A 57,435-nucleotide genomic window follows, 5' to 3' on the forward strand; every position below is an offset into this window, starting at 1 on the left:
CGGGCGGTCGGTGAGCAGGTTGCCCGTCCGGTGCGTCACACCGTCACCTCCACGGAGGCGGGCCGTGTCCGGGGCAGGGTGCCGATGCGGTGCAGCCAGGTCACGCCCGCCGCCGAGGCGAGCCCGGCGGCCGCACAGCATGACCAGGGCAGCAGAGCGGCCGGTCCGCCGGGCCGGGCCGTGTCCATGGCCAGGCCGACAGCCGCGTTGCCGAGGGCCGCCGCGACACCGGAGACCGCGTAGAAGACACCGAAGTACGTGCCCGTCAACGCCTGCCTCCCGAAGCCGGGAATCATCTCCATGACGAAGGGCTGTGCCGTCATCACGCCCAGGTGGAGCAGGAGGGCTCCGGTCAGGACGGGCAGGGCGCGCAGGCCGGCGTCCAGGGCTCCGTCCGGGGGCGGGTCCGAGCCCGCGACGAGCATCGGCGGGACGAAACCCAGTCCCATCAGCACCAGCCCGGCGGCGATCCACCGGCCTCTGCTGCCCCGCTCCTTCAGCGCGCGGGTGATGCGCAGCTGGAAGGCGACGCCCGTGATCGTCCCGACGAGGAGGACGAGCCCTGCTGCGCCGTCCCAGCCGGTTGCCTGCCGGGCGCCGGCCGGCAGCAGCAGGTAGAGCTGGTTCTCCAGGGTGAACATGCCGACCATGGCCAGGGCGAAGGCGAGGAACGCACGGTTCCCGAGGGCTTCGCGCCAGTCGGCTGTGACGCCGCCCGTCACCTGCGGCACCGTCCGCGCGGGAAGGACCAGGGCCTGGGCGACGGTGAGGAGGGCGAAGATCCCGGCGGCGGTGAGCGCGGAGGCCCGGAAATCGACGAGCAGCAGGGCGCTGCCCAGGACAGGCCCGACGAGGGCGCCGGTGGTCGCGAAGACGTTGAAGAGGGCGAACGCCTCGGCCCTGCGCTCCCCCGCCTCCTGGGCGAGATACGCGCGGACGGCAGGATTGAACAGGGCGCCGGCCACTCCGCTGAGGACGGAGGCGGCGAGGAGCACGGGAAGTCCGTCGCCGAGCGCGAAGAGGGCGAAGCCCAGGGTGCGTATCGCACAGCCGGTGATGATGACCCCTCGGGCGCCGAGCCGGTCGGCGGCGGATCCGCCGAGGAGGAAGAGGCCCTGCTGGCTCAGGTTGCGTACGCCGAGGACGACCCCGACGACGGCCGCCGACATGCCGAGGTCGTCTCCGAGGTGGGTGGCGAGATAGGGGATGAGCAGATAGAAGCCGGTGTTGACCCCCAGCTGATTGACCATCAGCAGTCGTATGGGGAGGGGGAAACCGCGGATCTCACGCCAGGTCCTCATGACGCGGCGCTCCGGACCGCGGCTCGGGCGTCCGCAGGGGTGCCGCTTCCGGCACCGGCTCTGCTGTCGGCTCCGGAGCGGGTGACCGCCCCGGAGCCGTCGTCCGCCCCCGCGCACGCGTCCGCTCCGGAGCCGTTGTCGACTCCGGCGGGAACCCCTGCTTCGGTCCGGGGCCGTACGCCGAGTCCCGGCCGGCCGGTGGCCGTGACGAAACCGTCGTCGCCCCCGATGCCGGTCCAGGGATCGTGCGCGAGCAGGAGATGCCCGTCGAGATCGGTCCAGCGGGCGCGGTCGGCGATGTGGACCGCGGGGGCGATGCCGAGAGTGCTGGCGGTCAGGCAGCCGAGCATCAGGTCCGTGCCACTTCCTTTGATCAGGGCGGCGATGCGCAGGGCGGCGTGGACGCCGCCGCATTTGGCGAGTTTGACGTTGATCCCGTGGACGCGTCCGGCGAGCCGCCGGGCGTCCTCGTGCGTGACGGCGTCCTCGTCCGCGATGACGGGAAGGGGTGAGCGTGCGGCGAGCCGTGCCAGGGCCTCCGGGTCTCCCGGGGCCAGGGGCTGCTCCACGGCCTCGACACCGAGTTCGGCGAACAGGGGCAGGAGCGTGCGGGCCTGTCCGGCGGACCAGGCGCCGTTGGGGTCGAGGAGGAGACGGGCGGACGGGGCGGCGGCGCGTACGGCACGGACCCGGTCCAGGTCGGCGTCGTGGTCCCGCTCCCCCGCCTTGATCTTGATGACGGAGAACCCCGCCTCGGCCAGCTCACGGGCCTGCACCGCCGCCCTGCCGGGGGAGATGAGCGAGATGGTGCGGGCGGTGGCGCTCCTCGGCGCCACGCGGGATCCGAGGAAGCGGTGGACGGCGGTGGCCGTGCGCTTGCCGACGAGGTCGAGGAGCGCGGCCTCCACCGCGGCGGTCACCGCGGCCGGGGTGCCGGGCACGGTGAGTTCGCCGACGCGCAGGGCGTGCAGGGCGGTCTCCGGTGCGGAGAAGCGGGCGAGCCGCTCCCCCGCCCGGACGGCGAGGAGTTGGAGGGTGGGGGTGTCGAGCTTCTGGAACACGCTGCTGACGGCCTCTCCATGACCGGTGAGTCCCTCGTGTTCCACACTGAGGACCACCGCGTCGCGGGCTGTCATGACCGATCGCGAGATGCGCAACGGCTCGGCGAGCAGGAGTCGCACGGTGTGCTGGGTGAGTCTCACGGCTGCCTCTCCGGGCTGTCCGCCAGCGGGTCGGTGACGGTGGTGCACCTGGCCCAGCCCCCGGCGTGCGGGGCACGCGGGTGGGGGACGTCGACGGGGTGACGTGCCGCGAGGCCGGGGTCCACGTGGTGGGCGGTCGTGAAGTCGTCGTCGTAGACGGAGCCGAGATAGCGGTGGGGCCCGTCGGGGAAGACGGTGGCCACGGCTGCCCCGGGGTGGGTGCGGGCGGCCCAGGCTGCGACCCTGGCGACGGCGCCGGTGCTCCAGCCGCCGCTGACGAAGTTGGCCCGGGCCAGGCGCCGGCAGGCGTCGGCGGCTTCGGCCGGTCCGATCCAGTGGACCTCGTCGAAGGCGTCGTAGGCCACGTTCCGCGGGTGGATGCTGCTGCCCAGTCCTCGCATCAGCCGGGGCGAGGCGGGCTGTCCGAAGATGGTGGATCCGGCGGAGTCGACGGCGATGAGGCGCAGGCCGGGCCAGCGCCTGCGCAGCGGCCCGGCGATCCCGGCACTGTGTCCCCCGGTGCCGACGCTGCAGACGAGGATGTCCAGACGGTCGAGCTGGGTGGCCAGCTCGGCCGCGAGTGAGGCGTAACCCGTCGTGTTGTCGGGGTTGTTGTACTGGTCGGGCCAGTAGGATCCGGGGATCCGGGCGAGCAGGTCGTGGAGCCGTTCCAGCCGCGCCCCCTGCCACCCGCCGCGCGCGGCGGGTCGGTCCACGAGCTCGAGGCGCGCACCGTAGGAACGGAGCAACTGCCTCATGGAGGGCTCCAGTTCATTGTCGCCGACCAGCACGACGGGATGCCCGAGGGCCTGTCCGGCGAAGGCGAGACCTATGCCGAGGGTGCCGGAGGTCGACTCCACCACCGGTGCACCGGGCAGCAGTTCGCCCCGCTCCTCGGCACCCAGGAGCATGGAGACGGCTGCTCGCGCCTTCATTCCGCCGACGCCCTGGCCTTCCAGCTTGGCCCAGAAACCGGGGTGGGGCAGGGGAAGTCCGGCGGTGATCCTGGCCAGCGGGGTACGGCCCAGGAGGGTGAGGAGCTCGCGGTTGGGTGCGAGGACGGGTGGCGACGTCGTGATCACGAGACACCTCCGTCGGCTGCACGGCTGCCGTGGACGGCGCCGGCTCCGCCCCCGGCCGCACGGGGGGCGGTGCCGGACTCGGCCGCGCGGTAGCGGTGGACGGTGCCGGGCCCGCCGTCGAGCCAGAAGAACGGGTACGGCTCCGCGCAGACCGCGGCCACTCCGGCGCCCAGGAAGCGGGGCAGGACCGCACTGCCGGTCTGGGCGAACATGACCAGCGGCTTCCCGTGGTCCAGGGCGCTCCGGCGCAGCAGCTCGAAGGTTCCGTTCCCGAGGGTCATCCCGGAGGCCAGCACCGCGTCGCAGGCACCGACCTCGCCGAGGGCGTCCGTACGGATGGACTCCCCCCACTCGGTGGTGCCGCCCTTGAGATCGCAGGGGATGGCCGTGAGGGAGCGTGAACGCAGCTCGGCGAGCAGGGAGTTGACGACGCCGACGACCAGGACGGTCCCGCCGGGTCCCACGTCCAGCAGGTCGGCGACCGCCGAGGCCCGTGCCTGCGACCGCTCGAGGGAGCTCCCGGCGGGGATGTGCACCGGCTGCGCCCCTCGGGACGGGGTGTGCGGGGACACGTCCATGAGGTAGGCGTCCAGAGCGGCGACACGGACCGGCAGCAGCGGGTGGGCGAGGAGCGTGGCCACGTCCGACCCGGCACAGTCCTCGACGGTGCTGCCGGGGAGCGAGCCCGGTTCCACCGAGCACGAACCCACGGCGTGGCCGAGGCGGAGGCTGAGGACCTCGTTGCGGTATCCGCTCCGCCGTCCGTCGTGCCGTGCGGCCTGGACCGTCGTGAAGGCCACGGAGATCCGGCAGGCCCGGGGGTCCGGGCCGAGCTCGCCGTGGAGGGCCTGCCCGAGGAGGCCGTCGAAGGAGGCGCGGGTGCGCGGGGCCGTCGTCATGAGCGCACCACCAGCGGCCGCACTCCGGCGAGCAGCGACGCGACGCGGTCCCTGGCGCCGAGCCCGTCCGCGTCACCCGCCATGAGGTGGCCGAGGTACGCGTTGTTGCTGTCGGGGGCCTCCACCGTGCGCCCCGCCTCGGCGAGCTGGACCTCCAGGACACCGTCGGCGTCCCGCAGCCCGTCGGCGCCCTCGACGGACGTGAGCGTGCCCGTACCGTCGGGGACGAGGAACCCGATGGCCGCGCTGCGCAGCCCGGTGTCACGCCGCCGGAGGTCGGGCTCGCGGCCCAGCGCGACGTCGATGCAGGCTGCGGCGAGATCGATGCCGGTGACGTGGCGGACCAGTTCGGTGATGCGGTTGCCCGCGGGGCGGGGATTGACCTCCACGACGCGGGGGCCCTCGGCCGTCAGCTTGATCTCGGTGTGCGCGACGACATCGTCGAGGCCGAGCGCCGCCCCCGCACGCACCGCGGTGGCGGTCGCGGCGTCGAGGTCGGCCGGGGACAGGGCGGCCGGGAACATGTGGCCGGTCTCGACGAAGGCAGGGGCTCCGCCGATGCTCTTGTCCGTCACGCCGACGACATGGGCGACACCGCCACGGGTCACGGTCTCGACGCTGACCTCGGGGCCGCGGAGCAACTCCTCGAGCAGGATGTGGGGAGCGCGCCGCTGCCCCCTCGCGTTGTACGGGGAGTCCGCCAGCGCCTCGCAGGCCTCGGTCAGCTGTTCCGGGCCGTCGACCCGGCGTACGAGCATGCCCGCACAGAGGTCCACGGGCTTGACCACGAGGGGATAGCCGAGGTCCCGGGCGGCCGCTTCGGCCTCCCGGCGGTCGGCACAGACCGCGAACTGGGGGCCGGGGACGCCGGCGGCGGCGAGGACGCGGCGGGTGGCGTCCTTGCGGCAGGCGTTCTCCATGGCCTCGGGCGAGGGTCCCGGCAGGCCGAGCCGGCCGGCGATCCGGGCGGCCGCGGGCAGGTAGTAGTCACAGGACGTGACCACTCCGTCGAACCGCAGGGCGTCGTGCAGCCGCTCGACCTGCACGAGCAGCGCGTCCACCTCGTTGGTGGGCGCGGTGACGACATTACGTGCAGTGAGCAGCGGATGCCCCGTGCCCTCCGGTGCGGACCGGAGGTAGTGGTGCAGGTCGCGGGTGAGGAAGGTGAAGTGATGCCCTCCCTCCCGCAAGGCCCTCGGCAGCAGTCTGCTCATCGATCCGACCCAGCTCTCGACCACCAACAGATGAGCCACGAACTCCCCTTTTTCACAGTGCCTTTGGACTTGCGGGCAGGCAGAGGTCACCCCCGTGCGGAGGTCTCCGGACCCGACCGCACACACGTTATCGACAATCGTTTTCATTGTCATCTAAAGGGGTGTCAGCAACAGGGGGAGGCGGCTTCCGTTGCGCCCCTCGCCGGACCGGAGTGGAATTGCCTACAGGGGACCCGGAGGAAGGGGTACGCCATGACCGACAGCGACAGCGACCGGGGGGACGACGTCTACCAGCCGCAGGAGCCGGAGGCCTCCGACCCCGATGACCTGCTGGACCTGGAGGACACCCTGGACACGTCCGGGATCGCCGACGTCCTGGACGAGGGCTACTCCCCGCCGGACCGGCCCTGGGCGGTCGACGACGAGGGGACCACCGCTGCGGAACAGCACGCGGGCGAGTCCCTCGACACCCGCCTGACCAGGGAGATCCCCGAGGAGACCGGCCCGGTCGGCGACGGGACGGGCGATCTGGCGGACGGCGACGGGGAGCCCTACGACACCGAGGTGGGGACCGACCGCGCCGGCAGGCTCACGCAGGAGGGCGACGGGCACGTGCCCTCCACCCTCACCGCCCAGGACGTCGGTATCGACGGTGCCGCGGCGTCCGCCGAGGAGGCGGCGATGCACCTGATCCCCGAGGAGGAGGACCTGTTCGGGGAGGAACCGGCGCGCTGAGGGCCCCGCCCACGGATCACGGCACCGGAATCGTCCGCGCCGGCCGGCGATCCCCGGGCCGATGTGGACCGTCATCCGTATGCGTACCGGCACATATGCGCGTACCATCGCCCATCTCGGCCTCGGCGCAGGACCCCCGCCGCAGCAGCCACGCACGCAGGGTGGACGGCCTGGTCGCCCGCGCCCACGACGGCGCGCCGGCTCCCGCCGGACACCGGCCACGGCGGGAGCCGCAGCGCCTGCAGTCCCTGCCACGCTTCTGCTGACCCACGGGCGAAGGCCATGGAGATGTGGGTCTCGGAGACATCCCCCACGGGGGCACACAGCCCGGTCCGCGCGGACGTCGTCGGCGATACCGCCCGCCCACTGACCCGGAAGTCCGGGGCGGGAGTGCCGTCAGAGGGTCCGCGACGGCCCCGCAGCGGAGCAGATGCGGCGACCGGTCGCCGAGGCGGAGATCCAGGCGGCAACTTCTGGACGTACTTCGAGCACGGGAACCGGGACCGACCCCACACTTCGACCGGGTGCCACCGGTACGGAATCAGGGTGCCGGCCCGCCTGGCGGACCGCGCCGAGCGGGCTCGACGCCCCGAGAACATCGGTTCCACGCCGGTGAACACATGCGCGCCCACGGTCCGTCCGCGCCCGGACGGACCGGCCGGAACGCGCCGTCGTGCTGCCCCGTGCCCCCGAAAACGCTTGGACGCCGACCACCCGGTCGCGGAAGACTCGTCCTCCCCGGACCCCTTGCCACGGACGCGGCAGGCGCTGCCGCCCGGGACGGTGCTGTGCCTTGCGAGGCGGAGACCTCCCACCGCGGCGGAGTCCGGAGCAACTGCCCGCGACACGACATGAGGTCGGCATGACATCGCAGCAGTCTCACGGCACCGGGCCCGGCAAGGGCCCGGTCCGGCTCGCACTGCGTCACTACCTGCGGGAGCTGTCCCGCCAGCGCGGACTGTCCGTACCCGCGCTCCTGCTCCCCGCGCTGGGAAACATCGGCATCACGTACATCGCCCCCCTGGTCGTCGCCAAGCTCGTCGGCCGGATCGCCGAGGACGGTGCGCTGGGCATGCGTGAAGCCCTCCCCTACGTCGGTGTGTTCGCCGGAGTGCTGCTCCTGGCGGAGACGATGTGGCGTCTGGGACTGCACTGCCTCAACCGGGTCGACGCCCGGGGCATCGAGCACCTGTACGTCACCGGGATGGACGAACTCTTCGCCAAGGACGCCGCGTTCTTCCAGGACAACTTCGCCGGCTCCCTGACCAAGCGGGTGCTGAGCTTCGCCTCACGCTTCGAGGAGTTCGTCGACACCCTCACGTTCAACGTCGTCGGGAGCCTGGCCCCGCTGCTGTTCGGCACGGTGATCCTCTGGAGCTACGATCCGCTGCTGGTCGTCGGCCTCCTGACGATGATCACGGTGACCGCCTTCTGCGCCGCGCCGCTCATCCGGCGCCGCCAGAAGCTGGTCAACCGGCGTGAGGAGGCGATCGCCAGGGTGTCGGGCCACGTCTCGGACGCGCTGATGAACATGGACACCGTGCGCGCCTTCGCCGCGGAGGAGCGCGAGGCCGCCGAGCACCGCTCGCGGGTGGCCGAGTCGCGGCGTCTGACACTGCGCTCGTGGGATTACGGGAATCTCCGCATCGACACCCTCGTCGCGCCGCTGTCGGTGCTGACCAACGGACTCGGCCTCCTTCTCGCCATCGGGATCGGCGCGGGCGGGGGCAGTGTGGAGGCGATCGTGGTCGCGTTCACCTACTACACCGGCTCGACCCGCATCATGTTCGAGTTCAACCAGATCTACCGCCGCCTGGAGAGCTCGATGACCGAGGCGGCCCAGTTCACCGAACTGCTCCTGGCACCCCCCACCGTGCTCGACCCCGCGGCACCCGAGCCGCTCGGCCCGCGGGCCGCGGATGTGCGCTTCGAACAGGTCACCTTCGCCCACGGCGGCGGCGAGCCGATCTTCCGGGGGCTCGAGCTGGACGTGCCGAGCGGGTCGAGGATCGGCCTCGTCGGCCGGTCCGGGGGCGGCAAGACCACTCTCACCCGGCTGCTGCTGCGGATGGCCGACGTCCAGTCGGGTCGCATTCTGATCGGCGGTCAGGACATCAGCAGGCTGCGGCAGTCCGACCTGCGGAGCCTGATCGCGTACGTGCCGCAGGAACCGGCCATGTTCCACCGCACCCTGCGCGAGAACATCCACTTCGCGCGTCCGGACGCCACCGAGGCCGAGATCCGCGCGGCGGCCGACGCGGCTCACGTCACGGAGTTCGCGGACCAGCTCCCCGCGGGATTCGACACGATGGTCGGGGAACGTGGCGTCAAGCTCTCCGGAGGACAGCGTCAACGCGTCGCCCTCGCCCGGGCCATCCTGCGCGACGCGCCGATCCTCCTGCTCGACGAGGCGACCAGTGCCCTGGACTCCGAGAGCGAGATCCTCGTCCAGGAGGCGCTGTGGCAGCTGATGGAGGGCCGGACCGCGCTGGTCGTCGCCCACCGCCTCAGTACGGTCGCGGCCATGGACCACCTGATCGTGCTCGACCGCGGCCGCATCGTCGAACAGGGAACCCATCACGAGCTGCTGGGCACCGACGGCGCCTACGCCAAGCTCTGGCACCACCAGTCCGGCGGCTTCCTCGTGGACACCGTCAACGGCCGGCCCGCCGCACCCGAACCGACGCGGTGACGGTGCGGATCACCCCCGGGCGCACAGCCGCGCACCCCTGACGCCATCCGGGGAAGACGGGCGACACCCTGACGGGCTGCCGGGCCGCGACCGGCTGCTCACCGTAAGCTCGGAATCCTGTTCCAGCACGGCGGCCGGTAGCACCGCCGCACACGACGAACACGGAAGCGGGCAGGGTCACAATGAGCAGCACAGCGCAGATCGGTGTCACCGGGCTGGCCGTCATGGGGCGCAACCTGGCCCGGAACTTCGCACGCAACGGCTACACCGTCGCCCTGCACAATCGGACCGCCGCCCGCACCCACGAGCTCGTCGACCAGTTCGGCGACGAGGGTGATTTCATCGCCACCGAGAGCGCCGAGGACTTCGTGGCCTCCCTGGAGAGGCCACGACGCCTCGTCGTCATGGTGAAGGCCGGGAAGGCGACGGACGCGGTGATCGCGGAGTTCGCCCCCCTCCTGGAGTCCGGCGACATGATCATCGACGGTGGCAACGCGCACTTCGCGGACACCCGGCGCCGTGAGCAGGAGCTCCGCGAACAGGGCATCCACTTCGTCGGCACCGGTGTCTCCGGCGGGGAGGAAGGCGCGCTCAACGGGCCGAGCATCATGCCGGGCGGCAGCAGGGAGTCCTACAGCTCGCTCGGGCCGATGCTGGAGAAGATCTCCGCGAAGGCCAAGGACGGCGCCCCGTGCGTCACGCACATCGGCCCGGACGGCGCAGGCCACTACGTCAAGATGGTCCATAACGGCATCGAGTATGCGGACATGCAGTTGATCGGTGAGGCGTACCAACTGCTGCGCGACGTCGCGGGCTACTCCCCCGCCGAGATCGCGGAGATCTTCCGGACCTGGAACACCGGCCGCCTCGACTCGTACCTCATCGAGATCACGGCCGAGGTCCTCGCCCACACCGACGCGGACACGGGCAAGCCCTTCGTCGACATCGTCCTCGACCAGGCCGAACAGAAGGGCACCGGACGCTGGACCGTGCAGATCGCCCTGGACCTGGGCGTGCCGGTCTCCGGGATCGCCGAGGCCGTCTTCGCGCGCTCCGTCTCCGGACACGCGGATCTGCGCGAGGCGTCCAGGCATCTCGCGGGCCCCTCCGCCCGCACCCTGGGCAAGGACGAGGCGGCGGCCTTCGCCGACCAGGTCGAGCAGGCTCTCTACGCCTCGAAGATCGTGTCCTACACCCAGGGCTTCCACCAGATCGCGGCGGGCAGCGAGCAGTACGACTGGGAGATCGACCTCGGCAAGGTGGCCTCGATCTGGCGTGGCGGCTGCATCATCCGCGCAGCCTTCCTCGACCGCATCACCGAGGCCTACGAAACCAAGCCGGACCTCGTGAGCCTCCTCGCCGACAAGGGCTTCGCCGACGAGATCGCCGCCGCCCAGGACGACTGGCGGGCCGTCATCGCCACCGCCGTCACCCAGGGCGTTCCCACTCCCGCCCTCGCCGCCACCCTCGCCTACTACGACTCCCTGCGCGCCCCGCGCCTGCCTGCCGCCCTCACCCAGGGCCAGCGGGACTACTTCGGCGCCCACACGTACCACCGCATCGACCGTGAAGGCGCCTTCCACACCCTCTGGGGCGGCGACCGCAATGAAGTTGACGCCTGATCGTCGCAGGCGCCCGGACAAGAGCCGACGGGTTCCGGTCCAGTGGCGGCGTTCGCGCACGTGGTGGTTCAGAGCAACCCGGCGCGGAGCCCGATCTTTTCGACAGCTGCTGTGTCCTCAGGCGTCGAGTACGGCGGCGATCGTGTCCACCGCTTCCTGCAGTCCGAGCGGACGCAGCACCCCGGGCACAAGGGGCTTCGTCCATCCTGGGCCGACCGTGAGCACCACCGGCTGACGGCGTGCCCCCCGTACGCCCCAGGTCATCTGCGCAACGTGCTGGGCCAAGGGTCGGCTCGACGAAGGCCGGGACTGCGCCCAGAGGACGACGGCCCGCGGGCCCGTCCTGCGGACCGCCGCCAGCAGGGACTCGGCAGGCAGGGCGGCGCCGAACATGCGCACAGGTAGTCCCCGCTCGCCGAGGGCGGCGGAGAGGGCCTCCAGAGGCAGCGTGTGGATGTCGCCGGGCACGCAGGCGAGGACCACCGGTTCCGCGGTCGACGTCTCGTCGGTGACGGCCTGGCGGCGGTGGAGCGCGCTGGAGACGTGCCACGACAGCAGGTGCTCCGCCTCGATGTACCTCTCGCCGGAGCTCTCCCACTTCCGACCCACGGCCCTCAGGGTAGGGACGAGGACCTCCGTCCAGGCCTCCACGAGGCCGTGACCGGTGATCACAGCTTCCAGCATCCTGTCCACGGCTTGCGCGTCCAGGCGCAGAGCCGCACGCGCGAGTCCCTTGCACTCCACCTGGGGGTCGCCCGGCTGAGGCCCGCTTTCGATCCGGTCGCGTGGTGGGGACCGTCGAGCGGCCGGTGCGGCCCGACGAGCCGATGAGATGTGCGGCGCGTCCTGTGCTCCGAGGTTTCCGCGCTTCGGCACGGCGGGCGCTTCGGCCGCCACACGGGCGGCCTCTGCGGGTGGCACGCCCGCGTCGGTGAGGGCGCACATGCGCTCGAGGAGCGCCAGATCCGCCGTGTCCCACCGGCGGTGCTTGCCGTCCTCATGAGCTGCGGGGCCGATGCCGTACCTCCGGTCCCAGGAGCGCAGCGTGGTAGGCGCGACGCCGAAGCGACGGGCCACCGCGCCGGTGGTGAGGCCGCCCAACCTGGGTGCGTCGTCGGTACCCTCCACACCTCCACCGTACGATGCACGATCGGCGCTCGCTGTTCCGGTGGCTCGCAGCCACCGTGGATGATTCCGTTGCGCCATCCACTGAGCACAGAGGGCCACCACAGCGCGCCGAGGCCGTCCGGCGCGTCGGCCGGAGTGCTCCGGGACGGTCCCGGGCTTCACCGCCGCAACCGTCCCGTCCTGAGGGTGAGGTCAGGGGGCGTAGTCAGCGGGCGGCGCATCCGCCCCGGTCAGCGCGTCCTCGACCTCGTAGCGGCTCAGTGCGAGGCCCAAGGCGAAGAAGGTAGGTGCCCACTCACCGACGAAGATGCCCCAGCGGTCGGCGCGTTCGTTGCCCTGGGCCTCCCACTTCACCGAAGCCAGCCAGGAGAAGCAGGACAGCCCGATGGACGCGAAGGCTCCGGCGTAGGCGTGTTCACTGGTGAGGCCGGCGTCATGCAGCTTCTTGACGATCATCATGCGCTCCCAACGCGGGATGGGGTGCCCGGCACCTTCCATGAGACAGATCCGGACGATGCGACGGGGTCTGTGACTTCCACGATGGGCGACATCCGTCCCTCGGGCCTGTCGCAGCGGTTGTGCGTCGGATGACCCCGTCATCGGCGGTCGCGCGGGCCGGTCACGTCGCGGGCACTGGGGTCGCCGGCCCTGTGTGCCCGAGGAGTCCGAGGAGTCCGAGACAGGGCGCCGCACCGGCGGCCTGCCCGGCCGAGAAGGGATTCACCGTGAACGGGAGGTGGCGTTCGACGCCTGCCGCCCCGAGAGCGGCACCTGTTCCCACATCGGGGACGAACTGCCGGACGTCCCCCCGACCAGCAGCGCCGGATGTGAGGACGGCCTGTGAGAGGGCACCCACCGGGTGCACCTGCGCTCTGCCTGACCGGTGGCCACGTCGGCTGCTGCGGCAGCTCGGTCCGGAAGCCTGCCGCCGCGCACGCCGAGCACACCCGGAGAGCCGGACCTCGGCGCAATTGCCGCGCGCCGAGGTCCGGCTATGGGGTCCGAGGAGTGCCGGGCAGTCCGGACGCCGTAGAAGCGGCAGCCGCGCATGTCGGGCCGGTCGACCGCCGAAAGCGGTCAGTCACGCCGGCCCGTGACCCTGTTGGCGACCAGGACACCGGTCACCGTGATCGCTCCGACTGCCGCTGCCCAGGCGAGCCACTGGTCGGAGAAGTTGGTCGTGGCGCCGGCCGCACCGCTCCCTCCCAGCTGGGCGGAGCTCGGTGTGGACTCCGTACCGCTGAGCGTCTGCGTCGCCAGGGCGAGGTTCTTGTCCTCGGCGCTGCCCCAGGCGTAGACGACGTTGCTCGTGCCTTCCTTCAGGTTCAGGTCGGCTGGGCCGATCGCCACGGTGTCCGTACCGGCGAGCACGACGTCCGCGCTCACGGTGCCCGCCTTCACCTGGGTGGTGTCCTCCTTCGGGTTCTCCAGGCCGGTGAAGACCGGCTGACCGCCCGCACGTACGTCGACCGCGGGAGCCGCAGCGACATGACGTACCGTCAGACGGGATTCGCCGGATTCCGTCTTCGAGACGTCGTTGACGAAGGCCGTCAACTGGGGTTTGCCGTCGGCACTGAGGTGGGCGGCGACCGTGGCGTTCGCACCTTCGGGCACCTTGACCTTCTTCTCCAGGGCCGGTGTCCCGTCGGGGCTCTTACCGGCCTCGAAGATCTGTATGTCGTAGGTGCCGGCGTCGAGAGCCTGCGGGTCGGTCACCGTTCCGGGCTTGAAGTCGCTGAGCAGCTCGTCGCCGTTGGCGTAGACGTCGACGGTCATTCCGGGGATGCCGTGGAAGACGGACACCATGGATTGATCCTCCTGGTCCGCGGACGCCGCCATGCTGGGGGCGGCGACCCCCAGCGTCAGGCCGCAGACACCAGCCGCGACGGCGATCGTGAGGGGGGTTCGAGTGGTCATCGGGATCATCCTTTTCGGGCTGACTCTCCGCTGGGCACGAAGCCTCACTCCATCCCGTCCGGGCGCCGCAGTCGGTGTACGGACGGCGACTCGTCCCGGGCGTTCCCGCGGGCACCGTACGTGCCCCGGCCCATGACGCTCGCGGTGCGTCCGGCAACCGGATCCGTGGATCCGTGCCCGGAGATCTCCGTGTACGTCGATGGAGGACCGCGGACGCGTGCCGCGGACGCGTGCGAGCTGCGAGGCCACCGGCTTGACCGGCCACCGAGTGGAGTCGACCACCGGGGCCCGGCAACTGACTCGAGTCATGGCCTGACTTCTCCGGCCATGACGTGAGGACCGAGGTCGCCCGCCCGTCGTCCTGCTTCAGCGGACCGTTGGAGTTGTTCGTGGACTCCAGTCTCGCGACCGACGAACAAGGTGGGCAACACGCGTCGTTTGTGCGTCGTACACCGTACGCGCGACAAGGAGACGCCGATGTACGGAGGTGTGGTGGAAGCGTCACGGGAGCCGTTCGGGTGGCCCTACGAACTGGCGGAGTCCGGACCACCGGGCTCCGGACGGCCTCGTCCGTGGAACCCGAGCACTCCTGACAGAATGATCTCTTCTTCGTCCGCACGGTGAGACAAGCCGCAGCGCGAAGCGGCCAAGTCCACCCGAGCGCAGGAGACTCCGGCCGCTGGGCGGGAGCCAGACCCCCCGATACACCTCGACGAGGTGGTGCAGACCTTCTTGACCACTCACATGGAAGAGCCCCGCCGTAACCCCGGCGGGACCTCCCCATGTCACGCGCGAGTCACCGACCCGAAGGGCGACGTACCACCAGGACGTCCCGAACTGGACATAGGTGTTCGCACTGGACCGGCTGGACGCCCAGAGACGGTTATGCCTACGTGTGCCGTGTGGTGCCGTTCGACTTCGGATCGGCAGGCAATCCTGACAAGCTCCGCTGCGGCGTCAGGCCGCGCCCCAGGTCAAGCGTCCAGCACGCGCGCGGCCGTCGTGATGCTCCCCGGCATCAGGTGCCGGTAGGTGCGGTACGTCTCCTCGATCGACTTGTGTCCCATCCACTCGGCCACGTCAGTGATCGGATTGCCACTAACCCGGTGCGTTGGAGGCGACGTGGTGAGGACATCGGGTGAGGCAGCAGTCGCCATGATCATCTCCCGATGCGGGGCGGTCTCCCCCTGCGTCCGCCTCGGTTTCAGATTTCACATGCCGTGCATGGAACGGCACACTCTGCTCCCTCTAGGCTCCGGGCATGGCAGCAGAAGAAAGGCTCACTGCTCGCCGCCATGTCGATTTCGGCAGGCTGGCGAGCGCGCTGTGTACGTCAGCCGCCGGGTGACCGCCCTGGCACGGCAGCCTGTGGCTCGGCCAAGTACCAGTGCGTGTCCGGCGATCGTCCGGGCAGTGCGCCGGATCTGAACCGGTCGGCCCAGATCTGAGCCGGTCGGCCCTGCCGCTTCAGCCTCGTTGCGGGGCACCTGTTCGGCGCCCGGCCCCCCGAAGCCCCGATGCCCCTCCCCTGCCTGCCATCCGCAGGAATCGCGCTATCCGCGCGGGCGTGCGACGTGCATGAGTTCCGCGTTCCCGGAACGCGGTTCCGCGCCCCGCCGGCTTCTCGACGGACCACAGGAGGAAACGATTCATGAGCAGCAACGACAGCCCCCGGGTCAGCAGGCGTGGCTTCCTGGCCGGCACAGCGGCGGCGGCCGCCACGGCAGCCGTTCCCGCCCTGGCTCAGTTCGCTGCCGCCGACTCGGCGGCAGCGGTCTCGGCCCGCCCCAACGTCCTTCTGATCGTCACCGACGACCAGCCCAAGCAGACCGAGTGGGCGCTCCCCAAAACAGTCGACTGGCTTGCCGGGCACGGCGTCAGATTCACCCATGGCCATGTCACCACCCCGCTCTGCTCCCCGTCACGGTCGTCCGTACTGTCCGGGCAGTACGCCCACCATCACGGCGTACGGAACAACGGCGCCTCGTACCAGTTGGACCAGAACACCACCCTTCAGCGCTATCTCAAGCAAGCGGGCTACCGCACCGGTCTGTTCGGCAAGTTCCTCAACTCCTGGACGCTCGCCGAGAACCCACCGCACTTCGAGGACTTCGCGCTTCTCCAGCCGGGCTACGTCGACGCCCGGTGGAACGTCAACGGCACGGTCCAGACCATCGACGGCTACACCACCGAGATCATCAAGAACCGGACGCTCAACTTCCTGGACAAGGCCGCATCCGACCACCGCCCCTGGTTCGCCTATGTCACTCCGTACGCCTCGCACGGCCCGCGCACTCCCGAGGCCAAGTACGCGGGAACGGCCGTGCCGGAGTGGAACGGGCGGCCCTCAGTCCCCGAGGCCGACCGGAGCGACAAGCCCGCCTACGTCCAGGACGCGACCGGAACCCTGGCTGACGGGAGGCGTATCCGCGCGGAACAAGGGCGGGTCCTGCGGTCCGTCGACGACGCGGTGCAGGCGTTCAAGGACAAACTGACCGCTCTCGGGCAGCTGGACAACACCCTTGTGATCTACATCGCGGACAACGGCTTCGGCTGGGCGGATCACGGCTGGACGAAGAAATCCGTGCCCTATCGCCCCGCCCATGAGGTTCCGTTCTACCTGTCCTGGCCGGCCGGGGGCCTGGGAGCCGGAACCACCGACGACCGCATCGTCGCCAACATCGACATCGCGCCCACCGTCCTGGACGCGGCCGGGGTGGTCCCGGGGCACTCGCAGGACGGAAGGTCGTTGCTCACTTCGTACAGCCGGGACCACCTGCTCGTCGAGTTCTGGAAGCAGGGCACCGCAGCGGGCGGGCCGCCGACCTGGTCGTCCTACGTCGCCAAGAACAAGCAGTACACCGAGTACTACGACCTCACGACGGATGCCGACGGAAAGCTGTCAGGCACGGGCCGGCTGAAGTTCCGGGAGTACTACGACCTCGCGAACGACCCGCACCAGCTGAAGAACGGCCTTCACCAGGCGACTCCGCAGGACGAGCAGAACCTCGGCATACCGGCGCTGGCGGCACAGCTGGCCGAGGACCGCGCAGCCTGACCGAGACCGATGCCCCGGCAGGGGCACGCAGCGATGCCTGCCGGCCCCTGCCGGGCCTCACCCAAGGATTTCTGTGTCCTCCTCGTGCTGCACGCCGGCCCACGACGCTCCCACGACCGCCACCGTCGCGGCCCCGGTGCGGTCTCCTACCGACCCAACGGCTTCGGCCTCCACGGCGTCGTGGGCAACGTCTGGGAGTGGTGCGAGGACTGTGTCCCACCCATACGGACAGCTCACGCCTGTGCAGCGCTCACTTCCGGTGAGCGCTGGTTCACCCCGGACACGGCCCGGGTGATGCGTGGTGGCTCCTACCTGTGCCACGACTCGTACTGCAACCGCTGTCGCGACGCCGCACGGGGCTCCCACACGCCGGGGAGCTCGACGGGGAGCATCGGCTTTCGTGTGGCGAGCTGAGAACGCGGGCGGATCAGCGGCGCACGGGGGCGTCGCGTCCCGGAGCGGTGCCTGTCACGGGTGGTCCTTCTCAGAGGTGGCGGTCCAGGAACTCCCTGATCTCGGCGGTGGTCCAGGGCCCGGCGCCCGGCGTCACCGCCTCCCCCTCCTTCAGCAGGACGCAGGACGGGGCTCCGGTGATCCCGTACCGTGCGGTCACCTCCGGGCAGCGCGCGATGTCGGTCCTGACGGCAGCCAGGCGGCCCGCGTACTCCTCGGCGATCCCGCCCACGACGAGGTCCATGGCCCGGCAGGGTTCGATCGCCTTGGGCCATGTCCCGATGAAGTACGCGAGGACCGGCACTCCGCTCATCCTGAGGATGAAGTCGAACTCCGCGTCCTCGCGGGGCTGGTGGACCCGCTTCGCCATGGAGGCTCCTGACCTCGTGTTCCGTCTTCCACCCCCATCATCCCCTGCGCGGCCGGACGGGCTCGCACGGACACCGGGCACAGCGGCCGCCGTGCCTCCCCCGGCGCCGGGAGGTGTACCGGGCCGTGCCCGTCACGCGGTCGCTCCGCCGCACGGGAAGTGACCCCGCAGTCGCGCTCCGCGCCGGGGCGCCCGGCCCCCTGACGACGTGTGATTGACTGATTCGTATGGCCCCCGCCTCCCCGCCCGCCCGTGCGGCTGCGACCGCCGGTCCGGCCCCGGCCACGCGGCCCCGCAACCGCAGGCAGCTCATCGTCGGCGCGGCCGGGCGGGTCTTCAGCGAGCGCGGCTACCACGCGACGTCGATGGAGGAGGTCGCGGCGCGCGTGGGCATCACCGCTGCCGCGCTGTACCGGCACTTCCCGAACAAGTACGCACTGTTCGCCGCATGCGCCGACGTCATGGTGGACGGCCTGGTCACCGCGCTCGACGAGGTACCGCCCGGGGCTGCGTTGACGGATGTGCTCACCGCCCTCACCAGGATCACCGTCGCTCACCGTGCGTCGGGCGGCGTGTACCGGTGGGAGGCCCGCTACCTGAGCCGCGAGGACCGTCGGCGTCTGGGCGCGAAGTTCGCCCGCCTGGTCGAGCGGGTCGACGAGGCCGTGCAGCGCGAGCACCCGCTGCCCGACGAGCGCCTGCGGGCCATGGCGGCTCTCGGTGCGATCGGTTCCATCACCATGCATCACACATCCATCGCCCAACGCCGCGCCGAGGACCTGCTGCTGGCATCCGCGCTGGGCGTGGCGGCGAGCGACCCGGCGGCCGGGCGGCTGAGCACGCCCGTCGTCGTGCGGCTGCCTGCGCAGCCGGTGCCGCGCACCCGGCGGGCCGAGATCCTCGCGGCCTCCATCCCGCTGTTCGCCCGGGACGGATTCGTCAGCGTCACGAACGGACAGATCGCGGAGGCGGTGGGACTGACCCCGTCCGCGCTGTACCGCCACTACCCCGGCAAGATCGACATCCTGGCGGCGGCGTGCCTCCAGGCGGCGGGGCTCCTGGCCCAGGGGGTGGAGCAGAATCTGCGCGAGGTGACCGGCCCGCACGACGCGATCGTGGTGCTGGCCGCGACCTATGTGGCCTACAGCTTCGAGTACACCGAGCTGAACAGCGTGGCCGAGGCCGAGCTCGCGGGTCTGCCGGCCGGGCTGCGGCGGCCCGTGGTCCTCGCACAGAGGGACCACATCGCCGTCTGGGAGCAGCAGTTGCGGCAGGCCCGTCCGGAGCTGGATCCGCGCCAGGCACGGGTGCTGGTGCACGCGGGGTTCGGCGTGGCGGTCGAGGCGGGCCGGCGACTCCGATGGCGCGACACTCCCGGCCATCGTGAGACCGTGACCGCCCTGGTCGTGGGCGCTCTAGGTCTCTGAAGGGCCGCCGGACCCGGCCCCCGCCCGTGGAGGGGAGGCCCGCCTCCCGACGTACGCTCGTCGGCCGGGAGGAGGGCACCGCCGTTGAGGGACCGGCGGTTCAGGCCGCCCGGTTCCCGGTGGGGATCGTGATGGGTGTGGTGGTCCCGGAGGAGCCCTTGTTGAGGAACAGCATGCCCAGGGCGCGCACGAACTGGTCGAACATGTAGAAGCTGCCGGGCATGACGGGCGACAGCCCTTCACGGAACAGGATGTACGCGGGCCACGCAGTGCGGACCAGGGCCGCCGACACGTAGTCGCGCTTGAGCCCCAGCCAGTCTCCGACCTCGTTGCTGAGGACGTAGCGCACGAACTCGTTCAGGAAGCCGCGCGTGACCCCGAGGTCGATCTGCGCGGTCAGGCCGAGCAGCTCCTCCGCCAGGGCGATGCCCTCGGTCGACGGCGTGAGGATCGGGGTGAGCACCTGTGCCGACTGCGCTTCGGCGGCTGCCCAGGTCTGGGGGATGTGCTCGTCGGGCACACCGAGCAGGTGGAGGGCGACCTGCCACGAGTGGAGGAACGCCTCCTGGTCCGCGGCCGGGAAGGGGACCTTCCATTCCAGCAGTTTCCTGTGCACGTAGGTGCCCAGGCTGTGGAAGGTGACCAAAATGTCCGCCGCGCTGATCGGAACGGTCTCGTCGGCCACGGCCCGCCAGTGCGGCGACTGCGGCAGGAGGTGGCGCACCGCGGCGTGCACCACCCGTGTCTTGTTGGCCGTGACGACGAACTGCCCCGTCGGCTCGAAGGCCCCCAGCTGGGAGAGGTCGTAGCCGAAGGTGAACGTCTTGGCCGCACGGTCCTGCATGTTCGCACCGCCCGCGGACCAGTAGACGCTCTTGGCCTCGCGCGGGATCACGGTGCTCATGATCCCGCTGCCGAGGCCGTACAGCATGAAGAGGTACATGTCCCTGCGCCGGTTGAAGTCGGCGGCGCGCGCCAGCTTGGTGCGGTCGGCCCAGCCGGGCAGGCGGTTGACCTGCTTCAGGTACGCGGAGAAGGCGGCCGGGAGACCGCTGGGCAGCGGATCGTTGTTGTTCACCCACGGCGCCCATGCGGTGTTGATCGCCGGCACATGGCCGTTCTCGAGCATCGAGACCATCAGAGGGTCCGCCGCGTCGTCCCAGACCCACTCCGGACCGGTCCCCGCCGCGGCTCCCGTCACCGAACCCGTCGATGCCCACGCCTGAGCGGGGTGTGCCACGCCCACGAGGCCGAGTGCGGCACCTAGGGACAGAATATTTCGCCTGCTGAGATTCTCCATTGACTTACCTGCTCCCCTGACGGGCCAGATGGCTCTGAGTTGCCATTGCAGACGTGCAAGTCGAGTGATCCGTACGGGACGTGTCGCGCCGCACAGATGTGATTTTCGATTAACATAGCGAGGCGTGTCGTCGTCGGCAATGGTGAGGACCGAGGGGCTCGTCGCCGATGTCGGCCCACGGTGGGCCGGTTCGACCGGACACGGCCCCGGGCGGCCTCCACCCCGCACACCCCGGCAGAACACCCGCATCCTCAGGCCGCGGCGGCGGGCTCTCGCCGCCACGGCCGTGCACCGCGGCGGCCGACGACAGGGCGGACAGGCAGGATGTGACGTGTCGGCAGACACCGAGCGTAAGGTGGACCGCACCACGGGCGGGTATGTCGGGAGCCGCGCACACGACCCCGCGCCCTGCGCGCTTCCATCAGGACGCGGAGGAGGTCCGGCACGGGAGTCACCCTCCCGAACCTTGCACATACCTAACTTTTTGCGCGTATCAGCTTGCACGCGCAAGGATCACGCACATAGGTTGCTCCGTATGCAGTTCTACACGATCGGTCAGGCAGCACGGCTGCTCGGCGTGAGCCCGGACACCGCGCGGCGGTGGGCGGACGCGGGCAGGGTCGCCACTCACCGTGACGAGGGTGGGCGCCGGCTCATCGACGGCAAGGACCTGGCCGCCTTCTCGGTCGAGATCGCCGGCAGCGGCGGAGAGCCTGACGCCTCGTACACCTCGGTGCGCAACGCCTTTCCCGGCATCGTCACCGCCGTGAAGCTGGGCGACGTCGCCGCCCAGGTGGAGATTCAGGCAGGACCGCACCGGCTGGTCTCGCTCCTCACGCGCGAGGCCGTCGAGGAGCTGGAACTGGAGGTCGGCATGGAGGCCACCGCCCGCGTGAAGTCGACCAACGTGCACATCGACCGGACCTGACGGGCAGCCAGACCCCGGGCACGCCTCACGCGGGATGCGGGATGCCTGCGCGTCACACCGCCGTACGGACGCGGCGGCCGCTCACGGGCGTGGGCGGATGGTCCATGCCGTCGGTCCGGCACCGCAGTGCGGTCCAGAGGTCGAGCCGGTCCGCCAACCGGGACAGGTCGCGCCCGGTGAAGTACTCGATGCGCCGGACCCGGTAGTGGACGGTGTTGACGTGGAGGTGCAGGGCCTCCGCGGCGCGTGCCCACGAGCCGTCGCAGGCGAGGAACGTCCGCAAGGTCTCCAGCAGGTCGGCCCCTGAGGCGGTCGCCGGTTCGAGCAGGGGCCCGAGGACGGTGCGGCTGTACGCGGTGCGCACCTCCTCCGGTATGCCCGTCAGCAGCGTGTCCAGACTGGTGAGTGTCGCGGCGTCGACGAGTGCGGAGGCCTCGGGCGCGGTGGTCCGCGCCGAGGCGAGGGCGTAGCGGGCCTCGGCCAGCCCTCCGCCCAGTCCCCGCGGTCCGGCGACCGAGGAGCTGACCCCGGCGTACAGGAGGGCGGACGGCTCGCATGCGGCGAGAAGCGGCCAGGCGGCGCCGAGCACCTCGCTCACCGTGTCACCCTGCTCCCCGTCGCCCGTGCCGCCCACGACGGCGAAGGCGAGGCCGTCGGGCAGCCTCCCCACGGCGGCGCCCGACGGCCCGCCGTGGGCGAGCGCCTCCGCGAGCACCCCCTCCGCAGGGACGGCGTGCTCCGATCGCACCTCTGCGACGATCACGCGGTACGGGCCCTCCGCCGTGAGGCCGCAGGCACGGAGCCCGGATGCCACCGACGCGTCGGCCGCGGTTCTCGCGAGCAGCGCACCCAGCTCGTCCGCCGTACGGTGCGCGACCGCCCTGCGGCGGAGCAGGCCTTCCTGGCAGCGGCCCAGGATCGCGGCGATCTCCCCCAGCATCCGCGGCGGTGCGGCCCGGGGGTCGGGCAGGTGAAGATGCCAACGCTCGTACGGGGAAGCCGAGTCGGCCTCGATCGGCACAGCCACTCCGCTCCCGCCGGACGGAGGCTCCACCGCGGCCCTCGTCACAGCGGCGTCGCCCCCTGTCGCCGCCACCGTCCGCCCGGCCGATGTGACGACACGCGCCTCGGTCCCGTCGAGATGGGCGAACGCGGCGGCGAGGACGGCCTCCGGGCCGGCGTCCTGGGTGACGAGAGCGCCGAGCCTGTTGCGTACGTTCTCGGGCAACGCGTGGTGGCGGCCGAGCTCGCCCCACCGGTGGAGGTAGACCGTGTCGGTGACGGCCCGGAACATGATGTGTGCCGGAACGGCCGCCACCGGTACGCCGTGCCGGACGCAGGCCTCGACCAGTTGGTCGGGCACCGAGCCGTGCGTCTCCTCCCCGGCGAGGAGGATCGCGGCTCCGGACGCCCTCAGCGCGGAGACGAAGCGTTCCGCCCTGGCCTCCCCTCCGTCCGGCAGCCACCAGACGAGACCGCTGAGCACAGCTTCGCCGGGCCCCACGAAACGGGCGGGATCCTCCAGATCCGTCGCGGTCACTCCGCTGATCTCCCGCTCCAGCAGCTCGTCCGTGGCCCACAGGAGGCGCAGGCCGAGGGACTCGTCCCTCAGGAGGTGTTCGACGTACATGTACTCCGGCTCCTCGTGCGTTCGCCGGGCCCCGGGGCCCAGACCTGGCGTCTTGCATTCACCAGGTGAGTGCGAGTGCAGACATCGTAAGTGCCATACGAGTCGAGCGGTATGCCTCTTGGTTGATCATCCAGGGGGCAGGCCTGAAACGTCGGTGTTTCCGTGCGGTGAACCAGTCGTCAGGGGCACATCCGCGTTGCTTCACTGACGCCATGGACCTGAACACGGTGGTGGAGATCCGGGACGCGCGACGACCCGAGCCCTGGCGGCACGGTGACGCGTGGCTCGGAGGGGGCACGTACCTCTTCTCCGAGCCCCAACCGCACCTGCGCAGGCTGGTGGATCTGAGCCGCACGGGATGGACTCCCGTGCACACCCGCGCGGACGGCTCGCTGGAGATCGCCGCGACCTGCACCATCGCCCAGCTCTCCCGCTACGCGCGGACCTTGAGGGCCGAGGCGGCTCCGCTGTTCGAACAGTGCTGCCGGGCGTTCCTCGCCTCGTTCAAGATCTGGCACATGGCGACCGTCGGCGGCAACCTGTGCAACGCGCTCCCCGCGGGCCCGATGATCTCCCTGACGGCCGCGCTGGAAGGTGAGTGCCTGTTGCGGGCCCAGGACGGGGTGCGCCGCCGCACCCGGGTCACCGGCTTCGTGACCGGCGCGGGCCGCAAGGACCTGGCGGAGGGCGAGATGCTGCGCTCCGTCACCCTCCCGGCCCGCGCGCTCGCCTGCCGCACGGCGTTCCGGCAGGCCTCGCTCTACGGGCTCGGCCGGTCCGGCGTCCTGGTCATCGGCACCCTCGATCCGGTGGACCACTCGATGGCGGTCACCGTCACCGCCTCGACCGTCAGACCGGTCCGGCTGTGGTTCCCGCTCCCGCCGACCGCCGCGGCACTCACGGCGGCACTCGGGTCGGCGGTCGCCGGCCACGAGTGGTTCGACGACATCCACGGGCTGCCCGCATGGCGGCGGCACATGACGTTCCGGCTGGCGGAGGAGATCCGCCGCGAGCTGGAGGAGGCACGATGAGCTTCGAGGACTTCGGGGTGGAGGTGAACGGCAGGCCGTTCACCGAGGAACCCCGCCCCGGGCAGTGTCTGCGCACGTATCTGCGTGAGCGCGGTTGGTTCGGCGTGAAGAAGGGCTGCGACGCGGGCGACTGCGGCGCGTGCACGGTCCACGTGGACGGCCGCCCCGTCCACAGCTGCCTCTACCCCGCGTTCCGGGCGGACGGCCGTACCGTCACCACGGTCGAGGGCCTGGCCTCCGAAGGCGGCGGACTCCACCCCGTGCAGCAGAGGTTCCTGGACGCGCAGGGGTTCCAGTGCGGTTTCTGCACGGCCGGCTTCCTGATGACGACGGCGGCTCTGGACGACGGTCAGCTGGACGACCTCCCCCGGGCCTTCAAGGGCAACCTCTGCCGCTGCACCGGCTACCGGGCCATCGAGGACGCCGTGCGCGGTGTCCTCCACGCCGAGGCGCCCTCCGCAGGAGAGGCGGTGGGCCGGAACCTGCCCGCCCCGGCCGGCCCGCAGGTCGTCACGGGTACCGCGCGCTACACCTTCGACATCGATGTCCCGGATCTGCTGCACATGAAACTGCTGCGTTCCCCGCACGCCCACGCGCGGATCACCGCCGTGGACACCGCTGCCGCGATGCGTGTTCAAGGCGTACGAGCCGTCCTCACCCACCACGACGCACCGGCACGGTACTTCTCCACCGCCCGTCACGAGCACCCCGAGGAGGACCCGGACGACACCCGCGTCCTGGACGACACCGTCCGTCACGTCGGCCAGCGCGTCGCAGCGGTCGTCGCTGACAGCGAGGCGGCTGCGGAGGAAGGATGCCGCCGCGTCGAGGTGACCTACGAGGTGCTGCCGGCGGTCCTCGACCCCGAGGAGGCGATGCGTGCCGGAGCCCCCGTCGTGCACGACAAGGACGCCTCGGCGGCCCGGATCTCCCGTCCGCGCGACAACGTGGTCGGCGAGACGCACGGTGAGATCGGCGATGTGCAGGCGGGCTTCGCCGAGGCCGACGCGGTGTACGAGGAGACCTTCCGGACGCAGCGGGTCCAGCACGCCAGCCTCGAGACGCACGGGGCGGTGGCGTGGCTGGACGAGGACGGCCGGCTTACCGTGCGCACCAGTTCGCAGACGCCCTTCCTCACACGGCGCGCACTGTGTGCCCTGTACGACCTGCCCGAGGAGAAGGTACGCGTCGTCGCGGGCCGGGTCGGGGGCGGTTTCGGCGGAAAGCAGGAGATGCTGGTCGAGGACATCGTGGCACTGGCCGTGCTGCGGCTGCGGCGCCCGGTGAAGCTTGAGTACACCCGTGCGGAACAGTTCTACGGGGCGACCACCCGGCACCCGTTCACCGTCCGGGTCAAGGCGGGCGCGCGCCGCGACGGCACGCTGACCGCGCTCCAGTTGCGCGTGGTGGCCGACACGGGGGCGTACGGGAATCACGGACCGGCCGTCATGTTCCACAGCGTCGGCGAGTCGCTCGCCGTCTACCGGGCGCCGAACAAGCAGGTCGACGCCTTCTCGGTGTACACGCACACGGTCCCGGCCGGGGCGTTCCGGGGCTACGGCCTCGGACAGGTGATGTTCGCGATGGAATCGGCCCTGGACGAGCTGGCCCGCCGGCTCGGCCTGGATCCCCTGGACTTCAAGGCCCGGAACATCATCGGCCCGGGCGAGCCCATGATCACCCCCGGTGGCGAGGAGGAGGATCTGCACATCGCCAGCTACGGACTCGACCAGTGCCTGGGGATCGTCCGCACGGCGCAGGCGGAGCCCGTCGCCGAGCCCGCTCCCGCGGGCTGGCTGGTCGGTGAGGGCACGGCGCTGGCGATGATCGCGACGGGGCCTCCCGGCGGCCACCTCGCGGACGCCGAGGCGTCGCTGCTGCCCGACGGAACCTTCGACCTGGCGGTCGGCACGGCGGAGTTCGGCAACGGGACGACGACCGTGCACCGCCAGATCGCCGCGGGTGAACTGGCCACCACCGTCGACCGGATCACGGTCCGCCAGTCCGACACCGATGTCGTACGCCATGACACGGGCGCCTTCGCCTCCACCGGCACGGTCGTGGCGGGCAAGGCCACCTTGCGGGCGTCCCGCGCCCTCGCCGACATGCTCCTCGACTTCGCCGCCGCCCACCTGCGCCTGCCGCGCGCCGACTGTCTGCTCGCGGAGGAGGCGGTCGTCCACCCCGGCGGCAGGCTCTCGCTCCAGGAGCTGCACGCGACCGCCGAGGCGGTCGGCGTCACCTTCACCGCGGAGGGGCACTTCGGCGGCACTCCGCGGTCGGTGGCCTTCAACGCGCAGTGGTTCCGGCTCGCCGTCGATCCCGGCACCGGTGAGATCCGCATCCTGCGCAGTGTCCACGCCGCCGACGCGGGCAAGGTCATGAACCCGATGCAGTGCCGCGGCCAGGTCGAGGGGGGCGTGGCGCAGGCGCTGGGTGCGACGCTCTTCGAGCACGTACGCATCGGCGAACGGGGCGAGGTGCAGACGGCCGCCTTCCGCCGCTACCGCCTGCCCCAGTACGCCGACGTCCCGCGCACCGAGGTCCACTTCATGGAGACCGCCGACGCCATCGGCCCGCTCGGCGCGAAGTCGATGAGCGAGAGCCCCTTCAACCCGGTCGCCCCCGCCTTCGCGAACGCCCTGCGGGACGCCACCGGCGTCCGGTTCACGGCCCTTCCGCTGACCCGTGACCGGGTGTGGCTGGCCCTGGACACCGCGGGGGTGACGGCGGCGGACGGGGACATGACGGGCCGGTCCGCCTGAGGCGGAGCTGCGTCCCGGGCGCATTTCCGTCGGTGGGTGGAACCCCGGGGCGCAGCTCCGTCGGTGGGTGGAACCCCGGGGCGCAGCTCCGTCGGTGGGTGGAACCCCGGGGCGCATTTCCGTCGGTGAGGTGGGCCCCGGGGCGCATCCCCCTCGGTGAGGGGCGCCCCATGGCGTCCGGACCGCGGCAGGGGAACGGCGCTCAGGTCCTCGGCGCGTAGCGGCCGTCCAGGCGGATGGCGTTGATGCCGCTGATGTGCCTGGCGCCGCAGCGGTCCTGGGGAAGGACCAGTTGGGGGCCGGCGCGGTCGAGGGGGGTGTCGTCGATGCTCACCGCGAGGAGGACGGGCGCCCGACCGAAGTCCGGGTCGATCTCTGCCCAGGACAGGAGGACGTGATGGCCGTCCGCCCCTGACAACGCGATGAGGAACCGCAGCCGGTCCTTGCGTCGCGCGGGGTCGAAGCAGGGGCCCGCGTCGCGCAGGACGTCGTGCAGGAGCGGCCCCGCGAAGCGATGGTGCCGGGTGCCGCTGGTGGAGCATTCGAAGCTGACCCGGGCCCGGTGCTGGGGCCAGGCCAGCAGGTCCGGCACCGTCAGCCGGGCAGGACGTGCGAGGTCGCCGGTCAGGGCGAGCGCCGCCACCGGATCGGCGGTCGTGACGGACTGGCTCACGGGCTACCACCTCCCGGAGGACCGTACCCGCCCGGCCGACCCGTGCAAACGCACATGCCTACCCGATCCCGAACAGCTCCTGCTCATGCGATGCCACAAGTGACTTCCTCCTCGAATCTGCGGCAGTATGATCAGCACATGCGCAGCTACCGGATCGGGAGGCGACCGACTCCCGGGCGCGGCCACCGGAGTGATCCTCGGGGCTGTGCCGGCCAAGGTGGGGCCCGGTCAGGGCCGTCGGGAGGCCGGCCGTGACCCCGGCCTCGAAGCCGCCGGGAGGCGGAGGAGGCGCCCGGCGTCCCGGCGGCAGCAGTGATCGAACCGGCCGACATGGTCGCCGGGAGAGCGAAGAGGGTCCACCGGACCCTTCCGAAGGGCCCGCCGGCTCCTTCGGAACGACATGCCGGAACGTCATGCCGGCATGACATGCAGACGGACTCTTCAGAAGAGCCAGAGGGAGTAGACCCGTGATGACCCGTTCCGCGCACCGGACCCTGCGGATGGCCGGTGCAGGCGCAGCCGCACTGCTGGCACTGAGCGCCTGCTCCTCCTCCGACGACGCCTCCTCCGCGTCGGGCTCCTCCGCCTCGGCGGACGCGTCGGAGAAGCTCTCGGGCACGGTGACCGTCTTCGCCGCCGCCTCGCTCAAGGAGAGCTTCACGACGCTGGGCAAGGACTTCGAGAAGGCCCACCCCGGGACGAAGGTCACCTTCAGCTTCGGCGGCAGCGACAGCCTCGCCGCCGGCATCACGGGCGGCGCGCCGACCGACGTCTTCGCCGCCGCCAGCCCCAAGACGATGGCCATCGTGACGGACGCGGGCGACGCCGCCGGCACGCCCGCCACGTTCGTGCGCAACCAGCTGGAGATCGCCACCCTGCCCGGCAACCCGGACAAGATCAGCTCCCTCGAGGACCTCACCCGACGGGACCTCAAGGTCGTCCTGTGCGACAAGACGGTGCCCTGCGGGGCCGCCGCCCAGAAGGCTCTCGACGCCGGCAAGCTGAAGCTCACCCCGGTCTCCTACGAGCAGGACGTCAAGAGCGCTCTGACGAAGGTCGAGCTGAAGGAGGCCGACGCAGCCGTCGTGTACAAGACGGACGTGAAGGCCGCGGGTGACAAGGTGGAGGGCGTGGAGTTCCCCGAGTCCGCCGACGCCGTCAACGACTACCCGATCGCGCTCCTGAAGAACGCGCCCAATGCCGCGGCCGCCAAGGAGTTCATCGCGTACGTGCAGTCCGCCGAGGGCCAGAAGGTCCTGACGGCGGCCGGTTTCCTCAACCCGTGACCGCCCCGGACAAGTCCGGCGCCGCGGCCGGGTCCGGCACGGGTGGCGACACCCGCGACGGCGGGCCGCGGCGCCGGCGTGTCCGGACGGGTGCCCGGCGCGGAGTGCCCCTGCCGCTCCTGGTGCCCGCCCTGCTCGGCCTCGCGTTCCTCCTGCTGCCGCTGGCCGCCCTGCTCGTACGGGCCCCCTGGCGCGACCTGCCGGACCAGCTGACCAGCCCGGAGGTCTGGGACGCCCTCCGGCTCTCCCTGATCTGCGCGACCTCGGCCACGGCTGCGAGCCTGGTCCTCGGAGTGCCCCTGGCCTGGCTGCTGGCACGCACCGAATTCCCCGGGCGGGGTCTCGTGCGGGCCCTGGTGACGCTCCCGCTGGTCCTTCCTCCGGTGGTGGGCGGTGTGGCCCTGCTGCTGGCGCTCGGCCGCAACGGGGTCGTGGGGCAGTGGCTGGACTCGTGGTTCGGGATCACCCTGCCCTTCACCACTGCGGGCGTGGTGGTCGCGGAGACGTTCGTGGCGCTGCCGTTCCTCGTCATCAGCGTGGAGGGCACCCTGCGCGCCGCCGACCCGCGCTTCGAGGAGGCCGCCATGACCTTGGGCGCCTCCCGCTTCACCGCGTTCCGCCGGGTCACCCTGCCGCTGATCATGCCCGGCATCGCCGCGGGTTCCGTCCTCGCCTGGGCCCGCGCGCTCGGCGAGTTCGGCGCGACGATCACGTTCGCGGGCAACTTCCCCGGCCGTACGCAGACCATGCCGCTGGCCGTCTACCTCGCGCTGCAGAGCGATCCGGCCGCAGCCATCGCCCTGAGCCTGGTCCTGCTCGCCGTGTCCATCGCGGTCCTCGCCGGGCTGCGGGACCGCTGGATGACGGTGTCATGACCCGCCCCGCCCGGCTTCCCGGATCCCGCACCAGCGCCGCCCCACCACCCACGGTCTGCGCCGGACCGTCCGACCGCTGGATGGACGCACGATGACCCGTATCGACCAGGAGCCCGATGCCGGCCGCGCCACGGCGGTCGGTGTGGACGCTCACCTCGTCGTGGACCGCGGGGCCTTTCGCCTCGACGTGGAACTGACCGTCGCGCCCGGTGAGGTCGTCGCACTCCTCGGGCCGAACGGGGCGGGCAAGACCACGGCCCTGCGGGCCCTCGCGGGGCTCCTGCCCCTGACGGGAGGTCATCTGCGCCTGGACGGGACCCTGCTGGACGGTACGCCGCCGGAGTCACGGCCGGTCGGTGTCGTGTTCCAGGACTACCTCCTGTTCCCTCACCTGACCGCGCTGGACAACGTCGCCTTCGGCCCCCGCTGCCAGGGTGCCTCCAAGGCGGAGGCCCGCGCCCAGGCCACGGAGTGGCTGGACCGCATGGGCCTGGCGGAGCACGCCGGCGTCAAGCCGCGGCGGCTCTCCGGCGGCCAGGCGCAGCGGGTCGCCCTCGCCCGCGCACTGGCGACGCATCCGCGGCTCCTCCTCCTGGACGAGCCGCTGGCCGCGCTCGACGCGCGCACCCGGCTCGACGTACGCACCCAGCTCCGCCGCCACCTCGCCGACTTCGAGGCGGTGGCCGTGCTGGTCACGCACGATCCTCTGGACGCCATGGTGCTGGCCGACCGGCTCGTCGTCGTCGAACACGGCCGGGTCGTCCAGGAAGGCGCACCCGCGGACATCGCCCGCCGTCCCCGCACGGACTACATCGCCCAGCTGGTCGGCCTGAATCTCTACAAGGGCCGGTCCGAGGGGCACACGGTGCGGCTGGACGCGGGGCCCCTGGTCACCACCACGGAGGAGCTCACCGGCCCCGCCTTCGTCGCCTTCCCCCCGAGCGCCGTCACCCTGTACCGCGACCGTCCCACCGGCTCCAGCGCCCGCAACCTCTGGCACTGCGAGGTCGCGGGACTGGAGACGCACGGCGATCAGATCCGCGCCGATCTCACCGGCGAGCTCCCCCTCGCCGCGGATCTGACGACCGTCGCCGCGGCAGAACTCGACCTCCATCCCGGAGCACAGGTCTGGGCCACGGTGAAGGCCACCCAGACGCACGCGTACCCGGCCTGACACGGCGTCCGCCGCCGCCGTCCGCGAGGGTCGGCACCGACCCCGCCGGGCAGGCCGGCAGGCGACTCCCCAGGGGCTTCCCCGGCCGGGCGTGGGCGGCAGCGCGGTGTCGGGGCAGGGCTCAGGTGCCGAGCAGCCCCTCGCCGGCGTCCGCCTCGCGCGCGAGGCGGCGCCACTCCCCTTCGCCTCCGGGCAGGGGCCAGGCCCAGGTCGGCTGCTTCGCCGTGTCCAGGCGGTGGAGAAGGCGTACGAGCCGTGGACCGGCTGCGGCGGCTCCGTCCGGGGGCACGGGATGCGACGATCGGGAGACCAGCAGCCGCGGCCCGGCACTGGACACGCACAGGTCCGGCCGACGGCGGGCCTGGACGTGCAGGGACAGGCCGGTCCATGTGCCGTCGTCCCGCGTGACCTCGCTGCGCTGCATGCCGGAAGGGTAGGCGGCGGCCAGGGCCGGCGTGGAAGGGTGGTCCTGGAGTCCGGTGCGGAAGGGCCGAGGTCACGCCGCCTGCGCTACACCCCGGTGGTGCCGTCGATGCGTTCCCGGACCAGGTCGGCGTGGCCGTTGTGGCGGGCGTACTCCTCGATCATGTGGACGTAGATCCAGCGCAGGCTGACGTCCTGCTCCATGAAGCGACCCGTATCGGCCAGGGCGCGGCCGGCGCAGTGCTCCCGGGCGCGGGCGATCTCCGCGTGCCAGGTGGCAAGGGCGTCGCTCAGGGTGGCGCCCGCGGCCACGTCGAAACCCCCGTCGGGGCCGTCCGGGTCGGCCTGCGGGTCGTGGATGGGCGGAGCCTGCTCCCCGGCGAAGACGCGACGGAACCAATTCCGTTCCACCTCCGCCATGTGCTGGACCAGGCCGGTCAAGGTGAAGCCGGACGGCGGCACGGACGCGAGGGCGGCCTGCGTATCGTCCAGTCCCTCGCATTTCATGGCGAGTGTGGCGCGGTGAAAGTCGAGCCAGCCTTCCAGGGTCGTGCGCTCGTCGGCGTTCAGGGGCGGCACGGGGCGGTCGATGGTGCTCATCGCCCGATTATCGCCAGCGCCCGGAACGACCGACAGGCCGGGGCCCGACTGCGGGGCGAGCAAAGCCCGATGCGGCCCCAGAACCGGACCAGGAGGACCGGAACGGGTGGACCCGGCGGGCCAGGTACGCCGGTGCCGGGAGACCCGATGCCCTCAGCGCCGGGCGTGGCGGATCTTCAGCCGCCCGTACCCCAGCGCCCCGGTGATCCGGATCCTCGGTCCGCTGCCGCGGGAGTCCCGGCGAGGCTTGTAGCGCGTGTCCTTCCACCCGGTGTGCAACGCGTCGAAGTCGACGACCGCGTCGCGCGGCACCGTGATCCTGGCCTTGCCGGTGCCGAGTTGCAGCTCGATGTCGACCTCCGGATGCTCGAAGACGGCGCGGGACAGGTCGAGGTACACCCGTCCGAACGCGGACTCGACCTTGAGTTTCCGCGGCACCCGCCATGCGCCGCGCCGCCTGATCCGTCCCCCGGCTGCGGCGATCGTGGAGGTGGTGTCCGGCTTCTCCTCCGGGAGCGACGCCAGGACCGAAGCGATGTCCGCGCGTGTCCGGGCGGCGAGCACCCGGCCGAGGCCCTCGTCCATCTGCTGGTGCGAGAGGTGCCCTTCGGCATAGGCCTCCTGCAGCCGCCGCACGGTCGCGTCACGCGTGTCTTCACCGATGAGGGACGGCAGGTCTTCCGGAACGGAGGTCACCGTCCCACTCTAGTGCTGTGCCCGCGGATACGAGCGTGCCGAACTCCCCGGCGGACAGGGGCGTTGACGGGCGAGCAGACATCATCCCGGTCTCAGCGGGCTCGCACGGCACGGGCCAGGAAGTGCTCCCGGGCGTCCTCGTAGCGGACCAGTTCGAAGCCGCTCGCGTCCAGCATGGGGCGCAGGTTCGGTTCGGCCAGCGGGTCGTCGGGGGTCAGGGGGCGGCCGTGACGGGCGGCGCGCTCGACGCGGCCGGAGGGATGGAAGAGGAGGAGCACGCCGTCCGGGGCGGTGACACGGGCCCATTCGTGCAGCGCCGCTCCGGGGTCGGGCAGGTGGTCGAGGAGGCCGGCGGTGAAGATCCCGTGCACCGCACCCGGCGGCAGTGGCAGGCGCATGCAGTCGGCGGCCAGCAGGGAGGCAGGCCCCCGACGGCCCTCACGGGCGGCCGCCACGAGCATGGCCGAGGTGACGTCCAGACCGAGGACCGTCCCGGCCGCCCCCACCGCCATGCGCAGGGCGGACAGGGCACGCCCACTGCCGCAGCCGAGGTCCAGAACCGTACGGCCGGGGCGCAGGCCCATCCGGGCCACCGCCTCCGCGTACCTCGGGCCGTCGGCGGCGAAGCGCGTCTCCCAGGCGTCGGCCCGGGGCGTGAAGAACGTACGGGTCGCCGTGTGCGGTGCCCGCGCCGCCACGAGGGCCGCGAACCGGCCGAACACCCGGTCCCTGGAGGGCGCGGACGTCCCCTCTGCCTCCGGGTGGAACTGCAGCCCCCATGCCGCGCCGCCCACCCGGAACGCCTGGGCCGGATACCGCGCGCGGGCGGCGAGCGACACAGCCCCGTCGGGCAGTTCCACCCCGTCGCCGTGGCAGTGGGACGCTCCCCAGCGCCCGGCCATGCCCCGGAACAGCAGGTCGTGGCCGGCCCACGGAGTCAGAAGCACTTCGCTCCGGTCCGCCTGCACCCCTGTCCCCGCCCGGGCCACGCCGCCGGCTGCGACGGCCAGCAGCCGGGCGCCCAGGCACACACCGAGCAACGGCACTTCGGCAGCCAACGCCTCGCGCAGCAAACGGAGTTCGGCGTCGCGGGTGGGGAAGCCGTCGTCGCGGGCCGCACCCATCGGGCCACCCGTCACCACGAGCGCCTCGTGGCCCTGAAGACTCTGCGGCAGTCCGTCGCCCGCCCACACCCGGCACACCTCCACGGACAGCCCGGCCGCCGTCAGGGCCTCCCGGATCGCGTACGGACCCTCTCCCGGCACGTGCTGCACCACCAGGACACCCATGTTCGCCCCTATCAGCAGATGCGGCCATCAGCGGCCCAATACACAGTATGTGCAAGTCGATATCCGCGCCTCAACTCTTGTTCGCAGGATCGAGTCGGAACTTCGCCCGCAGGAGGGAGCAACGATTCCGGCGGGTCGCCGCAGAGTCATCGCCCGCGCGGGTAGTCGGTGGTGGTGCACGAACGTGTGACACGGCGAACAGGCCGCGTACGGATGGCCGGTGAGGTGGAGACCGATGGTGAAGCTGTTGCTGTGGGGCGTGGACCACACCCTGATCACGACCGGGGGCGTCGGGCAGGAGATCTTCGCGGACTGCTTCGAGCGGGTCACCGGGCAGGTGATGACGGAGCGGGCACCGGCCGACGGAATGACGGAACCGGCCGTCTTCCGCCGGACCGCCGAACTCCACGGCCTGACCGGCGACCGCCCCATGGTCGAGGCGTTCGCCCGGCTCTCCGCCGAACAGCACCGGGCCCGAGCCGTCGAACTCCGTGAGCGGGGACGCGCCCTGCCCGGGGCGGCGGACGCCCTGGCGGCGGTGGCCCGACTGGGCGATACGGTGCAGAGCGTGGTGTCCGGGAACATCGCAGCGGTGGCCGACGCCAAGCTCACCACGTTCGGACTGGACACCCGTCTCCGCCTCCCGCTGGGTGGTTACGGGGAGGACCACGAGGAGCGGAGCGAACTCGTCCGCGTGGCCCTCCAGCGCACCCGGAGCACCCTGGACACCCCGCTCACGGCGGAGAGCGCGGTACTGATCGGTGACGCGCCGTCCGATGTCGCCGCGGGCCTCATCCACGGGGTGCGGGTCCTGGCCGTCGCCACGGGGAACTCCACTGTGGCGGAACTCCGTGACGCGGGGGCGGACGGCGTCCTGCCCGACCTGACCGATCCCGGCGCCCTCCTGGACGCGCTCGCAGACCGCTGAGCGGAGCGACCGGCGCGGACATCACGCCGCGGCGAAAGAGGGCAGTACCTGGGGCTTGGGGATTTATTTAGCTTAGGCTAACCTTCTTTCGTGTCGAAAACCCCCAGGCTCCTGCCGAAGAATCCCGGTCTGTTCCGTGGCGAAGTGGTGCGCAGCCGGCGCTTCTCCCCCTCGATGCAACGGGTGACGATCACCGGTGCCGACCTCAGCGACTTCCCGTGGCTGGGGTACGACCACTGGTTCCGCCTCTTCCTGCGCCTTCCGCATCAGGTCGACTTCGTGCTCCCGGAGCTCACCGGCGCGCGCTGGTGGGATCCGTACTACGCCATCCCGGAAGACGTACGGCCGCACTGCGCCAACTACACCGTCGCCGGTTTCCGCCCCGAAGCGGCCGAGCTGGACATCGACTTCGTCGTCCACTGCGGCCCGGAGGGTGAGGCCGAGGGCGCCGCGGCGATCTGGGCGTGCGCCGCCCTCCCCGGTGACCCGGTCGCACTGCTGGACCAGGGGCTCATCTTCGACCGCCCGGCCGACGCCACCGAGGTGCTCGTGGTCGCCGACGAGAGCGGACTGCCGTCGACCGCCGGAATCCTCCGCTCCCTCCCGCGGGACACCGTGGGACGGGTCATCCAGGAGATCCCGCTCGCCGCGGACCGCCGCCCGCTGGACGCACCGGCAGGTGTCTCCGTGACCTGGGTGGTCCGCGACGACACGACCGCGGTGCCCGGTGCCGCCGCCCTGGACGAACTACGCCGCCACGATGTCGTCGACGCGTCCGGTTACGCGTTCGTCGTCGGCGAGTCGACGCTCGCCACCGAGGGCCGCCGCCACCTCGTCCGGGCCGGGCTGCCGAAGGACCGCATCACCTTCTCCGGCTTCTGGAAGAGCGAGAAGAAGGCGAAGAAGCTCGCCCACGCCTGAGAGAGACGGGGCGAACGATCCGGGCGCCCCGTCTCCTGCGGGTGGCGCCCCGCGGAGAACCTGGGCACGGTGGAGGCATGAACCCGCCTGTCACCGTCCATCCGCTCGGTGCCGACGGCGGCCGCCGCGTCTCCGTCCGCACCGCCGGTGAGACACACATCCTCGGCATCGCCCACAACGACCGCGACGTCGTCGAGTTCCTCCGCCGCGCCGGCCTGGACGACCCGGAGCTGCTCCTTGACGACTCAGGCTGGGTCCGGTGGCGGGGCGGCCGGCCGCACGAATGGCTCGCCGCCTGAGGGCTGCCCCGGCCGCCGCGACCGGCTGCCGACTTCACATGGTCCGGCACAGGGCGTGGTCGACGAGGTCGCGCAGTGCGTCCTCCTGACGGGCGGCGGCCTGCGGGTCCGCCGAACGGCTGTGCGCGGAGACGGTGAGGGCCCGCCGCCCGTCCGTCGTGACCGCGGCGCGGACGACGTAGCCGAAGCCGCTTCCTCCATGCCCCAGATAGCCGCCCCCGCAGGACAGAGGTGTGAGGAACAGCCCCAGTCCGTCCTCCGTCCCTGCCGGGTGGCCGCCGTCGTGCGGCACCGGGACCGTGGCCCGCATGGCCGCGGACTCGGCCGGCTTCAGCAGACTTCCGTCGGTCAGTGCGGTGTAGAAGCGGTTGAGGTCGCGGGCCGTGCCGGTCATCGAGCCGTCCGCCCCGCTGTCGAAGGGGCGGTAGGGAATCGTGGTGTCGATCATCGGCCCGCCGGCGGTGAACTGCTGGTAGTCGGTCGTGTGCGGATTCGGCAGGTAGGGCCGGGTGCCGGGAGTGTCGGTGTGCTTCAGGCCGAGGGGGCGCAGGATGCGCCGGCGGACCTCCTCCTCCCAGGGGCGGCCCGTGACCCTCTCGATGATCATTCCGGCGAGCACGTAGTTCGTGTTGGAGTACGCCCAGCGGGTGCCCGCCGGGAAGGCGGGCTCGTGGCGCACGGCCAGGGCGACCAACTCCTCGGGCTCGTACGCACGCCACCGTTCGGCGAAGTAGGTCCGGGCCCCCGGGTCGGGAAAGACGTCGTAGATGTAGTCGGACAGCCCGCTGGTGTGTTGCAGGAGGTCGCGCACGGTGAGGCTCCGCCGTCGTTCCCGGCTCCGGACACGACCCCGGGCAGCACCTGCTCCACCGTGCGGTCGAGGGAGATCCTCTGCTCACCCACGAGTTGGAGCATCACGGTGGCGACGAAGGTCTTGGTCGTACTGCCCAGCCGGAGGTAGCCGTCCTTCGGGACCGGACGGCGCGTGGCGAGGTCGGCCACCCCGGAGCGGGCCGTCACGGTCCCGTGCGGGGTCTCCAGGCGAACCGCCACTCCCGTGACACCGGCATCGCGCAGCGCGTCGGCATCGTGCTGCAGGGAGCGCTCGCCGGCGGAAGGGGATGCGGCCGAAGCGGAGGCGAGCGGCAGGGACGACAGGGTCAGGGCGAGCACAGCGGCTGACAGGCGGGAACGGCGAGAGATCATGAGGGGAGGCTAGGAAACGGCCACGTCGGGCAGCCATCCTGGAGGCCCCCTGGCGCGAAGGGGGGCGGGCCGGATGGACGGGACGGCGGGATCCGGTGCGGACAGGAGGCCCCGGGGCCGCTGACTGCGGTTCGCCGGTGGGGAGTTACTCTCGGCTCCACCGACGCTCACTCCGCGGTCCCGGCGACGTACGGCCGCAGCACCTCACTCGGGAGAAACCGACGCATGACCACGCCACCCATGCCGCCCGCAGCCGAGCGGTCCGGCGCATCGCCCGTCCGGATCGGCGCGCTCGTCCCGCTGACCCGGCCCGGTTGGGCCGAGGCGGGTCGCCATCTGCTGGCGGGGATCGAGTGGGCGGTCCAGGAGTGCAACGACGGCGGCGGGATCGACGGACGTCCGCTGGAACTGCTGGTCCGGGACACGGCGGCTGATCCGGAGAAGGCGACGGCCGCCGTGGACGAACTGGCCCGGCTGGGCGTGGCCGCCCTCGCCGGGGAGTACCACAGCGTGGTCGCCCGATCCGCTGCGACCAGGGCCGATGCCCTCGGCCTCCCGTTCCTCTGCTCGTCAGCGGTGCTCGACGCGCTCACCGGACGTCCGACGGAGTGGGTCGCCCGCCTCCCCCCGCCGCAGTCCCGAGGGTGGCGGGTCTACGCGGACTTCCTGCTCGGCGCGGGCCACACCCGCGTCGCCGTCGCAGCCGAACCGAGTGTCTACTGGGCGGCGGGGGCCGGCATCCTGCGGGAATGCCTCGCTCCGCGCGGCGGCAGCGTCGTCGCACTCGACATGCGAGGGCTCACCCCGGCACAGGTGTGCGACGAGCTCGTCGCACACCGTGCGACCGCGCTCCTCCTGCTGGTCGGCCATCCGGATCCGGCACTGCCGCTTGTCAGGTCCGTCCGCGACGACCGTCGGCTCGCCGGGATCCTGATCGGCGCCCCGGCCGGGCAGCCCGAGCTCACCTCCTGGGCGACGGAGCTGGGTGTCGACGGCGCCGCGGTCCCCTTCCTGCGCTACCTGCCCGAGCACCTCGGCGCTCTCGGACTCCGTGTCGGGGCGGCGCTTCGTGAGCGGCTGGGCGAAGCGCCCTCCTTCGTCGCCTTCGAGGGCTACGACACGATCACCGTCCTCGCCGGCGTGCTGCGGTCCTCAGGCGGGGACCGGGCGCGCACCGCCGCGCACTGGCCGCGCGTCTCCGTGGAGGGCACCCGCGGGCGGATCCGGTTCTCCCGCACGCCGGGCGACAGCGTCTGGCAGTGGGCCGCGGCGCCGGTCCAGGTCGTCGACCGGGACCCGGCGGACCCCGGGCGTTTCAGGATCCTCCACAGCGGCTGAGAGAGGCCCCGGGCGACGACGGGCCCGTCGTCGCCCGGCCGGGCCGGTCCGGGGTGCGACCGGAGGCGTGGTGTGGATAAGTGGCAGGGAGCCCTGTCCACCATCCACGGAGTGCACATGTCCGAGGCCGTACCGGATCCCGTCGTGGTCCAGCCCGTCGTAGCACCGCTGACCAGTGCAGCGGTGGTTCTGGTCGCGACGATCAATCCGGGCGGCGAGGGGGCCGTACGCGAGGTGCTGCCCGACCTGGCGGCGTTCGCGCGGTCGATCGGCTTCCGGGTTCCGAGCGCCGGGCTGGCCTGTGTGACGGGCTTCGGCTCGGACGCATGGGACCGACTGTTCGCGGGTCCCCGACCGGCGCACCTCCACCCGTTCGAGGAGCTGCGGGGGCCCGTCCACGCGGCCCCGGCCACGCCGGGAGACCTGCTGTTCCACGTCCGCGCCGAACAGATGGACGTCTGCTGGGAGTGGGCCTCCCACCTGCTCGGACGGCTCGCCGGCGCGGTGAAGATCGTCGACGAGGTCCACGGCTTCCGCTATTTCGACCACCGGGACCTGCTCGGATTCGTCGACGGCACGGAGAACCCGGTGGGTGACGACGCGAGGGCCGCGGCCCTGGTCGGCCGGGAGGACCCGCCGTTCGAGGGCGGCAGCTACGTCGTCGTGCAGAAGTACCTGCACGACCTGACCGGCTGGAACGCGCTGAGCACGGAGCAGCAGGAACGGATCATCGGCCGTACGAAGTTCAGCGACATCGAGCTCGCCGACGACGTCAAACCGGCCGACTCGCACGTCGCTCTCAACACCATCACCGAGGACGACGGCACCGAACGGGACATCCTGCGCGCCAACATGCCGTTCGGCAGCTTCGAGCAGGGTGAGTTCGGCACGTACTTCATCGGGTACGCGGCCGACCCGGGCGTCACCGAGCAGATGCTCCGCAACATGTTCCTGGGAAGCCCGCCCGGCACCCACGACCGCATTCTCGACTTCTCGACGGCGGTCACCGGCACGCTCTTCCACGCCCCGAGCGCCGGCTTCCTCGACGATCCCCCGCCGCCGCCCTCCCCCGCCGGGGCCGCGGCCGTCCCGGAGCCGGAGCCCGCCGAGGCCCCGGCCCCCGGGCCGGCGCCGGCCCGTGACGGTTCGCTGCGCATCGGCAGCCTGCAAGAAAGCGCCCCGTGATGAACAATCTGCACCGCGAGCTCGCCCCCGTCACCGCATCCGCCTGGGAGCAGATCGAGGAGGAGGCCAGACGCACCTTCAGCCGGCATGTGGCGGGCCGCCGGGTCGTCGACGTCAGCGACCCGCAGGGGCCGGAACTGTCGGCGATCGGCGACGGGCATCTGCGGGACATCGACCCGCCCGCCCCCGATGTGATCGCGCGGGCCCGTACCTCGACCCCGGTCGTCGAGTGGCGGGTGCCCTTCACGCTGACCAGGGCGGCCGTCGACGACGTGGAGCGCGGATCCGAGGACAGCGACTGGCAGCCGGTCAAGGACGCGGCCCGCACCTGTGCGTTCGCCGAGGACATGGCGGTCATCGACGGATACGCGGCGGCCGGCATCACGGGGCTGCGGGACGGTTCCTCGCACGCGCCGGTGCCGCTGCCCGCCGACGCACGGGACTATCCGGCCGCGGTGAGCCAGGCCCTGACGCGCCTGCGGCTCGCGGGGGTCGACGGCCCCTACCGCCTCCTGCTCGGCGCGGACGCGTTCACCGAGGCCACCGAGACCTCCGACCACGGTTATCCGGTGGCCACCCATCTGGCCCGCCAGCTCGACGAACCCATCCTGTGGGCGCCCGCCGTCACCGGTGGGGTCCTGCTCTCCACCCGCGGCGGCGACTTCGAGCTCTGCCTGGGACAGGACCTGTCCATCGGTTATCTGGACCACGACGCGACGAGCATCCGGCTCTACTTCCACCAGGCCTTCACCTTCCGCATGCTGACGCCGGAGGCCGTGGTCCCGCTCATCGCCTGAACGCACCGACCTGCGAGGCTCCCATCAACGACACCCGCCGCACGCCACCACCGGATCCCGCGAGGGCCGAGGACTCTCCCCTCGCCCCCCGCTCCGCCCGGTTCGCCGAGGCGCTCCGCCTCGCGGTGGAGGAGGGGCTGCTCGGCGAGAACCGCCCCCTCGCCGGCTTCCTGGACGCGGACGGGATACGCGACTCCGTCGTCGCCCTGCGGGACGCCTTCGCCGCCGGGCCGGACGTCCAGGTCCTGCACACCTTCGCCGCGAAGGCCGCCTCGCTGATCCCGGTGCTCCGCCTCCTCGCGGAGAGCGGCATGGGCTGCGAGGTCGCCAGCCCCGGTGAGCTGAGGCTCGCGGTCGAGGCGGGTTTCCCCCCGGCACGGATCGTCCTGGACTCCCCCGCCAAGACCCGGGACGAGCTGCGGCTCGCACTGGCACTCGGTGTCGCGGTGAACGCGGACAGTCTGGGTGAACTGCGCCGCATCGAGGGGCTCCACTCCCCCGGCTCGGCATCCGTCCTCGGGCTGCGGGTGAACCCGCAGGTCGGGGGCGGTTCCATCGGCGCCATGAGCACGGCGACGGCCACCTCGAAATTCGGTGTGGCCCTGCGCGACCCCGGCGCCCGCGAGCAGGTCGTGCAGGCGTTCGCCGACCGCCCCTGGCTGACCCGCCTGCACGCCCACGTCGGATCGCAGGGATGCTCGCTGGAGCTCATCGCCTCGGGCATCGCGGAGACGTACCGGCTCGCCGAGGAGATCAACGGGCGGCTCGGCACACGCCGGGTCACCGGGATCGACATCGGCGGCGGGCTTCCGGTCAACTTCGCCGACGACGAGGCCCGCCCCGCCTTCACGGAGTACGTGGCGGCGCTCCGTACGGCCGCTCCCGGGCTCTTCGACGGGCGGTACGACCTGGTCACCGAGTTCGGCAGATCCCTCCTCGCCAAGAACGGCTTCATCGGGGCACGGGTCGAGTACACGAAGGACGCGGGCGGACGCCGGATCGCGCTCACCCACGCGGGGGCGCAGATCGCCACCCGCACGGTCTTCATGCCGGATGCCTGGCCGCTCCGGGTCGGCGCGTTCGACGGGACGGGCCGGCCCCGGAGCGGGCCACCGATGGTCCAGGACATCGCGGGGCCGTGCTGCTTCGCCGGGGACATCGTGGCCCACGCCCGCGAGCTGCCCGAACTGCGGGAAGGGGACTTCGTGACCCTGTACGACACGGGGGCGTACTACTTCTCCACCCCGTGGGCCTACAACAGCCTGCCCCGGCCGGCCGTGTACGGCTTCGCCGGCGGGCCCGGCGCCATACGCTTCGCACCGGTGCGCGACGCCCAGTCACTCGACTCGGTGGCGGAGGAGAGCGGACTGGCCCACGCGGACGCGCTGACGGTCCTGCGGGCGCGGACCGGAGAGCGCACGGACGGTACGGCGCCGGACTCCGGTCCGCGCGGCAACCCGCCCCGTACGTAAGGCCGTTCTCATGGCATGTGTCATGTCGTGGGGCGACCGCGATACGAGCGGGCCTCTTGATCGTCTCCCCGGCGGCGCCTAGGCTCCCGTGCCCATGGACACGGGGGACCACCGGGGGCGTACTCGGGACGACGGGCCGGGCAGGTATCGCACGGCTGCGACTCTGCTGGCGGGGGTGATGGGGCTGAGCGTCGTGGGCGCGGCCTTCGTCGTGCTTCCGAGCGCCGTGGTCGACCATGACCTCGCCGGGGCGACCGTCGCCGCGCAGGACCGGTTGAAGGCGGTGAACGATGTCCGCACGACCCTTCTGCAGGTCATCGGCGGTCTGATCGTGCTCTTCGGCGCCTACGCCACGTGGCGGCAACTACGAGTGAGCCAGGACGGGTTGCGCGCCACTCAGGAGGGCTACGTCACCGACCGGTTCAGCCGGGCGGTCGACCAGCTCGGCAGCGACAAGCTGGACGTGCGGATCGGCGGGCTGCACGCCCTGTGGCGGATCGCCGAGCAGTCCGCCCGCGACCGGGAGGCCATCATCTCCATCCAGGCGGCCTATCTGCGGACGCACCTGCCCTGGCCGCCCGCCGGAGGACCGCAATCGCCGACGGCTGACGTACCGGTCAACGACATCGCCCCTCTGGAGACGCGGGCCGCCGACGCCCAGGTGGCGCTCACCGCGCTCGGCGTCCTGTGTCAGCACCGGGAGCAGTCCTGGGTCAATCTCAGCCTCACCGACCTGCGCCGGGCGGACTGCGACGGACTGTGGCTCCCCGAGGTCAACCTCGACCGCGCCTGCATGGAGGTAGCGGGGCTCTACCACGCAAACCTGACCCAGGCGTCGCTGGTATCGGTCAACCTGCGGCACGCCGACCTCACGACCGCCGTTCTCCGGCGGGCCAGATGCGCCCTGGCCGACCTGAGGGGCGCGAAGCTGGTCGAGACCGACATGCGCGATACCGACTTCACCGGCGCCGACCTCCGCGAGGCGAACCTGCGCAAGGCCGACGCCGCAGGCGCGGACTTCACCCGCGCCGACCTGCGCCTGGCCGACCTGCGCGGCACCGACCTGAGCACCGCCGACCTTTCCGGAGCACGACTGACCGGCGCCCTGGCCAGCTACCACACCCGCTGGCCCGACGGCTTCGACCACCCGGCCGCCGGAATCGTCGAGACCGACGACCCGGGCCCCGAGCCCTCGCCCCTGCTCCAGCCACCTTCGATGACACGGCAGGCCCCGCCGCTGCGGTCGACACCGTGACCGGGAGGTCCCGGTGGCGGGGGCCGGGCTCCGGCTCACCCCGCCGGCTGGGGTGAGGGCTCCGGCTCGGGTACCGGTTCGGGGTTGGGGTTCGGCGGCTGCGGGATCGGGTCGGGCGCGGGACCAGGAGGCACGGGGCCCGGCGGGACGGGCGGCGGGGAGGGCACCGGCGTCGGCGGCCCCGGCACGGGCGGGGGCGTCGGCGCGGGCGGTACGGGGTCGGGATACGGCTGCGTCATCTCGGTCCTCCAACTGCGACGAACGGGAGGGGTGGATCTTTTCTCCACCGTCTCCCCGTGCGGCTGCCCGCGCCTGCCGAGTCCATACGTACGCCTGTGACACCTGAGGCCGGCGCCCCCTGATCGGCCCAGGAACGGCTGAGGCGGCGCCGGGTCCCCGAGGCGGGGATCAGCCCTGCGCGGGGACGGCCTGCGGGCTGCGCTCCGTGCGTGTACCCGGCACGGGGGCGGAGGCGTCGGACCCCAGGGCCACGATGCGGTTCCCCGCGTCGACGTGCACGACGCTCGGCACGAGGGCCCGCGCCTCGGCGTCGTCGACCTGGGCGTAACTGATGAGAATGACCAGGTCACCGGGGTGCACCAGGTGCGCGGCGGCGCCGTTGATGCCGATGACGCCGGAGCCGCGCTCCCCCTCGATGACGTAGGTCTCGAGGCGGGCACCGTTGTCGATGTCCACGATGTGGACGAGCTCGCCGGGCAGCAGGTCCGCGGCGTCCATCAGATCGGCGTCGACCGTGACGGAACCTACGTAGTGCAGGTCCGCCTGGGTCACGGTGGCCCGGTGGATCTTCGACTTGAACATCGTGCGCATCATGTGAGGTACTCCTGGACTTAGGCTCCCTGCCTGCGTTATTGCAGGTCAAGGGCTGTTTTCACACTGTACAACGAGTCGTGGGTCCAGGCAGCTGTCCCGAAGTTCTTCAGGACTCGTGCTGACGATGTGCCGCTTTCATCACGCATCATCAGGTGTTGACCGGGGGCCTCGCCCGCCCCCCTGCCCCGCCGCGACGACCCCACAAGCCTACGCAGCACTCCCCCAGGATGCCTGGTGACCACCGTCACTCCGATGACACGGCAAGGTTCCCGCTCGCCACGGGCACCTGGGCTCCGTCATCACAGGAACCCTCGGAGCCGCGCAGCCCACCGGCAGGGCTTTGCAAAGGGATCAGCGGACGACTCCGTGGTCATCCCCTACAGATTCATGATCCGCAGCGGAACGCTCAGGCCGAGCAGCGCTTCGTGATCATTCTCCGCATCGTGTGGACGGACCGAGCACAGATCGGCCGCTCTCACCGGTAGCCCGTCACTTCCCGAGGGCTGCTCGGTGACCGGCCCTTCCGTCCAGCCTTCGCCGGAACGCCCGGGGAACTGCCGTTCGGGCCTCCAGAGCACGATGAGCCACTCCGCCCCCGCGCAGGGACTGGTCCCTCAGGTCATGACAGCAGCTGGCCCCGGTCCGTGGCCGGCGAATGACAACGGGGGCTCATGAAGGCGCCGCCCGGGCCTCGGGGAGCGGGGACGGGGCGGCGCCATGAGCTGTCGTGCCGTGCCGGATGTGTGAGGTGGCGCGGGTCAGAACTGGAGCGACCAGGCGTTGACGTAACCGGTGTCGTTGACCCAGTTGTCGGACACGCGCAGCTTCCAGGTGCCACTCGCGGTCTCGCCGGAGGCGTTGACCGTGTAGGTGGCCTGCACGTTGTCGGCGCCGTCGTTGCTGTTGTAGGTCTTCAGCGGGTAGGCGGTGCCGTCGGGGGCGATCAGGTCGACCTTGAGGTCTCCGCGGAAGGTGTGGCGGATGTCCACGGTGACGGCGAGGTCCGAAGGCGCGTTGCCGGTGAGGCCGGTGACCGGCAGCGGTGACTCGACGGTGGCGTTGTCGCGGATCTGGTAGTCGTCGGTGTTCTCGAACCTCTCACCGGTGGGCGGCGGGGTGGTGATGCCGGCCCCCGTGTACAGCAGCTTGTTCGGCGAGCCGGTGCGGACGTCGGTGACCTTGTCGGGGGTGGCGTCGGCGACCAGCCTGTCGCGGACCTGGGCCGGGGTCCATGTCGGGTTGGCGGCGAGCAGCAGGGCGGCCGCGCCGGCCACGTGGGGGGAGGCCATGGACGTACCGCTCATCGACTGGGATGCCGTGTCGCCGGAGTTGGACGTGGAGACGATGCTGTCGCCGGGGGCGAAGAGGTCCAGGCAGGAACCGTAGTTGGAACCCTGGCCGTTGGACCAGCCGCTGGCGCGGGCGTCCCGGCCGTTCGTCGCGCCGACCGTGACGGCCGACGGGGTGGAGGCCGGGGAGTACGAGCAGGCGTCGGCGTTGTTGTTGCCCGCCGCGACCACCCAGGTGATGCCGGAGGATATGGAGGTGGCAACGGCGTCGTTCACCGACTGGGTTCTGCCGCCGCCGATGCTCATGTTGGCCACGGCAGGCTTCGCCGCGTTCCTGGTGACCCAGTCGATGCCTGCGAGGACCGGGGCCCAGGTGTCGCCCGAGCTGCCCTGGCAGTTGAGCACGCGGACGCCGACCAGTCTGACGCCCTTGGCGACTCCGTACGCACTGCCACCGACGGTCCCGGCGACGTGGGTGCCGTGCCCCGCGCAGTCGGACGCGTTGCTGTCGTTGTCGATGAAGTCGTAGCCGCTCACCGCCCGGCCACCGAAGTCGCGGTGGCTCATCCGGATGCCGGTGTCCACGATGTACGCGTTCACGCCGGAGGCGGTGGTGCTGTAGGTGTAACTCCCGTCCACCGGCAGGTCACGTTGGTCGACACGGTCCACGCCCCAGGAGGGCGGGGAGGTCTGGGTGTCGACCGCGTAGGCCGCGGCATCGGCTTCCACACGGGCCACCGAGGGGTCGGCCGCGAGTTCCTCGGCCCGGGCCTCGGTCATCCTTACGGCGAAGCCCCGGAGGGCGGCGGTATAGGTGTAGCGCAGGCTGCCGGAGTGCCGCTCGGCCAGTGCCTTCGCGGAGGCGGGTACGTCCCCGCGCGGGACCGAGTCCTTGAAGGTGACGATGTAGGAGCCCTCGACCGCACCGGGGCGGTCGGCGCCGACGATGCGGCCTTCACCGCCGGACGGAGGTACGGGGGCCGCTGTCGCGCCCGTGGCCGTGGCGGCCCCGGCGAGCAGGGCGGCGCTGGCGCAGACGGCGAGTGCACGCCGGAGGACGCGGGCGTCGAACTCCATGGTTTCTCCCTCTTGTCGGTTGTGTGTGGGCCCAGGTACGAGGCACTGGGGTAGCGGGCGCGCCGGCCGGTTCGGGGCAGTCACCGTGGGCAGGGCGTGCCCGCACCCACGATCGAAATGTCAAGGTCATGACATGCGCCAAGCTGGGGCGTGGATGACGGTCGCGCGGCGCCTTCGGGTCACGGCGTCCACGGGTGGCGGGACGAGCGCAGTGCCGCACGGAGGGGGCCGCGCGGCACGGGCTCGGTCACACCGAACGGCTGGGGGTGTGCAGCCGTCCCGTATCCCGGTTCAGTCGGCCGGAACCCGCCTACGGTGTTGGTGATTTCGGGCTGCCCAGAGCTTCGGCCGTGCAGGAGCGGTCCCGCAATCCGTAGCGGTACCTAAGAAGTGACGGCGCGGACGGCGGCCCGGTGGCCCCGCCGGCCCGGACGACCTGGTGGACGTCCCAGGAGGGTGCCTCCGCACGGGCCGCCACGGACGGGACCGGGACCGGGTGAGGGGCCCGGCATTTCGTAGGTGGTGAACCCCTATTGCAGCTGGGGCGTTCGGCGGGGTAGACCACGTGCCCAGCGGAGGCCGTGGTCCGGCCGGAGAGCCGGGCCGGTCCACGGGCCCCGGTGCGCGGTGCGGGGACGAGTGGTCGTCGGGAGGCGGAGCCGTGGAAGCACGAGGTGCCGAGACGGAACACGGCGCGGAGATCACCGGCGGCGGACTCGTCGGACGGGTCGACGAGGCACGGCGGTTGCGGAGAGCTCTGCGGGACGGGCCATGCGTCGTGGTGGTGCGAGGGGAAGCCGGTACCGGCGTCTCCCGGCTGGTGGACGAGGTACTCGGCGGAGCAGAGTGTGCCGGGTGGACGCACCTGCGCGGGGTCTGTCCCGATGTGATGGACCCGGCGCCGCTGGGGCCCGTCGCCGACGCTCTGGCAGGACTGCCTCACCGACCGGTCGGCGCTCCCGGCCGAGCACTGCCCTCCGTGACCGGAGTCGTGGGACTCGTCGTACCCGAGATCGCCGACCGGCTGCCGCCACCGCCCGCGGCGGCGGCCGACCCCGAGGTGCGGCGCGGGCTGCTGCCCCGCGCGGTCCAGCGACTCCTGACGGCGATCGGCGACACCGTGCTGGTGGTGGAGGACCTCCAGCACGCGGACCCCTCGACGCTCGGCCTGCTGCGCCGGCTGATGGCCGCGATGCCGCCCCGGCTGCGGCTGGTCCTCACCGAGGACGCCGGGCCCGGACTGCCCGGCGTCGGCGTGCGCGTACCGGCGCGGGTGCGGGTCGAGGAGGTCCGTGTTCAGCCCTGGGTTCCCGGGGAGACGGAGGAGTTCGTCCGGCAGTGGCTGGACGCCCGGCCGGGGTGGACCGAGGAGCATGGTGAGGTGGCGGGGCTGGTGCACCGCCTGAGCGGCGGTCTGCCCGGGGTGGCCCGCGCGCTGCTGCAGGAGGCGGGCGACGCGCTGCGGCGGGCGGGTGGTGAGGGCGCTCCGAGGACTACGGGCGACACGCGGACGGGGCGGGCCGGCGGCGCGGGTGCGGCGGCGCAGAGCGGTGTCCGCGCCGGTGGGGAGGACGGCCCGCCGGCCGGGGCCGTGGCCGCCGCCGTACGGGAGGCCGGCGTCCCGCCGCGGGTGCGGCTGGAGTTCGCCCAGCGGTGTGTGCGGCTCGACGAGGACGCGCACCGCATCGTGGACGCGGCGGCTGTGCTCGACCGGGCTGTGCCCCTCGGCGTCCTCGCCGAGGTGGCGGGCATCGCACCCGAGCGAGCCGGGGCGGCCCTGGACATGTGCGTACGCGGAGCGGTCCTGCGGGCCGTCGGGCCGTACCCGGGCTTCCGGCACCCGTTGGACCGCGAGGCTGCACTGGCCCGGATACCCGGACCACGCCTGGCCCAACTGAGCCTGCGCGCCGCACGGGCACTGCGACGGGCAGGGGGCGGCCCGCTGCCGTTGGCCGACCTCGCCCGGCTGTACATGGCCGCCGGGCGGATACGCGAGAGCCTGCGCTGCCTCGTCGTCGCCGCCGACCGGGCGGCGACGGCCGGCGACTACTCCACCGCCACCACCCTCTACACCCAGGCCATCGTCCAGGACCCCCGCGCGGCGGGACGTGTCCACACCGCCGAGAAACTGGCACGCACGGCCCATCTGGCCCGTGCCGGGGAGGAGGTGGTGACCGCGGTACGGCGGGTGCTGGAGGAGGACGACCCGCCGCCCCGGGTACGCGGTGAGATCCGGCTGCAGCTGAGCGTCGTCCTGCGCAACCAGAGTGGAGGCGCCCTCGACAGCCTCAACGAGGTCGCCCACGCCATTCCCGACCTGGAGATGTCCGACCCCCAGACCGCGGCCCGCGCCATGGCCGTCGCCGCCATCCCCTCCATCAAGGGATGGGCCATCGGTCGGCACCAGGAGTGGCTGGACCGAGGTGAGGCCCTCGCCGGCCAGGTCACCGACCCGGTGGCCCGGGCCTCCATCGCCGCCAACCGCGCCACCGCCCTGATGCTGCTCGGCGACCACCGCGCCTGGGCCGCCGCGGAGGCGCTGCACGGGCCGGCCGCGACCGCCATCGAGGCCGCGCACCACACCCGGGGGTGGACCAACCTGGCACACGCCGCCACCGCCCTGGGGTACGACGGTCGGGCCCAGGAGTTCCTCGACCGGGCGACCGACGGGCTCGCGGAGACCAGCAGCCCGTACGTGGAGGGTCTCACCCAGACCGCGCGCCTGGTACTCGACTGGCACGGGAGCCGCTGGCACGGACTGCACGAGGCGGCCGGCCACACCGCCAGGCTCTACCGGGAGATACCCGACCTGACAGCCGAGGCCCTGCTGGTCCGGGGACTGACCGCCCTGCACGTCCTGGGTGACGTACCCCGCGCGCGGCGCGATCTCACGGACGCCACCCGCACCACCCGCTACGACACCGGCGTCATCCTCACCGCGTCCGCCGCCGCCATCGCTCGCGTCCATCTGGAGGCCGGACGGCCCGGGCAGGCGTGCGACGCCGTGGAGGAGACCCTGCACCGACTCGAGAGGACCGGCGGCTGGGTATGGGCCGGAGAGGTCGCACCGACTGCGGTGGAGGCCCTCGTCGGCAGCGGGCAGACCGCACGGGCTCGACGGCTGGTCGCGGACTTCGCCGCAGGGACGGCGGATCGTGACGCGCCTGCCGCCCGGACCGCGCTGACCATGTGCCAGGCAGCGCTGGCCGAGGCCGAGGACCAGCCGGACGAGGCGATCCGGCTGTGGGCGGACGCGGAGGCGCAGTGGGTACGGCTCGGCCGCCCCTTCGACGCGTCCCGGGCCGCGGAGGCCCGCGGGCGCTGCCTGCTCAGCCGGCACGGGGAGACGGCGGCCGGCGTCATCCAGGACGTGCTGGAGGCGTACCGGGAACTGGGCGCCCGCTGGGACGTGGCCCGCTGCCAGAGGCTGCTGCGCCGCCACGACATCGTCACCACCCATCGCCGCGGTCGCCTCGGCTACGGCGACGCGCTCTCCCCACGCGAGCAGGAGGTGGCCCGTCTGGTCGTCCAGGGGCGGGCCAACCGGGACATCGCCGAGAGCCTCGTCCTGTCCACGCGGACCGTCGAGCACCACGTCGCGCGGATCATGCGAAAGCTGAACGTCACCTCCAGGAACGACATCTCCCCGGTGGCCTGAGGACTGCGATCACCGCGCGTACGGCTCCCCGCGCCCGGGTGCGCGGCAGGGAATCACCGCGCGCAGCACCCGCCGGCCCTCGGTCGACGGATCCAGGACCCGGCGCAGCCCTGCCGCGCCGCCCGGTGTTCCGGGCGCCTCGCCCACATGCCGCACCGTCGTCCCGGCCGTGCCCCGGACGTCCCGTCCGGGGCACCGGGGACGCCGGACTCCCGGTGGATCTCCAGGGCCAGGCGCGAGCAGGCATCCGGTTGCGCTCCGACCCGTTCAGGGACGGACGTCACCGTGCAGGCCGAACCGGGCAGCCATGCGCGAGCAGTCGTGCAGGACGGCGCGATCAGGGTGGACAACTCCCAGGCCGTCTGACTCCGAACCGGCACTGGTGGCGGGCATCGCCCGCCACCAGTGCCGGTGTTGTCGCTCAGCTGCGATCAGGCGGCCTCTGTGCTGAACCAAGGCATCGGTTCCTGGCCCGCGCGTCGGCGCCGCTCGCGCAGGACGCGCCCCCGGCCGAGGAGCACGGCACGGAGTCAGCCGAGCGGGGGCGTGTCCTCCTCCAGGATCTCGAAGACGTCGGGCTCAGGTGTGGCGAGGTCCCCCAGACCGCGGACCCGGTTGCGGAACGCGTCGGCCTTCATGGCCCGCCGGTGGGACTCGGCGTCCGCCCAACGGGCGGTCTCGACGAAGACCTCGGGGTGGTTGACCGAACGGTAGAGGCAGTGGTCGAGAAACCCGGGCTGGCTGCTCATGTGCTCGGTGATGCCCCCGAGGATCTTCTGGAAGGCGTCGACATCGCCGTGGACCGTGAGGCGGTTGATCACTGTGATCACGGGTTCTCTCCTATGAGGTCGGAGTGAGGACGGTCGGCCGCGCCGGGGTGCGCGCGGTCGGTGTGTGCGGCACGTGCGCGCAGCTCGCGGCGGAGGATCTTGCCGTTCGGGGAACGGGGGACGCGTTCCACCACGTCGAGGAACTTGATCTGCTGGTAGTAGGGGACCTGACGGTTCACGTGGGCGGTGAGCTCCGCCGGATCGGACGGTCCGGAGTCCTCGTCCAGCACGACGAAGGCATGGGCCACCGCGCCGCTGAAGGGCTCCGGGTGGTCGACCACCGCGCAGTCCCGTACGGCCGGGTGCGTGATGAGGACCTGCTCGATCTCCGTGGGTGACACCAGCCAGTTCTCGCACTTGAAGACATCTTTGATCCGGTCCACCAGGTACAGGTAGCCGTCCTGGTCCCGATGGCCTATGTCACCGGTGGAGAACCAGCCGTCGGCGTCGACCGCGGGGCCGACGGCGCCGAGGTAGCCGCGCATGAGCTGCGGTCCGCGGACCTGGATCTCGCCGTCCTGCCCGGCCGGAAGCGGGGTGCGCCTGTCCATGTCCACCACCCGGCAGTCGGTTCCGGGCACCGCCGGGCCCACGGAGCCGGGCCGGGGCCGTGCCGGCGGCTCGCCGTGCGTGAGCGGGGAGGTTTCGGCCAGTCCGTACCCCTGCACGACCGGAATACCGAAGTGCGCCCCGAGGGTACGGGCCTGGGCGGGCAGCAGCGCCGAACCACCGGAGAAGACCGCGCGGACCGTCTCCAGCCGGAGGCCCGGCAGCCTGGGGTCAGCCGCCAGGTGTGCCAGCCGTACGGGAAGGCTGTAGTAGTGCGTCGCGCGGTGACGATTGGCAGCCTCGATCGCCTCCGCCGGGTCGGGTGACGGGCTCAGCACCTGGGTCGCTCCCGCGTACACCGCAGCGTTGAGGTGCATCGGGTGGTAGAGCGGCAGGTTGTTGAGGGTCACCGCGTCGCCGTCCAAGCCGTGGACGGCCGCGATCTGTGCGGCGTTGACCACGAGGTTGCGGTGTGTCAGCTGAACGGCCTTCGGCTCCCCCGTGGTCCCGCTGGTGAACTGGACGCACGCCACCGAGTCCGGGTGCGGAGCGGCCCCCGGGGCATCACGGCCGCCTCCGCCGGGCCCCGCGGCGCGCTGGACGAGAGCGTCCGGGGAGAGGACGTGACGCAGGTGCGGGAGCTTCCCACGCACCTGGGCGACCCGCTCGGCCACCTCGGGCGGGGCTACCACCACGGTCGTCCCGGCGACGGAAAGGACGTGGGCGAGGGCGTCGCCCCGCAGGTGCGGATTGACGAGCACGACGACGTGGCCCGCGCGCACGGCGCCGTAGTAGACGACCGCGAACGACGGGTCGAGGGAGGCCGCCAGCCCCACGACGGTTCCGCTCCCGCCGGCCACCCGGCTCAGGGCCTGGGCACAGTCGTCGGCTCCGTCATCCAGTTCCGCGTACGTCGTTGTCCCACTCGGTGTGCGCACGGCGACCCGGTCGGGTGCCGCCCCGGCGGCCCGGCGCAGGAGACCGTCCAGTGGCACCTCCGGCACCCGCGCGAGGTCGAACGGCACAGCCGGAAGCCCCGGGGGAGCCGAGCGGGCCGGTTCGGCGGAAGCTCGCCGGGAGGCCGGTGTGCCGGTGGCAGGCGGGATGTCAGGCATGGGCGGCATGGACTCGCTCCTCGGCGAACTGCTGGGCGTACCGCAGGGTTTGCAGACTGTTGGTGCTCAGGACGCGGCGCAGGTACTTCCGTGCGTCGGCGACCGTGGTGCCCTCCCCAAGGAGCGACAGCGCGGACGGTTTGATCGTCGCGGTGTGCCGGGCGTAGGCGATGACGCCCTCCGGGGTCTCCGTGAACACCCAGTGCCCGGTGTGGCCGTCGAGCAGAGCCGGAAGACTGATCTGCTTGTAGACGATCTTGTGACTCGGCAGGCAGACACGCACGGACCGTGTGGTGTGGTCGCGTCCGTCGGGGGTGTGCGTGTGCATGTCGAAGAACTGGATGCCGGGGGTGTCCTCGGTCATCTCCAGCTTCTCCACGTGCGGAACCCGCTCCGGCCATTCGGCGGCGGCGTACAGGAACTCGTAGACGTCCTCCAGCCGGCCGCCGATGAACAGCGGATCCTCGAAGGAGATGACCAGGGGCTCCACCTCGTCCCACCGCTCGGCGAGGTCTCGCAGCGAGTCGAGCTGACCGGGGGTGCGCGCGTTGACGTCGTCGGTGGTCCGTCGCACCGCTTCGGGATCGTCCCCGGTGACGGTGAACTCATGGGTGACACCCACGGTCGTGGTTCCCTCGCCGTCGGCCTCGAAGCTCCACACCGCGCGCATGTTCGTCAGGGGTGCCTGCGGCTCCACCTGGTCGAAGACGATGCGCAGCCCTTCGCGGTCGAGCCGGCGGCGGGCGTCCCAGACGTGCACGTCGGTTCCGCCGGTCAGCGCCCAACGACGGATCAGGTCGCCGTCGCCGGCGTCGGACTCCAGGACCTCGGCGTGCACGGCGGGACCGAAGTGCTGGGGCCAGTGGTCGAGGTCGGCCATCAGGTCGAAGCAGAGCGGTGCGGCCGCCCGGACGGTGACGCGGTGCCGGATGAGGTGCGGCTGGGACATGGTGATTCCTTTCGGACGGGAACGGTGTCGGCGCGCTGCTCGAACTGCAGGGACCGGGGGAAGCAGAACAGGAAGGAGACGGAGAGGGGGTACGGGAAGGGGAGCGTCGGCATGAGCGGCGGCAGCGGGATCATCACCGGCCGCCCGAGACGTCGATCACGGCGCCGTTGATGTTGCCGTTCGCCTCCGCGCAGAGGAACGCGATCGCCGCCGCCACGTCCTCGGGTGTGCTCAGCCGCCCGCTCGGGGTGCGGCGCAGCTCCCGCTCGCGCACCTCCGCCGTCAGGTCGGCCAGCACTCCCGCGGTGCGGGTCAGGCCCGGGCTGACGAGGTTGACGAACACTCCGTCGGGCCCCGCGTCCCAGGCCAGGCTGCGCGCGAAGCCGTGCAGTGCGGCCTTGCCCGCGGCGTAGAACTCCTGCCCGGGTGCCCCGTCCCGGGTGCGGTGCGAGGACAGCAGCGCCACCCGGCCCCAGGTGCGGGCGCGCATGCCGGGCAGGACCAGCTGTACCGTGCGCATGGTCTGTTCCAGGTTGTCCCTGAGCAGGTGCTGCCACTGCTGCGGCGGGACGTCCTCGACGTGTGTGCCGGGCGGTTGCCGGGGCCCGCGCCGCACCGCGTTGGCGACGAGGATGTCCACACCTCCCCAGCGGTTCTCGGCGGCCCGGACGGCCGCGTCGACGGACGAGGGGTCGCCCAGGTCGTACGGGACGGCGCAGGCCAGATCGCGGCCCGCCCCCAGCTCGTCCGCGAGTTCGCGGGCACGTTTCTCCCCGGTGCAATAGGTGAGGACCACCCTTGCGCCCTCGGCGGCGAACGCGCGGGCGGTGGCGGCCCCGATGCCCGATGAGGCGCCTGTGATCAGCGCGGTCCTTCCGGCGATGCCCAGATCCATCTCACACCCCCGGTCGGGCTGGCCGCAGCCCGCGCACGGCGTCCAGGGCAGGCGTCAGCTCCTGGGAGGTCAGGGCGGAGCCGCGCGCGCAGAGGTAGCCGTCCGGCCTGACCAGCAGCCAGCCGTCGGGAGCACAGCCCAGGTGTCTGCGGACGCCTCCGTCCGGGTCGGGCATCGGGCGGGGGCCCGATGTCTCGTCCGTGCCGGATGTCTCGAGCGTGTCGGCGAACACACGTACCGAAAGCCAGTCCGCGTGCGCCTCGTGCGCCTGTTCGGCGGCACGGGCGGAGACGGCTCCCCCGCCTGCCACGAGCAGGGTGCACCGGGTGTCTCGCAGCTCGGCCAGCAGCGCGCTCCAGCCCGTCCCGAGGGCGTCCCGCGCGGTGACCTGGGCGATCCGGGTCCCGGCTCGCGGCCCGGCGGCGGTGCGGGGGCGGGTGTCGGGGACGGTCAGCGGGCTGTCCGTGTAGTCCAGCGCCAGCGCCGACATGGTGCCGATGATCCCGCGCTCGATCCGGCCGCGCAGCGGACCGCACCGGCGGACGAGCGCGAAGACCACGGGGAGCGCGATGCCTGCCGCGGAGTTCTTCAGCTGGACGAGCCACGTGGCCTTCCTGGTGGAGCCGAGGAGGGCCCGGCCGATCGGAACACGCTCGTCCGAGTAGGAGTCGAGCAGTGCGTCGGGGGCGTGGCCCCGTACGACGAGCGCAAGCTTCCAGGCAAGGTTGTAGGCGTCCTGGACACCGGTGTTGAGGCCCTGGCCGGAGGCGGGGCTGTGCACGTGCGCGGCGTCGCCCGCGAGCATGACCCGGCCCTCCCGCATGCGGGCGATCATGCGCTGCTGGATGGTGAAGACCGACACCCAGCTCGGGGTGGACACCCGCACGGGGCGGCCGAGTCCGGCCCGCAGTTTGCGGGCGAAGCGGTCGGCCACCTCGTCCGGGTCTCCGCTGTAGGAGGCGTCGGCGGTGTCCAGCAACCGCCATTTGTCCTCCTCAGGAAAGGGAATGGCCATCACCGTCCCCTTGCCGGCCTTGATCCAGTGGATGCTGTTCTGCGGCAGGCACGCCTCGAGTTCGGCGTCGGCGATCAGCCAGGTCTCGCTGGAGTCGCCCAGGAGTGGCAGCCCGAGGAGTTTGCGAACCGTGCTGTGTCCCCCGTCGCAGCCCACCAGCCGCTCCACGGTGAGGCGTTCCTCACCGTCCGCCGTGTGCAGGACGACGTGTACAGCCTCGGCGTCCTGGGTGAAGCTGCCGAGGCGGACCCCCCATTCGACCTTCACGCCGAGTTTTGCGGCGGCCTGCCGCAGGACGTCCTCGGTAGCGGCCTGGTCGATCATCAGCGTCATCGGGTAGCGGGTGGGGACCCGGGAGTAGTCGGGGCCCAGACGGGCCAGCCGCCGGCCGTTCGCGTGCATGGTGAAGCGCTGGATGCGACGTCCCCGCGGCAACATGTCCTCGATGAGCCCCTGGTGGTCGTACGTCTCCAGGGAACGTGCATGGGTGGCCATTGCACGGCTGGTGACAGCCGGCCCGGGGGCCGCGTCGATCAGGCGTACGCGCAGACCGCGCCGGGCGAGTTCGACCGCTGCGGTCAGTCCCACCGGGCCGGCGCCCGTCACCAGGACCTGGGGACGGTTCGGCGGCGCCCCGCCGGCGTTGTCGGCTGTCGTCATGACGGTCTCCTCATGGGTTCGGTGAGCGGATGCGTCAGGCCGTGGGCGGCGCGGGCCGGGGCGGCGAGCCGGTAGGTGCGGCCGCGGTGGACCGGGGCGGGGTGGCGGACCAGGCAGGGAGCAGTCCGCGGCGCCGGGCCTCTGCGAGCGTCGGGGCCTCCCGGTCCCGTGCGGAGAGCGACCGCTCCGCACCGGCAGGCCAGGGCAGGGCCAGCTCGGGGTCGAGCGGGTGGACCGTCCGTTCGCGTCCGGGCCGGTAGGGAGCGGAGCAGAGGTAGAGCACGGTGGCGCAGTCGGTGAGGGCCGTGAAGGCGTGCCCCAGCCCCTCGGCGAGGTGGACGGCCCGCCATCGGCCGGGCCCGAGCCGCACCGAGTCCCACCGGCCGAAGGTGGGCGAGCCCTCACGCACGTCCACCACGAAGTCCCGCACCTCCCCCGCCACACATGTGACGTAGCGGGCCTGGCCCGGAGGCGTCTCGACGAAGTGGACACCGCGGACCACGCCCTTACGGGAGATCGACACGGCAGCCAGAGCCACGGGCATCGGCGCCCCGAGGGCTGCCGAGACCTCGTCGCCGGAGTACCACTCGACGAAGGTGCCGCGTTCGTCGTGGTGCGGGCGGAGATCGATCTCCCACGCGCCGTCGATGGCTAACCGGCGCATCGCTGCACCTCGCCGTCCGGCTCGGGAGCGGCCGGCGCCGCGCCGTGTGCGACGCGCACGAGGGAGGGGACCGTGCGGGCCGGGGACGGCTGTCGGGCGATGTCTCCGGCAAGGGCCCGGGCGCCGGACCGGTGGCGGGGGTCCTCCAGCAACCGCCGGCACTCCGCCTCGATCCGGGCAGCGGTGGCCCCGGACGCAGGCAGCGTGCTTCCCGCGCCGGACTCGGCGACCCGTCGGCCGTAGGTGGCCATGTCCGATGCGAGTGGCGCCAGGACGAGTTGCGGCAGGCCGTGGACGAGTGACGTCATGGTCGTTCCGGGGCCGCCGTGGTGCACGACCAGGTCGCAGGACGGCAGCACATGGGTCAACGGCAGCCGGTCGACGGCACGTACCGTCGGCGGCAGAGGACCGAGGTCCTGGGCAGGGTCCGTCGCGAGCACCACGTCGGCGTCCATCCGGCCCATGGCGGTCAGGACTTCGGCCCACAGACCCGGCGCCCCGGCGGCCGTCACACTGCCCAGCGTGACGCACACCCGTGGCCGGTCAGCCGGCCGCAGTGCCCAGGGCGGTACGGGCGCCGAGCCGTTGTACGGCACGTACCGCATACGGCGGACGGGCACGGCCCTCGCGTCCGGACGCTGCATGCGGGGCGGGCAGACGTCGAGGACGAGCCGGGGCTCGGGCAGCGCCGGCAGGTGCCATGCGGCCAGTTCGGGCTCCAGTTCCGCG

The 57,435-nt window shown here is 72.1% G+C and carries 47 protein-coding genes and 3 pseudogenes (2 of these 50 only partly in view); 22 read left to right on the forward strand and 28 right to left on the reverse strand.

What is annotated here, in order from left to right:
• The 6 genes in view from ACFC51_RS27490 to ACFC51_RS27515 are tightly spaced (each overlapping or abutting the next) and all read right to left on the reverse strand, a layout consistent with a single transcriptional unit that may run on beyond the window.
• Positions 1–39 carry the beginning of a class I SAM-dependent DNA methyltransferase gene (locus ACFC51_RS27490; RefSeq protein WP_376369925.1) on the reverse strand. Its footprint begins 792 nt before the window's first position, so 39 of the gene's 831 nt are visible here — the first part of the coding sequence; the start codon lies at positions 37–39; its stop codon lies off the left edge, out of view.
• Positions 36–1,301, reverse strand: a complete 1,266-nt coding sequence (locus tag ACFC51_RS27495) for an MFS transporter (RefSeq protein ID WP_376531384.1) — start codon at positions 1,299–1,301, stop codon at positions 36–38. The genes ACFC51_RS27490 and ACFC51_RS27495 overlap by 4 nt, the downstream gene beginning before the upstream one ends.
• Positions 1,298–2,503, reverse strand: a complete 1,206-nt coding sequence (locus tag ACFC51_RS27500) for a dipeptide epimerase (protein ID WP_376531387.1) — start codon at positions 2,501–2,503, stop codon at positions 1,298–1,300. Before ACFC51_RS27500 ends, ACFC51_RS27495 begins: the two co-directional genes overlap by 4 nt.
• The gene (locus tag ACFC51_RS27505) at positions 2,500–3,585 is read right to left on the reverse strand and encodes a PLP-dependent cysteine synthase family protein (protein ID WP_376369928.1); all 1,086 of its coding nucleotides are present in this window, start codon (positions 3,583–3,585) and stop codon (positions 2,500–2,502) included. Before ACFC51_RS27505 ends, ACFC51_RS27500 begins: the two co-directional genes overlap by 4 nt.
• Complete coding sequence (locus ACFC51_RS27510; protein ID WP_376531390.1) at positions 3,582–4,484, reverse strand: hypothetical protein; 903 nt, start codon at positions 4,482–4,484, stop codon at positions 3,582–3,584. The genes ACFC51_RS27505 and ACFC51_RS27510 overlap by 4 nt, the downstream gene beginning before the upstream one ends.
• The gene (locus ACFC51_RS27515; RefSeq protein WP_376531393.1) at positions 4,481–5,737 is read right to left on the reverse strand and encodes an ATP-grasp domain-containing protein; all 1,257 of its coding nucleotides are present in this window, start codon (positions 5,735–5,737) and stop codon (positions 4,481–4,483) included. Before ACFC51_RS27515 ends, ACFC51_RS27510 begins: the two co-directional genes overlap by 4 nt.
• A gap of 213 nt (positions 5,738–5,950) precedes the next feature.
• On the opposite strand from ACFC51_RS27515, the gene ACFC51_RS27520 reads away from it, so the two are divergent.
• The 3 genes from ACFC51_RS27520 to gndA all read left to right on the forward strand — a co-directional run bounded on the left by ACFC51_RS27520 (position 5,951) and on the right by gndA (position 10,747).
• Complete coding sequence (locus tag ACFC51_RS27520; protein ID WP_376369933.1) at positions 5,951–6,433, forward strand: DUF5709 domain-containing protein; 483 nt, start codon at positions 5,951–5,953, stop codon at positions 6,431–6,433.
• A gap of 862 nt (positions 6,434–7,295) precedes the next feature.
• Entirely contained in the window at positions 7,296–9,125 is a 1,830-nt protein-coding gene (locus ACFC51_RS27525; RefSeq protein WP_376531396.1) for an ABC transporter ATP-binding protein, read from the forward strand.
• 182 nt (positions 9,126–9,307) lie between these two features.
• Entirely contained in the window at positions 9,308–10,747 is a 1,440-nt protein-coding gene (gene gndA, locus ACFC51_RS27530; protein WP_376369936.1) for an NADP-dependent phosphogluconate dehydrogenase, read from the forward strand.
• A gap of 117 nt (positions 10,748–10,864) precedes the next feature.
• Here the strand turns inward: gndA and ACFC51_RS27535 are convergent, their stop codons facing one another.
• From ACFC51_RS27535 to ACFC51_RS27550, 4 genes and pseudogenes are all read right to left on the reverse strand, one after another.
• On the reverse strand, positions 10,865–11,875 hold the full coding sequence (locus tag ACFC51_RS27535; protein WP_376531399.1) for a MerR family transcriptional regulator: 1,011 nt from the start codon (positions 11,873–11,875) through the stop codon (positions 10,865–10,867).
• A 192-nt stretch (positions 11,876–12,067) separates the two neighbouring features.
• On the reverse strand, positions 12,068–12,331 hold the full coding sequence (locus tag ACFC51_RS27540) for a hypothetical protein (RefSeq protein WP_376369939.1): 264 nt from the start codon (positions 12,329–12,331) through the stop codon (positions 12,068–12,070).
• A 621-nt stretch (positions 12,332–12,952) separates the two neighbouring features.
• The gene (locus ACFC51_RS27545; protein ID WP_376369940.1) at positions 12,953–13,792 is read right to left on the reverse strand and encodes a DUF4397 domain-containing protein; all 840 of its coding nucleotides are present in this window, start codon (positions 13,790–13,792) and stop codon (positions 12,953–12,955) included.
• A gap of 974 nt (positions 13,793–14,766) precedes the next feature.
• Positions 14,767–14,920 (reverse strand): annotated as a pseudogene (locus ACFC51_RS27550) (integrase); the annotation flags it as partial.
• A gap of 133 nt (positions 14,921–15,053) precedes the next feature.
• Here ACFC51_RS27550 and ACFC51_RS27555 point away from each other — a divergent pair.
• The 3 genes and pseudogenes from ACFC51_RS27555 to ACFC51_RS27565 all read left to right on the forward strand — a co-directional run.
• Positions 15,054–15,140: a putative leader peptide gene (locus ACFC51_RS27555; RefSeq protein WP_376370037.1), complete on the forward strand. Its 87-nt coding sequence runs from the start codon at positions 15,054–15,056 to the stop codon at positions 15,138–15,140.
• A 303-nt stretch (positions 15,141–15,443) separates the two neighbouring features.
• Entirely contained in the window at positions 15,444–16,850 is a 1,407-nt protein-coding gene (locus tag ACFC51_RS27560; protein WP_376369942.1) for a sulfatase, read from the forward strand.
• A 144-nt stretch (positions 16,851–16,994) separates the two neighbouring features.
• Positions 16,995–17,264: pseudogene (locus tag ACFC51_RS27565) on the forward strand (formylglycine-generating enzyme family protein); the annotation flags it as partial.
• Positions 17,265–17,334: 70 nt separating this feature from the next.
• Here the strand turns inward: ACFC51_RS27565 and ACFC51_RS27570 are convergent.
• Positions 17,335–17,673, reverse strand: a complete 339-nt coding sequence (locus tag ACFC51_RS27570) for a thioredoxin family protein (protein ID WP_376369943.1) — start codon at positions 17,671–17,673, stop codon at positions 17,335–17,337.
• Between the two features lie 227 nt (positions 17,674–17,900).
• On the opposite strand from ACFC51_RS27570, the gene ACFC51_RS27575 reads away from it, so the two are divergent.
• Positions 17,901–19,100, forward strand: coding sequence for a TetR/AcrR family transcriptional regulator (locus ACFC51_RS27575; protein WP_376369945.1), 1,200 nt, complete (start codon positions 17,901–17,903; stop codon positions 19,098–19,100).
• A gap of 100 nt (positions 19,101–19,200) precedes the next feature.
• On the opposite strand, the gene ACFC51_RS27580 is transcribed toward ACFC51_RS27575, so the two are convergent.
• The gene (locus ACFC51_RS27580) at positions 19,201–20,400 is read right to left on the reverse strand and encodes an oxygenase MpaB family protein (protein ID WP_376369947.1); all 1,200 of its coding nucleotides are present in this window, start codon (positions 20,398–20,400) and stop codon (positions 19,201–19,203) included.
• A 535-nt stretch (positions 20,401–20,935) separates the two neighbouring features.
• On the opposite strand from ACFC51_RS27580, the gene ACFC51_RS27585 reads away from it, so the two are divergent.
• The gene (locus tag ACFC51_RS27585; RefSeq protein WP_376369948.1) at positions 20,936–21,328 is read left to right on the forward strand and encodes a TOBE domain-containing protein; all 393 of its coding nucleotides are present in this window, start codon (positions 20,936–20,938) and stop codon (positions 21,326–21,328) included.
• 52 nt (positions 21,329–21,380) lie between these two features.
• On the opposite strand, the gene ACFC51_RS27590 is transcribed toward ACFC51_RS27585, so the two are convergent.
• Entirely contained in the window at positions 21,381–22,958 is a 1,578-nt protein-coding gene (locus tag ACFC51_RS27590) for a helix-turn-helix domain-containing protein (protein ID WP_376531401.1), read from the reverse strand.
• Positions 22,959–23,170: 212 nt separating this feature from the next.
• Between ACFC51_RS27590 and ACFC51_RS27595 the strand changes: the two genes are divergently transcribed.
• The gene (locus ACFC51_RS27595; protein WP_376369952.1) at positions 23,171–23,989 is read left to right on the forward strand and encodes an FAD binding domain-containing protein; all 819 of its coding nucleotides are present in this window, start codon (positions 23,171–23,173) and stop codon (positions 23,987–23,989) included.
• The gene (locus ACFC51_RS27600; protein ID WP_376531403.1) at positions 23,986–26,754 is read left to right on the forward strand and encodes a molybdopterin-dependent oxidoreductase; all 2,769 of its coding nucleotides are present in this window, start codon (positions 23,986–23,988) and stop codon (positions 26,752–26,754) included. The genes ACFC51_RS27595 and ACFC51_RS27600 overlap by 4 nt, the downstream gene beginning before the upstream one ends.
• A 202-nt stretch (positions 26,755–26,956) precedes the next feature.
• On the opposite strand, the gene ACFC51_RS27605 is transcribed toward ACFC51_RS27600, so the two are convergent.
• A complete protein-coding gene (locus ACFC51_RS27605; protein WP_376531406.1) occupies positions 26,957–27,427 on the reverse strand; it encodes a molybdopterin-dependent oxidoreductase in 471 nt (156 codons plus the stop codon).
• A gap of 470 nt (positions 27,428–27,897) precedes the next feature.
• Between ACFC51_RS27605 and modA the strand changes: the two genes are divergently transcribed.
• The 3 genes from modA (at position 27,898) to ACFC51_RS27620 (ending at position 30,762) form a co-directional block, all read left to right on the forward strand.
• Positions 27,898–28,713 (forward strand): molybdate ABC transporter substrate-binding protein, encoded by an 816-nt coding sequence (gene modA, locus ACFC51_RS27610; RefSeq protein ID WP_376370039.1) that lies wholly within the window; start codon positions 27,898–27,900, stop codon positions 28,711–28,713.
• Entirely contained in the window at positions 28,710–29,588 is an 879-nt protein-coding gene (gene modB / locus ACFC51_RS27615) for a molybdate ABC transporter permease subunit (RefSeq protein WP_376531409.1), read from the forward strand. Before modA ends, modB begins: the two co-directional genes overlap by 4 nt.
• Positions 29,589–29,679: 91 nt before the next feature.
• A complete protein-coding gene (locus ACFC51_RS27620) occupies positions 29,680–30,762 on the forward strand; it encodes an ABC transporter ATP-binding protein (RefSeq protein WP_376531411.1) in 1,083 nt (360 codons plus the stop codon).
• 121 nt (positions 30,763–30,883) lie between these two features.
• On the opposite strand, the gene ACFC51_RS27625 is transcribed toward ACFC51_RS27620, so the two are convergent.
• From ACFC51_RS27625 to ACFC51_RS27640, 4 genes are all read right to left on the reverse strand, one after another.
• Positions 30,884–31,186: a hypothetical protein gene (locus tag ACFC51_RS27625; protein WP_376531413.1), complete on the reverse strand. Its 303-nt coding sequence runs from the start codon at positions 31,184–31,186 to the stop codon at positions 30,884–30,886.
• Between the two features lie 86 nt (positions 31,187–31,272).
• Positions 31,273–31,785: a DinB family protein gene (locus ACFC51_RS27630; protein WP_376369963.1), complete on the reverse strand. Its 513-nt coding sequence runs from the start codon at positions 31,783–31,785 to the stop codon at positions 31,273–31,275.
• 153 nt (positions 31,786–31,938) lie between these two features.
• Positions 31,939–32,481, reverse strand: coding sequence for a DUF1707 domain-containing protein (locus tag ACFC51_RS27635; protein ID WP_376369965.1), 543 nt, complete (start codon positions 32,479–32,481; stop codon positions 31,939–31,941).
• A 92-nt stretch (positions 32,482–32,573) separates the two neighbouring features.
• The gene (locus ACFC51_RS27640; protein WP_376531415.1) at positions 32,574–33,770 is read right to left on the reverse strand and encodes a methyltransferase domain-containing protein; all 1,197 of its coding nucleotides are present in this window, start codon (positions 33,768–33,770) and stop codon (positions 32,574–32,576) included.
• Positions 33,771–34,005: 235 nt separating this feature from the next.
• Between ACFC51_RS27640 and ACFC51_RS27645 the strand changes: the two genes are divergently transcribed.
• The 3 genes from ACFC51_RS27645 (at position 34,006) to ACFC51_RS27655 (ending at position 35,918) form a co-directional block, all read left to right on the forward strand.
• Positions 34,006–34,698: an HAD family hydrolase gene (locus ACFC51_RS27645; RefSeq protein WP_376531417.1), complete on the forward strand. Its 693-nt coding sequence runs from the start codon at positions 34,006–34,008 to the stop codon at positions 34,696–34,698.
• Positions 34,699–34,788: 90 nt separating this feature from the next.
• The gene (locus tag ACFC51_RS27650; protein WP_376369969.1) at positions 34,789–35,619 is read left to right on the forward strand and encodes a siderophore-interacting protein; all 831 of its coding nucleotides are present in this window, start codon (positions 34,789–34,791) and stop codon (positions 35,617–35,619) included.
• A 77-nt stretch (positions 35,620–35,696) separates the two neighbouring features.
• Positions 35,697–35,918 (forward strand): hypothetical protein, encoded by a 222-nt coding sequence (locus ACFC51_RS27655; RefSeq protein ID WP_376369971.1) that lies wholly within the window; start codon positions 35,697–35,699, stop codon positions 35,916–35,918.
• A 34-nt stretch (positions 35,919–35,952) separates the two neighbouring features.
• Here ACFC51_RS27655 and ACFC51_RS27660 read toward each other — a convergent pair.
• Positions 35,953–37,124 (reverse strand): annotated as a pseudogene (locus tag ACFC51_RS27660) (serine hydrolase domain-containing protein).
• 225 nt (positions 37,125–37,349) lie between these two features.
• On the opposite strand from ACFC51_RS27660, the gene ACFC51_RS27665 reads away from it, so the two are divergent.
• The 5 genes from ACFC51_RS27665 to ACFC51_RS27685 all read left to right on the forward strand — a co-directional run bounded on the left by ACFC51_RS27665 (position 37,350) and on the right by ACFC51_RS27685 (position 43,171).
• Positions 37,350–38,462 carry an ABC transporter substrate-binding protein gene (locus tag ACFC51_RS27665; RefSeq protein ID WP_376531419.1) on the forward strand — a complete coding sequence of 371 codons (1,113 nt, stop codon included), beginning with the start codon at positions 37,350–37,352 and terminating at the stop codon, positions 38,460–38,462.
• Positions 38,463–38,579: 117 nt separating this feature from the next.
• The gene (locus ACFC51_RS27670) at positions 38,580–39,647 is read left to right on the forward strand and encodes a Dyp-type peroxidase (protein WP_376369976.1); all 1,068 of its coding nucleotides are present in this window, start codon (positions 38,580–38,582) and stop codon (positions 39,645–39,647) included.
• Positions 39,647–40,444, forward strand: a complete 798-nt coding sequence (locus ACFC51_RS27675; protein ID WP_376370041.1) for a family 1 encapsulin nanocompartment shell protein — start codon at positions 39,647–39,649, stop codon at positions 40,442–40,444. The genes ACFC51_RS27670 and ACFC51_RS27675 overlap by 1 nt, the downstream gene beginning before the upstream one ends.
• A gap of 125 nt (positions 40,445–40,569) precedes the next feature.
• Positions 40,570–41,916: a diaminopimelate decarboxylase gene (locus ACFC51_RS27680; protein WP_376369978.1), complete on the forward strand. Its 1,347-nt coding sequence runs from the start codon at positions 40,570–40,572 to the stop codon at positions 41,914–41,916.
• 178 nt (positions 41,917–42,094) lie between these two features.
• Positions 42,095–43,171: a pentapeptide repeat-containing protein gene (locus ACFC51_RS27685; RefSeq protein WP_376531466.1), complete on the forward strand. Its 1,077-nt coding sequence runs from the start codon at positions 42,095–42,097 to the stop codon at positions 43,169–43,171.
• Between the two features lie 408 nt (positions 43,172–43,579).
• Here the strand turns inward: ACFC51_RS27685 and panD are convergent, their stop codons facing one another.
• Both panD and ACFC51_RS27695 read right to left on the reverse strand, forming a co-directional pair.
• Positions 43,580–44,005 (reverse strand): aspartate 1-decarboxylase, encoded by a 426-nt coding sequence (gene panD, locus ACFC51_RS27690; protein WP_376531421.1) that lies wholly within the window; start codon positions 44,003–44,005, stop codon positions 43,580–43,582.
• Positions 44,006–44,763: 758 nt separating this feature from the next.
• Positions 44,764–46,371: a S8 family peptidase gene (locus tag ACFC51_RS27695; protein ID WP_376531423.1), complete on the reverse strand. Its 1,608-nt coding sequence runs from the start codon at positions 46,369–46,371 to the stop codon at positions 44,764–44,766.
• A gap of 661 nt (positions 46,372–47,032) precedes the next feature.
• Here ACFC51_RS27695 and ACFC51_RS27700 point away from each other — a divergent pair.
• Positions 47,033–50,029 carry a LuxR C-terminal-related transcriptional regulator gene (locus tag ACFC51_RS27700; protein ID WP_376531426.1) on the forward strand — a complete coding sequence of 999 codons (2,997 nt, stop codon included), beginning with the start codon at positions 47,033–47,035 and terminating at the stop codon, positions 50,027–50,029.
• A gap of 530 nt (positions 50,030–50,559) precedes the next feature.
• Here the strand turns inward: ACFC51_RS27700 and ACFC51_RS27705 are convergent.
• The 7 genes from ACFC51_RS27705 to ACFC51_RS27735 form a co-directional block, all read right to left on the reverse strand.
• Entirely contained in the window at positions 50,560–50,859 is a 300-nt protein-coding gene (locus tag ACFC51_RS27705; RefSeq protein ID WP_376370010.1) for an antibiotic biosynthesis monooxygenase family protein, read from the reverse strand.
• Complete coding sequence (locus tag ACFC51_RS27710) at positions 50,856–52,532, reverse strand: class I adenylate-forming enzyme family protein (RefSeq protein WP_376531428.1); 1,677 nt, start codon at positions 52,530–52,532, stop codon at positions 50,856–50,858. The genes ACFC51_RS27705 and ACFC51_RS27710 overlap by 4 nt, the downstream gene beginning before the upstream one ends.
• A complete protein-coding gene (locus ACFC51_RS27715; protein ID WP_376370014.1) occupies positions 52,516–53,472 on the reverse strand; it encodes an aromatase/cyclase in 957 nt (318 codons plus the stop codon). Before ACFC51_RS27715 ends, ACFC51_RS27710 begins: the two co-directional genes overlap by 17 nt.
• Before the next feature lie 133 nt (positions 53,473–53,605).
• Positions 53,606–54,367: an SDR family NAD(P)-dependent oxidoreductase gene (locus tag ACFC51_RS27720; protein ID WP_376370016.1), complete on the reverse strand. Its 762-nt coding sequence runs from the start codon at positions 54,365–54,367 to the stop codon at positions 53,606–53,608.
• 1 nt (position 54,368) lies between these two features.
• Positions 54,369–56,042, reverse strand: coding sequence for an FAD-dependent oxidoreductase (locus tag ACFC51_RS27725; protein WP_376531430.1), 1,674 nt, complete (start codon positions 56,040–56,042; stop codon positions 54,369–54,371).
• Positions 56,043–56,076: 34 nt separating this feature from the next.
• Complete coding sequence (locus tag ACFC51_RS27730; RefSeq protein ID WP_376531432.1) at positions 56,077–56,706, reverse strand: dTDP-4-dehydrorhamnose 3,5-epimerase family protein; 630 nt, start codon at positions 56,704–56,706, stop codon at positions 56,077–56,079.
• Positions 56,694–57,435 carry the 3' portion of a nucleotide disphospho-sugar-binding domain-containing protein gene (locus ACFC51_RS27735; RefSeq protein WP_376531434.1) on the reverse strand. The gene runs 422 nt beyond the window's last position, so the window shows 742 of its 1,164 coding nt (coding positions 423–1,164); its start codon lies beyond the right edge, outside the window; it ends in the stop codon at positions 56,694–56,696. Before ACFC51_RS27735 ends, ACFC51_RS27730 begins: the two co-directional genes overlap by 13 nt.

It is taken from the genome of Streptomyces sp. NPDC055962, from assembly GCF_042270185.1.
Classification (GTDB): Bacteria; Actinomycetota; Actinomycetes; order Streptomycetales; family Streptomycetaceae; genus Streptomyces.

Coding starts and splice junctions, on each gene's coding strand:
- ACFC51_RS27580 (WP_376369947.1), bottom strand. CDS start 20,400: ATGGAGAATCTCAGCAGGCGAAATATTCTGTCCCTAGGTGCCGCACTC.
- ACFC51_RS27600 (WP_376531403.1), top strand. CDS start 23,986: ATGAGCTTCGAGGACTTCGGGGTGGAGGTGAACGGCAGGCCGTTCACC.
- ACFC51_RS27730 (WP_376531432.1), bottom strand. CDS start 56,706: ATGCGCCGGTTAGCCATCGACGGCGCGTGGGAGATCGATCTCCGCCCG.
- ACFC51_RS27630 (WP_376369963.1), bottom strand. CDS start 31,785: ATGAGCACCATCGACCGCCCCGTGCCGCCCCTGAACGCCGACGAGCGC.
- ACFC51_RS27645 (WP_376531417.1), top strand. CDS start 34,006: ATGGTGAAGCTGTTGCTGTGGGGCGTGGACCACACCCTGATCACGACC.
- ACFC51_RS27540 (WP_376369939.1), bottom strand. CDS start 12,331: ATGATCGTCAAGAAGCTGCATGACGCCGGCCTCACCAGTGAACACGCC.
- ACFC51_RS27715 (WP_376370014.1), bottom strand. CDS start 53,472: ATGTCCCAGCCGCACCTCATCCGGCACCGCGTCACCGTCCGGGCGGCC.
- ACFC51_RS27510 (WP_376531390.1), bottom strand. CDS start 4,484: ATGACGACGGCCCCGCGCACCCGCGCCTCCTTCGACGGCCTCCTCGGG.
- ACFC51_RS27585 (WP_376369948.1), top strand. CDS start 20,936: ATGCAGTTCTACACGATCGGTCAGGCAGCACGGCTGCTCGGCGTGAGC.
- ACFC51_RS27655 (WP_376369971.1), top strand. CDS start 35,697: ATGAACCCGCCTGTCACCGTCCATCCGCTCGGTGCCGACGGCGGCCGC.
- modA (WP_376370039.1), top strand. CDS start 27,898: ATGACCCGTTCCGCGCACCGGACCCTGCGGATGGCCGGTGCAGGCGCA.
- ACFC51_RS27685 (WP_376531466.1), top strand. CDS start 42,095: ATGGGGCTGAGCGTCGTGGGCGCGGCCTTCGTCGTGCTTCCGAGCGCC.
- ACFC51_RS27620 (WP_376531411.1), top strand. CDS start 29,680: ATGACCCGTATCGACCAGGAGCCCGATGCCGGCCGCGCCACGGCGGTC.
- panD (WP_376531421.1), bottom strand. CDS start 44,005: ATGATGCGCACGATGTTCAAGTCGAAGATCCACCGGGCCACCGTGACC.
- ACFC51_RS27590 (WP_376531401.1), bottom strand. CDS start 22,958: ATGTACGTCGAACACCTCCTGAGGGACGAGTCCCTCGGCCTGCGCCTC.
- ACFC51_RS27720 (WP_376370016.1), bottom strand. CDS start 54,367: ATGGATCTGGGCATCGCCGGAAGGACCGCGCTGATCACAGGCGCCTCA.
- ACFC51_RS27555 (WP_376370037.1), top strand. CDS start 15,054: ATGGCAGCAGAAGAAAGGCTCACTGCTCGCCGCCATGTCGATTTCGGC.
- ACFC51_RS27495 (WP_376531384.1), bottom strand. CDS start 1,301: ATGAGGACCTGGCGTGAGATCCGCGGTTTCCCCCTCCCCATACGACTG.
- ACFC51_RS27520 (WP_376369933.1), top strand. CDS start 5,951: ATGACCGACAGCGACAGCGACCGGGGGGACGACGTCTACCAGCCGCAG.
- gndA (WP_376369936.1), top strand. CDS start 9,308: ATGAGCAGCACAGCGCAGATCGGTGTCACCGGGCTGGCCGTCATGGGG.
- ACFC51_RS27675 (WP_376370041.1), top strand. CDS start 39,647: ATGAACAATCTGCACCGCGAGCTCGCCCCCGTCACCGCATCCGCCTGG.
- ACFC51_RS27595 (WP_376369952.1), top strand. CDS start 23,171: ATGGACCTGAACACGGTGGTGGAGATCCGGGACGCGCGACGACCCGAG.
- ACFC51_RS27710 (WP_376531428.1), bottom strand. CDS start 52,532: ATGCCGCCCATGCCTGACATCCCGCCTGCCACCGGCACACCGGCCTCC.
- ACFC51_RS27560 (WP_376369942.1), top strand. CDS start 15,444: ATGAGCAGCAACGACAGCCCCCGGGTCAGCAGGCGTGGCTTCCTGGCC.
- ACFC51_RS27665 (WP_376531419.1), top strand. CDS start 37,350: ATGACCACGCCACCCATGCCGCCCGCAGCCGAGCGGTCCGGCGCATCG.
- ACFC51_RS27695 (WP_376531423.1), bottom strand. CDS start 46,371: ATGGAGTTCGACGCCCGCGTCCTCCGGCGTGCACTCGCCGTCTGCGCC.
- ACFC51_RS27575 (WP_376369945.1), top strand. CDS start 17,901: ATGGCCCCCGCCTCCCCGCCCGCCCGTGCGGCTGCGACCGCCGGTCCG.
- ACFC51_RS27725 (WP_376531430.1), bottom strand. CDS start 56,042: ATGACGACAGCCGACAACGCCGGCGGGGCGCCGCCGAACCGTCCCCAG.
- ACFC51_RS27525 (WP_376531396.1), top strand. CDS start 7,296: ATGACATCGCAGCAGTCTCACGGCACCGGGCCCGGCAAGGGCCCGGTC.
- ACFC51_RS27670 (WP_376369976.1), top strand. CDS start 38,580: ATGTCCGAGGCCGTACCGGATCCCGTCGTGGTCCAGCCCGTCGTAGCA.
- ACFC51_RS27640 (WP_376531415.1), bottom strand. CDS start 33,770: ATGGGTGTCCTGGTGGTGCAGCACGTGCCGGGAGAGGGTCCGTACGCG.
- ACFC51_RS27570 (WP_376369943.1), bottom strand. CDS start 17,673: ATGGCGAAGCGGGTCCACCAGCCCCGCGAGGACGCGGAGTTCGACTTC.
- ACFC51_RS27545 (WP_376369940.1), bottom strand. CDS start 13,792: ATGACCACTCGAACCCCCCTCACGATCGCCGTCGCGGCTGGTGTCTGC.
- ACFC51_RS27625 (WP_376531413.1), bottom strand. CDS start 31,186: ATGCAGCGCAGCGAGGTCACGCGGGACGACGGCACATGGACCGGCCTG.